General features: G+C 45.6%; 54 protein-coding genes (1 of these 54 cut by a window edge). 26 read left to right on the forward strand and 28 right to left on the reverse strand.

All coding sequences use genetic code 11. The features are described 5' to 3' along the window. The 3 genes from JHD44_RS03930 to JHD44_RS03940 all read right to left on the reverse strand — a co-directional run. Positions 1–105 carry the 5' end (the start) of a bifunctional aconitate hydratase 2/2-methylisocitrate dehydratase gene (locus JHD44_RS03930; RefSeq protein ID WP_199461295.1) on the reverse strand. 2,694 nt of this gene lie to the left of the window's left edge, so the window shows 105 of its 2,799 coding nt (coding positions 1–105); the start codon lies at positions 103–105; the stop codon falls past the left edge of the window. Between the two features lie 347 nt (positions 106–452). Next, entirely contained in the window at positions 453–1,172 is a 720-nt protein-coding gene (locus tag JHD44_RS03935; RefSeq protein WP_199461296.1) for a DUF2057 domain-containing protein, read from the reverse strand. Positions 1,173–1,438: 266 nt separating this feature from the next. Next, complete coding sequence (locus JHD44_RS03940; protein WP_199461297.1) at positions 1,439–2,656, reverse strand: ribose-phosphate diphosphokinase; 1,218 nt, start codon at positions 2,654–2,656, stop codon at positions 1,439–1,441. Positions 2,657–2,854: 198 nt separating this feature from the next. Between JHD44_RS03940 and JHD44_RS03945 the strand changes: the two genes are divergently transcribed. Continuing rightward, positions 2,855–3,523: an SDR family oxidoreductase gene (locus JHD44_RS03945; protein WP_199461298.1), complete on the forward strand. Its 669-nt coding sequence runs from the start codon at positions 2,855–2,857 to the stop codon at positions 3,521–3,523. Positions 3,524–3,602: 79 nt separating this feature from the next. Here the strand turns inward: JHD44_RS03945 and JHD44_RS03950 are convergent, their stop codons facing one another. Continuing rightward, complete coding sequence (locus JHD44_RS03950) at positions 3,603–5,069, reverse strand: DASS family sodium-coupled anion symporter (protein ID WP_199461300.1); 1,467 nt, start codon at positions 5,067–5,069, stop codon at positions 3,603–3,605. A gap of 295 nt (positions 5,070–5,364) precedes the next feature. Between JHD44_RS03950 and JHD44_RS03955 the strand changes: the two genes are divergently transcribed. Next, the gene (locus JHD44_RS03955) at positions 5,365–6,807 is read left to right on the forward strand and encodes an FAD-dependent oxidoreductase (protein ID WP_233401714.1); all 1,443 of its coding nucleotides are present in this window, start codon (positions 5,365–5,367) and stop codon (positions 6,805–6,807) included. Between the two features lie 50 nt (positions 6,808–6,857). Here JHD44_RS03955 and JHD44_RS03960 read toward each other — a convergent pair whose 3' ends face one another. Continuing rightward, positions 6,858–7,265, reverse strand: a complete 408-nt coding sequence (locus tag JHD44_RS03960) for an acyl-CoA thioesterase (RefSeq protein WP_233401716.1) — start codon at positions 7,263–7,265, stop codon at positions 6,858–6,860. On the opposite strand from JHD44_RS03960, the gene JHD44_RS03965 reads away from it, so the two are divergent. Beyond that, the gene (locus tag JHD44_RS03965; protein WP_199461301.1) at positions 7,264–8,289 is read left to right on the forward strand and encodes a DUF3080 family protein; all 1,026 of its coding nucleotides are present in this window, start codon (positions 7,264–7,266) and stop codon (positions 8,287–8,289) included. The genes JHD44_RS03960 and JHD44_RS03965 overlap by 2 nt on opposite strands. On the opposite strand, the gene JHD44_RS03970 is transcribed toward JHD44_RS03965, so the two are convergent. Beyond that, on the reverse strand, positions 8,286–8,612 hold the full coding sequence (locus tag JHD44_RS03970; RefSeq protein ID WP_233401718.1) for a hypothetical protein: 327 nt from the start codon (positions 8,610–8,612) through the stop codon (positions 8,286–8,288). The two genes, JHD44_RS03965 and JHD44_RS03970, sit on opposite strands and share 4 nt — an antisense overlap. Before the next feature lie 198 nt (positions 8,613–8,810). Here JHD44_RS03970 and JHD44_RS03975 point away from each other — a divergent pair, with 198 nt between their 5' ends. The 5 genes from JHD44_RS03975 (at position 8,811) to JHD44_RS03995 (ending at position 13,720) form a co-directional block, all read left to right on the forward strand. Continuing rightward, positions 8,811–9,875 (forward strand): diguanylate cyclase, encoded by a 1,065-nt coding sequence (locus tag JHD44_RS03975; protein ID WP_199461302.1) that lies wholly within the window; start codon positions 8,811–8,813, stop codon positions 9,873–9,875. A gap of 108 nt (positions 9,876–9,983) precedes the next feature. Next, on the forward strand, positions 9,984–10,958 hold the full coding sequence (gene glk / locus JHD44_RS03980; protein WP_199461303.1) for a glucokinase: 975 nt from the start codon (positions 9,984–9,986) through the stop codon (positions 10,956–10,958). Positions 10,959–10,974: 16 nt separating this feature from the next. Beyond that, the gene (gene zwf / locus JHD44_RS03985; protein ID WP_211342196.1) at positions 10,975–12,453 is read left to right on the forward strand and encodes a glucose-6-phosphate dehydrogenase; all 1,479 of its coding nucleotides are present in this window, start codon (positions 10,975–10,977) and stop codon (positions 12,451–12,453) included. Positions 12,454–12,471: 18 nt separating this feature from the next. Further along, the gene (locus JHD44_RS03990; protein ID WP_133563418.1) at positions 12,472–13,095 is read left to right on the forward strand and encodes a bifunctional 4-hydroxy-2-oxoglutarate aldolase/2-dehydro-3-deoxy-phosphogluconate aldolase; all 624 of its coding nucleotides are present in this window, start codon (positions 12,472–12,474) and stop codon (positions 13,093–13,095) included. Positions 13,096–13,219: 124 nt separating this feature from the next. After that, on the forward strand, positions 13,220–13,720 hold the full coding sequence (locus JHD44_RS03995) for a hypothetical protein (protein ID WP_199461304.1): 501 nt from the start codon (positions 13,220–13,222) through the stop codon (positions 13,718–13,720). A 62-nt stretch (positions 13,721–13,782) separates the two neighbouring features. On the opposite strand, the gene JHD44_RS04000 is transcribed toward JHD44_RS03995, so the two are convergent. The 4 genes from JHD44_RS04000 to JHD44_RS04015 all read right to left on the reverse strand — a co-directional run bounded on the left by JHD44_RS04000 (position 13,783) and on the right by JHD44_RS04015 (position 16,923). Continuing rightward, positions 13,783–14,154, reverse strand: a complete 372-nt coding sequence (locus JHD44_RS04000; RefSeq protein ID WP_199461305.1) for a glutathione S-transferase N-terminal domain-containing protein — start codon at positions 14,152–14,154, stop codon at positions 13,783–13,785. Positions 14,155–14,231: 77 nt separating this feature from the next. Beyond that, positions 14,232–14,669 carry a pseudoazurin gene (locus JHD44_RS04005; RefSeq protein WP_199461306.1) on the reverse strand — a complete coding sequence of 146 codons (438 nt, stop codon included), beginning with the start codon at positions 14,667–14,669 and terminating at the stop codon, positions 14,232–14,234. Positions 14,670–14,759: 90 nt separating this feature from the next. After that, positions 14,760–15,854, reverse strand: a complete 1,095-nt coding sequence (locus JHD44_RS04010) for an ABC transporter substrate-binding protein (RefSeq protein WP_199461307.1) — start codon at positions 15,852–15,854, stop codon at positions 14,760–14,762. 154 nt (positions 15,855–16,008) lie between these two features. Beyond that, entirely contained in the window at positions 16,009–16,923 is a 915-nt protein-coding gene (locus JHD44_RS04015; RefSeq protein ID WP_199461308.1) for a LysR family transcriptional regulator, read from the reverse strand. An 89-nt stretch (positions 16,924–17,012) separates the two neighbouring features. On the opposite strand from JHD44_RS04015, the gene JHD44_RS04020 reads away from it, so the two are divergent. The 4 genes from JHD44_RS04020 to JHD44_RS04035 all read left to right on the forward strand — a co-directional run bounded on the left by JHD44_RS04020 (position 17,013) and on the right by JHD44_RS04035 (position 24,443). Beyond that, a complete protein-coding gene (locus JHD44_RS04020; protein ID WP_199461310.1) occupies positions 17,013–18,350 on the forward strand; it encodes an aspartate aminotransferase family protein in 1,338 nt (445 codons plus the stop codon). A 46-nt stretch (positions 18,351–18,396) separates the two neighbouring features. Then, positions 18,397–19,893 (forward strand): CoA-acylating methylmalonate-semialdehyde dehydrogenase, encoded by a 1,497-nt coding sequence (locus tag JHD44_RS04025; RefSeq protein WP_199461312.1) that lies wholly within the window; start codon positions 18,397–18,399, stop codon positions 19,891–19,893. A gap of 250 nt (positions 19,894–20,143) precedes the next feature. After that, on the forward strand, positions 20,144–21,289 hold the full coding sequence (locus JHD44_RS04030; protein ID WP_199461314.1) for an efflux RND transporter periplasmic adaptor subunit: 1,146 nt from the start codon (positions 20,144–20,146) through the stop codon (positions 21,287–21,289). A gap of 16 nt (positions 21,290–21,305) precedes the next feature. Beyond that, on the forward strand, positions 21,306–24,443 hold the full coding sequence (locus tag JHD44_RS04035) for an efflux RND transporter permease subunit (protein ID WP_199461316.1): 3,138 nt from the start codon (positions 21,306–21,308) through the stop codon (positions 24,441–24,443). A gap of 62 nt (positions 24,444–24,505) precedes the next feature. Here JHD44_RS04035 and JHD44_RS04040 read toward each other — a convergent pair whose 3' ends face one another. Then, positions 24,506–25,432, reverse strand: coding sequence for a LysR family transcriptional regulator (locus JHD44_RS04040; RefSeq protein ID WP_199461318.1), 927 nt, complete (start codon positions 25,430–25,432; stop codon positions 24,506–24,508). Between the two features lie 231 nt (positions 25,433–25,663). Between JHD44_RS04040 and JHD44_RS04045 the strand changes: the two genes are divergently transcribed. The 5 genes from JHD44_RS04045 (at position 25,664) to JHD44_RS19045 (ending at position 29,768) form a co-directional block, all read left to right on the forward strand. Continuing rightward, complete coding sequence (locus JHD44_RS04045; protein ID WP_199461320.1) at positions 25,664–26,107, forward strand: YkvA family protein; 444 nt, start codon at positions 25,664–25,666, stop codon at positions 26,105–26,107. Beyond that, positions 26,104–26,796, forward strand: a complete 693-nt coding sequence (locus JHD44_RS04050) for an aspartate/glutamate racemase family protein (RefSeq protein WP_199461322.1) — start codon at positions 26,104–26,106, stop codon at positions 26,794–26,796. The genes JHD44_RS04045 and JHD44_RS04050 overlap by 4 nt, the downstream gene beginning before the upstream one ends. Positions 26,797–26,907: 111 nt before the next feature. Continuing rightward, positions 26,908–27,441, forward strand: coding sequence for an NADPH-dependent FMN reductase (locus JHD44_RS04055; protein ID WP_199461324.1), 534 nt, complete (start codon positions 26,908–26,910; stop codon positions 27,439–27,441). Positions 27,442–27,716: 275 nt separating this feature from the next. Further along, entirely contained in the window at positions 27,717–28,742 is a 1,026-nt protein-coding gene (locus JHD44_RS04060) for a YjgN family protein (protein WP_199461326.1), read from the forward strand. A gap of 9 nt (positions 28,743–28,751) precedes the next feature. Continuing rightward, positions 28,752–29,768, forward strand: coding sequence for a M48 family metallopeptidase (locus tag JHD44_RS19045; protein WP_199461328.1), 1,017 nt, complete (start codon positions 28,752–28,754; stop codon positions 29,766–29,768). Between the two features lie 15 nt (positions 29,769–29,783). On the opposite strand, the gene JHD44_RS04070 is transcribed toward JHD44_RS19045, so the two are convergent. From JHD44_RS04070 to rpsU, 5 genes are all read right to left on the reverse strand, one after another. Then, positions 29,784–31,181 (reverse strand): PhoH family protein, encoded by a 1,398-nt coding sequence (locus JHD44_RS04070; RefSeq protein ID WP_199461330.1) that lies wholly within the window; start codon positions 31,179–31,181, stop codon positions 29,784–29,786. Between the two features lie 220 nt (positions 31,182–31,401). Further along, positions 31,402–33,243, reverse strand: coding sequence for an RNA polymerase sigma factor RpoD (gene rpoD, locus JHD44_RS04075; RefSeq protein WP_199461332.1), 1,842 nt, complete (start codon positions 33,241–33,243; stop codon positions 31,402–31,404). A gap of 113 nt (positions 33,244–33,356) precedes the next feature. Then, on the reverse strand, positions 33,357–35,384 hold the full coding sequence (dnaG, locus tag JHD44_RS04080; RefSeq protein ID WP_199461334.1) for a DNA primase: 2,028 nt from the start codon (positions 35,382–35,384) through the stop codon (positions 33,357–33,359). Between the two features lie 10 nt (positions 35,385–35,394). Continuing rightward, the gene (locus JHD44_RS04085; protein ID WP_133563386.1) at positions 35,395–35,841 is read right to left on the reverse strand and encodes a GatB/YqeY domain-containing protein; all 447 of its coding nucleotides are present in this window, start codon (positions 35,839–35,841) and stop codon (positions 35,395–35,397) included. A 141-nt stretch (positions 35,842–35,982) separates the two neighbouring features. Then, a complete protein-coding gene (gene rpsU, locus JHD44_RS04090; protein WP_055463821.1) occupies positions 35,983–36,198 on the reverse strand; it encodes a 30S ribosomal protein S21 in 216 nt (71 codons plus the stop codon). 384 nt (positions 36,199–36,582) lie between these two features. On the opposite strand from rpsU, the gene tsaD reads away from it, so the two are divergent. Both tsaD and folB read left to right on the forward strand, forming a co-directional pair. Further along, complete coding sequence (tsaD, locus tag JHD44_RS04095; RefSeq protein WP_199461336.1) at positions 36,583–37,623, forward strand: tRNA (adenosine(37)-N6)-threonylcarbamoyltransferase complex transferase subunit TsaD; 1,041 nt, start codon at positions 36,583–36,585, stop codon at positions 37,621–37,623. A 2-nt stretch (positions 37,624–37,625) separates the two neighbouring features. Then, entirely contained in the window at positions 37,626–37,979 is a 354-nt protein-coding gene (gene folB, locus JHD44_RS04100; RefSeq protein WP_199461338.1) for a dihydroneopterin aldolase, read from the forward strand. On the opposite strand, the gene JHD44_RS04105 is transcribed toward folB, so the two are convergent. From JHD44_RS04105 to JHD44_RS04140, 8 genes are read right to left on the reverse strand one after another with little or no spacing between them, the layout of a single operon-like run. Then, positions 37,980–39,065 carry a tRNA nucleotidyltransferase gene (locus JHD44_RS04105; protein WP_199461340.1) on the reverse strand — a complete coding sequence of 362 codons (1,086 nt, stop codon included), beginning with the start codon at positions 39,063–39,065 and terminating at the stop codon, positions 37,980–37,982. Continuing rightward, the gene (glpE, locus tag JHD44_RS04110; protein WP_199461342.1) at positions 39,065–39,385 is read right to left on the reverse strand and encodes a thiosulfate sulfurtransferase GlpE; all 321 of its coding nucleotides are present in this window, start codon (positions 39,383–39,385) and stop codon (positions 39,065–39,067) included. Before glpE ends, JHD44_RS04105 begins: the two co-directional genes overlap by 1 nt. A gap of 7 nt (positions 39,386–39,392) precedes the next feature. Next, positions 39,393–40,208 (reverse strand): symmetrical bis(5'-nucleosyl)-tetraphosphatase, encoded by an 816-nt coding sequence (locus JHD44_RS04115; RefSeq protein ID WP_199461344.1) that lies wholly within the window; start codon positions 40,206–40,208, stop codon positions 39,393–39,395. Between the two features lie 8 nt (positions 40,209–40,216). After that, positions 40,217–40,594: a Co2+/Mg2+ efflux protein ApaG gene (gene apaG / locus JHD44_RS04120; RefSeq protein WP_199461346.1), complete on the reverse strand. Its 378-nt coding sequence runs from the start codon at positions 40,592–40,594 to the stop codon at positions 40,217–40,219. Between the two features lie 2 nt (positions 40,595–40,596). Beyond that, positions 40,597–41,391 (reverse strand): 16S rRNA (adenine(1518)-N(6)/adenine(1519)-N(6))-dimethyltransferase RsmA, encoded by a 795-nt coding sequence (gene rsmA / locus JHD44_RS04125; protein ID WP_199461349.1) that lies wholly within the window; start codon positions 41,389–41,391, stop codon positions 40,597–40,599. Beyond that, positions 41,388–42,383: a 4-hydroxythreonine-4-phosphate dehydrogenase PdxA gene (pdxA, locus tag JHD44_RS04130; protein ID WP_199461351.1), complete on the reverse strand. Its 996-nt coding sequence runs from the start codon at positions 42,381–42,383 to the stop codon at positions 41,388–41,390. Before pdxA ends, rsmA begins: the two co-directional genes overlap by 4 nt. Positions 42,384–42,398: 15 nt before the next feature. After that, positions 42,399–43,658 carry a peptidylprolyl isomerase gene (locus JHD44_RS04135; protein WP_233401721.1) on the reverse strand — a complete coding sequence of 420 codons (1,260 nt, stop codon included), beginning with the start codon at positions 43,656–43,658 and terminating at the stop codon, positions 42,399–42,401. Further along, entirely contained in the window at positions 43,658–45,922 is a 2,265-nt protein-coding gene (locus JHD44_RS04140) for an LPS-assembly protein LptD (protein WP_199461353.1), read from the reverse strand. The genes JHD44_RS04135 and JHD44_RS04140 overlap by 1 nt, the downstream gene beginning before the upstream one ends. A gap of 127 nt (positions 45,923–46,049) precedes the next feature. On the opposite strand from JHD44_RS04140, the gene djlA reads away from it, so the two are divergent. Beyond that, a complete protein-coding gene (gene djlA / locus JHD44_RS04145) occupies positions 46,050–46,838 on the forward strand; it encodes a co-chaperone DjlA (protein ID WP_199461355.1) in 789 nt (262 codons plus the stop codon). A gap of 63 nt (positions 46,839–46,901) precedes the next feature. Here djlA and JHD44_RS04150 read toward each other — a convergent pair whose 3' ends face one another. After that, the gene (locus JHD44_RS04150; protein WP_199461357.1) at positions 46,902–47,888 is read right to left on the reverse strand and encodes a DUF3530 family protein; all 987 of its coding nucleotides are present in this window, start codon (positions 47,886–47,888) and stop codon (positions 46,902–46,904) included. A gap of 74 nt (positions 47,889–47,962) precedes the next feature. On the opposite strand from JHD44_RS04150, the gene rpe reads away from it, so the two are divergent. The 4 genes from rpe (at position 47,963) to JHD44_RS04170 (ending at position 51,886) form a co-directional block, all read left to right on the forward strand. Then, complete coding sequence (gene rpe, locus JHD44_RS04155) at positions 47,963–48,637, forward strand: ribulose-phosphate 3-epimerase (protein ID WP_133563362.1); 675 nt, start codon at positions 47,963–47,965, stop codon at positions 48,635–48,637. Continuing rightward, the gene (locus JHD44_RS04160; RefSeq protein ID WP_199461359.1) at positions 48,634–49,314 is read left to right on the forward strand and encodes a phosphoglycolate phosphatase; all 681 of its coding nucleotides are present in this window, start codon (positions 48,634–48,636) and stop codon (positions 49,312–49,314) included. Before rpe ends, JHD44_RS04160 begins: the two co-directional genes overlap by 4 nt. Before the next feature lie 123 nt (positions 49,315–49,437). Beyond that, a complete protein-coding gene (locus tag JHD44_RS04165; protein WP_199461361.1) occupies positions 49,438–49,824 on the forward strand; it encodes a DUF2946 domain-containing protein in 387 nt (128 codons plus the stop codon). A 40-nt stretch (positions 49,825–49,864) separates the two neighbouring features. Continuing rightward, positions 49,865–51,886 carry a TonB-dependent copper receptor gene (locus tag JHD44_RS04170; RefSeq protein WP_199461363.1) on the forward strand — a complete coding sequence of 674 codons (2,022 nt, stop codon included), beginning with the start codon at positions 49,865–49,867 and terminating at the stop codon, positions 51,884–51,886. 79 nt (positions 51,887–51,965) lie between these two features. Here the strand turns inward: JHD44_RS04170 and JHD44_RS04175 are convergent, their stop codons facing one another. The 3 genes from JHD44_RS04175 to JHD44_RS04185 form a co-directional block, all read right to left on the reverse strand. Then, complete coding sequence (locus JHD44_RS04175) at positions 51,966–53,180, reverse strand: mechanosensitive ion channel family protein (protein WP_199461365.1); 1,215 nt, start codon at positions 53,178–53,180, stop codon at positions 51,966–51,968. 15 nt (positions 53,181–53,195) lie between these two features. Continuing rightward, a complete protein-coding gene (locus JHD44_RS04180; RefSeq protein ID WP_199461367.1) occupies positions 53,196–54,527 on the reverse strand; it encodes a magnesium transporter in 1,332 nt (443 codons plus the stop codon). Between the two features lie 102 nt (positions 54,528–54,629). Further along, positions 54,630–55,349, reverse strand: coding sequence for a GntR family transcriptional regulator (locus JHD44_RS04185; RefSeq protein WP_199461369.1), 720 nt, complete (start codon positions 55,347–55,349; stop codon positions 54,630–54,632). Between the two features lie 177 nt (positions 55,350–55,526). Here JHD44_RS04185 and JHD44_RS04190 point away from each other — a divergent pair, with 177 nt between their 5' ends. Together JHD44_RS04190 and JHD44_RS04195 are read left to right on the forward strand one after the other, a co-directional pair. Further along, on the forward strand, positions 55,527–56,615 hold the full coding sequence (locus JHD44_RS04190) for an aromatic ring-hydroxylating oxygenase subunit alpha (protein ID WP_199461371.1): 1,089 nt from the start codon (positions 55,527–55,529) through the stop codon (positions 56,613–56,615). 9 nt (positions 56,616–56,624) lie between these two features. Beyond that, positions 56,625–57,590 carry a PDR/VanB family oxidoreductase gene (locus JHD44_RS04195; RefSeq protein WP_199461373.1) on the forward strand — a complete coding sequence of 322 codons (966 nt, stop codon included), beginning with the start codon at positions 56,625–56,627 and terminating at the stop codon, positions 57,588–57,590. The last annotated feature ends 81 nt before the right edge of the window (positions 57,591–57,671 follow it).

Genomic DNA, 57,671 nt, shown 5'->3' on the forward strand with positions numbered 1-57,671 from the left:
AATGATTTCAGATACCAATTCAGCACCGTCGATTGGTTTTGGTGCAAGACCTAGTTCGTTCTTGCGAACCTCAATTTCTTTTAAATAGTCAGTATAGTAACTCATAGCGCCAATTTCTCATTCCGATCCGGTTATGGTTGATTAACAAGATATTAAAAAGCGGCAAATAGCTCAATGGAAACTAATGACACAAAGTTAATACCCACCATCATTAAAAAAAATAAACCCGTAATTATAGTAGGCGAATCGAAATATTATGCACGTTTAGAGGGTAGGTTATTATAAGTATCTGATTTGAAAATAATTCTCAATAATATTTGAGAATCGTTTTTGAGTTTTGTTTTTGAAAGGTTTTGCTTCCAAGACCAATATATAGAAGTCTGAAAACAGAAGCTCTGGGAGAAGCCATGTGGGCTGATTTTATTCATCCCTCATGGCTTTAAAGGAGACGATTATTCGTTTAGGAGCCAAATTTGGAAAGCTTTTTGGTCACTCTTTGATGCTTTTTCAAACCAGAATCCGAGCATATCAAAAGCCGTGCTCTCAGTTTTTGCCTGATGCGAGTGATCGACCATCCAGATGCGCATGTCTTTGCGTGTGCTGGCATCAGCTTTGTTATACCAGAACTTCAACATTTCCAGTTCTTCTGTTGCCACAACGGTTTCACTCGCAGGGGCAGGTCCATCTGACTTCGTGGTTTTATAAGTAGAGGTAAAGTGCCTAACTTCACTCTCAATATCACGAGACTGTTGCAAGCCCGATTTTTTAGGCAACATACGTATTTCGTAGTCTAGTTTATTGCTCTGATCTTTTTCAATTAATGAAAACTCTGGGGCTTTGGCGTATTTTGTAGCGTTGCTTTTTTGAAAGAAGTAGGGCGCTTTTAACGTAATGTACGAATCTTTTGGAACATTAATGTCAATAATATAAGGTTCGGACTGAAAGTGTTCTCCATTACTTCCGCCACCAACCCGTTGGTTAAATCGAACGACAAATTGGTGTATGCCAGGGGCCACTTCAGTTTTAAAATCTCCGCCGAAACTGCCAGGACTTTGCAAATCTACATACATGATCTCAAAGTTGCGTGGCACTTCAAAAGTTGCTGCGTATGAAGGCACACTGCTAGCTCCTAATAGCATGCCTACCACCATGACTCCTGAGCGTAATCCCATTTTAGAAACTCCTTATTTGTAAAGCGGACCAATGTCTTTAAAAGTGAGTAACCTACCACAAAGCTTTTTGACTTTAACTTGTAAACGTTTTCGGGGAATAGATATGCATGTTTTTACCTTGATATAGATAAAAACTGATCAAAAGAGGATGGTTTGTAGTGGCACTTATATCTTCCATAGATGTACTGGGAGCATTGGCGCGTAGCCAGTAAAAGAGAACTCTATTTGCAACTAAGCCCGTCTCTGACGGGCTTAGTTGCATTTATCTAGCCTTTTTTATTCAGTTCGTGTAGTTCATCGCTATACCAGATCTTGCGTTTAAAACGAGGGTTTTTAGACGACATATCGATCTTGTAAGGGTTCTGTTCTTCACTTTGTGGTAAGCCTAGGATCTTACACAGCTCTTGTGCCAGCCACTTTTCAACTTTAAGCACGACCATCTTCTTGCGCAGACGACCTTGCTCGTCGCGATTGAGGATCGTCGGTAGGGTGTTTAGCGTTAGAATTTCGCCCAGTGCTGGGTGCGCCATGCGCTCGCGACCTTCGTTACTTGCGTAGAAGTGAGACACGGCAAAGACCATACGCTCTGGATTAATTTGCTTTAGGAACTGACAAGATTTGATGATGGTTGAACCAGTACGAACCATATCATCAAACAAAACGATGCTCGCGCCATCTAAACCTTCAAAAGTGTGCTCGCTTTCTTTGTGTAGCGTAATCTCAACTTTACGTTCAGCAGTACGCTCTTTGTCTAGCATAATGAACTTGGCTTTTGTTAGCCCAAGTGTGTTGTACATTTGTTTAACGAAGTCACGGGCACCTTTGTCGGGAGCACACAGAACTAAGCCTTCGCCTTCATCACCGTAATTAAGAATGTTTGAATTAAGTAAGTAGTGAGCGTAAATACCGTAAGGGATCAAGTTGTGGAAATTACCTTCAAACACTTCACTAAACATTTTCTGTACGGAGTCAGAATGGTTATGAATCGTCATGACGGTGTCCACGCCAGACAGTTTTAACATCTGGGCATACAGTTTTGCAGTGAATGGCTGACCGTCAAATTTTTTGATGTCTTTAATATCGCGCTCAAAGCTTGTTTCACCCAGGTCTTTGTGCGGACCTCGGTCTTGAGCACTGTAGAACAAATCTGGCTCAACCAGTATGACTCTCTCTGCACCATTTTCCTTTGCTGCACGTGCAATAATGAAGTTCGCCATGGCCAACTCTTGGCGGCTTTGTACGTGACTGGTTGTGCTGACAATGATAACGGACTTGCCTTTAAGCTTTTGTCCAATGTTATCGAAATCTGTTTCATCAGAAATGAAGCGAGGGCAAAACTCGGAGTTCATGAACTGCTTCATACTGATGATGTCAGCAATGTCTTCATGCTGGCCCATAGCGTAAGCTACATCAATGGCAAAAGGGTTATCAGATGAGTTACTAACAACGACGACGTTAGTTGACTGGCTGGTCGACAAAGTCATGGAAGATCCTTTACGAGGGAAAGTGAGGTTTGGCGTATTTTAGCACGGCTCGGTTCATAAAATCCTCATCAGAATGCTATCGACTTTAGTTCTAGGCCGTTTTTTTCGTCACTTTTCTTTTGCAAGCAAGCATAGCGCTTGATCTAAGAAGCTTAGCCCCCAGTAACATGAAGATATTCATGAATTATGAGCGTTTTTATGTCTTCAAAAACAGTGGTTATTACCGGGGCTAGCCGTGGTATCGGATTATCATTTGCCAAGCTTTATCAAGCAAAAGGTTATTACGTTTATGCGGTTTGTCGTTCTGCTAGCACAGAGTTAGCCACACTTGGTGTGAATGTAATTGAACAGGTTGATGTCACGAAAGACGAAGACATTAGTAAGTTAGCGAGTGCTTTAGAAAAGGTGTCCATTGATTTGCTCATCAATAATGCAGGCATCTTAAGTGATGAACAGTTAGGCTCGATTGATAAAGACTCGATCCGCCGACAGTTTGAAACCAACGCATTGGCACCTCTTGCTGTCACGGAAGCCTTAATGAATAACTTTAGCGAAAACGCCAAGCTTGCTCTAATTACCAGTCGTATGGGATCGGTCGAAGATAACACCAGTGGTGGCCGTTATGGTTATCGCATGTCGAAAGCGGCTCTTAATATTGCCGGGATGTCATTATCTCACGACTTAAAACCACGCGGTGTGGCGGTGGCTATTTTACATCCAGGGCTTGTCGGTACTGAAATGATCGGTGGTTATGGTGACATCACCCCTGAGCAAGCGGCAGAGCGTTTAGCCCAACGAATTGAAGATCTTAACCTAGAAAACTCTGGTACATTTTGGCATTCCAATGGCCAAGTACTGCCTTGGTAGCGTTTTAAAATCAGGCTGCTCTTGCAGTTTGAGCGGCCTGATTTAAATACAGTGTTTATATGAGAAAACAGAATTACTTTTACCAAAAGCCAAGTACTTTCCACCATAAACCGCCAACCATTCCCCAAACAGTCAAATTCACGATGCTCATAATACCCCCCATAGTCCACCAGTTCTCCATGGAAACATAGCCAGAACCAAAGATAATGGGGGAAGTACCAGTGGCGTAATGTGTTAAAGACATCATTAGTGAGGAGGCGCCTGCCAAGAATAGGCCTAGATACAAAGGTGGTGCACCTAATGCTAATCCTGCAGCATAAAAAGCGGCAAACATCGCGGTGATATGCGCGGTAGTGCTGGCAAAAAAGTAGTGGGCGTAGAAGTAGATGACGACGAGTATTAACACTGAAAGTGGCCAATCAAAGCCTAACTGAGCAATATTACTTTCCATCAAAGAGGAGAACCAGCTTACTAAACCTAGCTTGTTCAAGAAGGTTGCCATCATTACAAGAGCCGAGAACCAAATTACGGTATCCCAGGCACTTTTTTCCTTTAAAACGTCATCCCAGCTTAATACCCCAGTTATCAATAAAATCGATAGACCTAAAAAAGCAACGGCTGTGGTATTCATAGCGAAACCGGTTCCAAACAACATAGCTGGAATACCGGCCCAAAGTACCAGTAGCAGAGCAAAGACAAATACCATGATTTTTTCGTCAAATGTCATTGGGCCCATTTCATGTAGCTTGGATTTAGCAAAGGTCCTAGCATCGGGGGTATTCTTTATTTCCGGTGGGTATACGAGATAAACCAAAAGTGGGACGAAAGCAATGCAGACCAGCCCTGGTAGCAGAGCAGCCAATGCCCACATCCCCCAAGTTATGCTGATAGCAGCTCCAGTTGCATCAGCAATAAACTGGACAACTAATGGGTTGGGGGCAGTCGCAGTGATGAACATGGCGGAAGTGATAGGATTGATCTGGTAGTTTACCAGTGCAAGATAATGACCGATTTTACGCGCAGTTCCATCTTCAGGCTGGGAGCCAAAGCTGCTAGCGATAGATTTCATGATGGGGTGAATGATGCCGCCTCCACGCGCTGTATTGCTGGGCGTCACTGGAGCAATCACCAACTCAGAAAGTGCCAACGCATAACCGATCCCAACAGTTTTTCTACCAAACAGTGAGATGAAGTAATACCCGACACGGTTCCCTAGGCCGCTTTTCGACAAACCACGAGAAATAATGATGGCAATCCCAATCAGCCAGATTAATGAGTTTGAAAAGCCACTTAAGGCATCTTTCATCGCTCCTGAGGGAGAGTTATTTGTGACGCCTGTTAGTGCTACCAACGCAATGGCCAAAATGGCGATGGCTCCAATAGGCATCGCTTTACCGATAATTGCAGAAATGGTACCAACGAAAAGTGCTAATAATTGCCAAGCATTCACTGACACACCATCAGGTACTGGGATCACAAACCAAATCAATAACGTTAATACGGCTGATGTTGTACAGGGAATTAACTTCACTCCACCTGCTTTCATGCTTGCTCCTTGGAAAAATCCACGCAAATTAGATAAGAACTTGTAGTAGGATAGCGAGCTATCAAGTCAGAACAGGTGACATTTGTCAGTTGGGGGTGCTTATGCTCAAGAGCGAAGCATAGTGAGTGGCAGTTTTGATAATTCTTACTTAATTTGTCTGCGATAAAAAGTTAGGTAAGTACAGGTTGTCTTATGTCTAAACTTGTGTGGTTCATATATCAAACGCTTTCCCTAAAAATGCTGAGATCCGTTATCATGCGGGTTATCTAAAAGATATGGCTATCGGACGATTGAATTGAGTAACTTAGACAAGCAAAGTAAATATTGGAGAATGTGTCCTGAGTGCCAAGGTCGCGGTAAACGCAGTCGTCGTTTGCGTAAAAAGGTTCGCTTAGAATATCAAAAAGCCGTTGAAGCCTTTGATAAAGGTTTGCGCAATGAGCCTCCCGTTCGCCCCAAAGGTCATTTAGAAATCTGCGCCAGTTGTTCTGGCTTAGGGGTGGTGTTGTCCAATGAGGTGCTACCAATTAATGAAAGTCTCCCCAAAGTAGCCATCATTGGAGCAGGCATTGGCGGTATGGCGCTAGCGGTTGCCTGTAAGCATCGTGGCATTCCCTTTACTCTTTATGAACGTGACGCCAGTTTTGATGCTCGATCACAAGGGTATGGCTTAACCTTACAACAAGCCAGTCGTGCTATTTCTGGGTTAGGTATTACCGATCTAGAGGACGGTGTGGTCTCAACAAGACACATGGTGCACAACACTGAAGGTGAAGTCGTTGCTGAATGGGGAATGCGTCGCTGGCTTGAAGGGCAACCGAGTGCGATCCCGAAGCGTTCCAATATTCATATCGCTCGCCAGTCTTTGCGATTTCAGATGATGGAACAGTTAGGCGGTGCTGAAGAGGTACATTGGGACCACCAGTTGGTCTCGTTTGATCAAACTTCATCGGATAAGGTGCAGCTGACTTTTTTGGTAAACGGTGAACAAAAATACGCTGAGGCGGACTTAGTCGTTGGCGCAGATGGCATACGCAGTGTGGTGCGCCAGACCATCATAGGTGATGAAACGACACCATTACGCTCATTGAATTGTATGGTGGTCTTGGGGATTTGCCCGCTATCCTTGTTGGGAGATTTAAAGTCGGAACTGTTGGACGGTGCTACCGTGTTCCAGACAGCCAATGGCAATGACCGGATCTACATGATGCCATTTAATACAGAGTCCGTTATGTGGCAGCTCAGTTTCCGTATGAACGATGATGAGGCCAAAGCGCTTAGTGAACAGGGTTCTGATGCCCTCAAAGCGGAGGCGATTCGACGCTTACCTTGGCATTCTCCAATCCCTGAAATATTAGCCGCTACACCAGCTGAGTTGGTATCTGGTTACCCCGTTTATGATCGTCAGTTGTTAACGCCTGAGCACTTTGCTAACAGCCCCAAGGCAACGTTAATTGGCGATGGCGCTCACCCGATGACACCGTTTAAGGGGCAAGGTGCTAACCAAGCGATTTTAGATGCTTTATCTTTAGCGCGAGAAATTACCAATGGCTGCTGGTCTGAAGACGTTTGGCGCAACAAAGGGCTTCGAGAAGCAGTACTCAATACTTACGAAGCAGAAATGCTTGAGCGCAGTGCTGTTAAGGTAGAAGGTTCTGCCGCCGCAGCTGAATTCCTGCACTCTGATTTTGTCTTAGAGCCGGTTGATCAGCCGCGCCGCATGTCGCCGAAAGATTAACGATGTGAATCGAGTGTCTTCCGAGTTGAGCAAGAGTGCTGAAAAACGAACTAATCGTTTCCGTCAAAAATAGGCGTTGGACGTTTGTTTTCATCAATGGCTACAAAGTTGAAAACGCCTGTAATGGCTTTCTCGCGCTTATCACTGTACAGCTCTTCCAGAAAAATGTTCACTTCTACTTTCAATGAAGTGCGGCCAACGTGAATTACACGTGCAACAAGTTCGACTAAAATGCCTGAAGGAATTGGGCGTTTGAAATCCACTTGCTCCGTTGAGATCGTAACGACTTGTTTGCGGGCGAAACGGGTCGCGGCAATGTAAGCAACTTCGTCCATCCATTTTAGTGCTTCACCGCCAAACAAAGTGTCGTAGTGGTTGGTTGTGCTCGGAAACACCATTTTGGCTACGCGTGTTTCTGAAATGTCTTCGCGCTTTTGAATTAGAAGAGTGTTCATCATGAGGTTACTGCTCTCTCGAAAATCGATTGTATGTCTGCTATTGGGTGTCTTTCTCGTTGGCTGCGATCACCGCTTCGCTCCAGAAGCTTTGTTCGAATCCTACATTAGTGATTTAAACAGGTCAGACTTTATCCAAATTGAGATGAACAAGGATGTGTCGATGAGGCCTCTGCCTGCGTTGCGTACGCGACAGCTGGAGCTTAGTCAGTTCGATGTGGGCTTATTAGAGTTTTTATCACTACAACGATGTGATGTTGGCGCGGTGGCCGGACGACGCAATAGTATACTGGGTCGAGTCATGGCGACAAGTCAGCGTTTTATCTATGAATTGGAAATCATTCGAGCGATTCGTTCATGCGAAATCAAAGACCATGAGTTACGTACGAAACTTTTGAACATAGCTCAAGTAAAGGAGGAAGAGCTATCGTTGGCGTTTTCAAATGTTCTTTGGGCGGGGGAGGAGACTCAAACTTTTTTCAGCTTAGCAAATGGTTTTTTACCTATTTCACCGCAATCCTCACAATATCAAGATCTGATCATCGCTCTACAACACTTAGATAGGATTCAACAACATTTGAAAGAACTGCCTAAAGTTCGAAGTGCGGAGATTGAAGCAGACATGAAATCGATCTACGAAAGTGAGTATCTAGGAAAGCTGTTATTCAGTATCACGCATCTGAATCAATATTTGAATAACGTGACGCAGGCGCTAGAGACTTTACAAAACAATCCTGCAGTATGTGGACCGCCAATGGCATTTTTAACACAGCAGTTTGAGGCGCACTATATAAAAGTTTTACAACCTTATATGGCACGAATTAATAAGGTGGCTTACCAAGTATTGCCCTTGGTTCATTCACTTGGAGTGAAAAGTACGATTGTTAGCCCTGAATGGCGAGAGTTTATCCAGCAATTCGATTACAAAAGTGAAAAAAGTGCCTGGCAGTCTTACCTTCAAGCATCAAGAGCCCATGGGAGAGCGTGGAGTCAGTTATTCTCGATGTGTGGTCAGGCGGTTTCTTAAGCTTGGGTAGAAATCAAGTTATCGACCGCAGCTACTGCATCGTAAGCGGCCAAGTTTCCTTGGGCGAGCGGTTCATGACTTAGTGCTTTAAGTAACGCTAAGTTCGCTGTCGGGTTGGCTTCTATACCGCCAGAAAATTGTATCGGACGTGTCACAGCGTGAGGTTCGTGTCGGCTTAATGTGTCTTCTTGATTTTGAATACTAGGACCAGGTTGCGTAAAGAGACTCATGAAAAGCGCAAAGTTAGCATTACCCGATACCGGGCTGCCCGCTTTCACCTCATGGGTTAATTGTGTCTCTATAACGTTTCTAATATTCATCATAATCACTTCTTCTTGATGAATAATTTATCGGCTTGCAGAAAGAAACTTTAATAAAGTCAGCAAATTAAGCTAAAGTTTTTCATAGACAGAACGTTTATAAGAGTATTGAATAAATAAAATACACTGCACAGAAAATAGACATATGTAAAAGGTTAGTGTTAGCTGACAACATGCAACATCATTGAGTAGGTTGGTTGAATGCATAATATTGATGAGCTGATCGAGAACGTAAGGCAAAACGAGCAGATTGCGATGAAGTTTTTTGACATCGAGCGCTGTATTTTGTCTATTGGTCGTTGTGATCAGTTTGTCTCAACGCTAACTAAAGAAGTTCAAAAGCAATTTAATGTCCCTTTCGTTTGGGTCAACCTTATCAACGAAGCACCTCTTTCTCATCTTGTCGAAACGCTAGAGAAAACAGTTGGTCTAAAAGATCGTGTTCTTTTTACTCGCCGTAGTGCCATGATAGACGCTATTGGGGTAGGGAATAAAACAGTGCTAGTTAATCAAGATATCGGCCGTTATTGGGAAGTCATTCCTCAAGCATATCGCGCCATCATAGGTTCGGTTGCTATTTCACCTTTAACCATTGATGGTGAATTAGTGGGGCTTTTTTGTCAGGCGGATCAAGATGTCAGTCGTTATGACCCTGAAACGAAGGACACCTTTTTGTTAGATCAGTTGTCGATCAAAATTTCTATATGCTTAAGTAACGTGACTGCTCGTGAAAAGCTAGAGTACTTGGCGACGAGAGACCCATTGACTGGGCTGTTAAATAGACGTCAATTAGAGTTGATGTTGGAGCGAGAATTTAGCAGGTGTAAGTCTCATAACCGAGATTTAACTGCGGTTTTCATCGACTGCGATGCTTTTAAGTCGATCAACGACACTTTAGGACACAATTGTGGCGATGAAGTGCTAGAATACATAGCGAAACGTCTTTTAAAGCATGTGTATAAGCAAGGGTTAGCGTTCCGTTTTGCTGGAGATGAATTTGTTTTTGTAATGCCAGGTAAAAGTTATGACCAAGCAATGAGTATTGCCGAGTCAATACATGACTACTTACAGTCGAATCCATTACGTTACAAAAATAATCTAGTTCCGATAACCGTGAGCTATGGTGGAGCAAGTCTCTTGTCTGACACACCTTCTAGCTATAAGCACTTGCTTAAATTAGCGGACGAGCGCCTCTACAACTACAAAAACAATCGTAAGCGATCTGTTCCTACGAAAGTCTTCAAATTTTTAAACAAAATCCGCTAGATGTAATTTTATTACAAATAAAAGCAGGAATATTTTTGTTTTCTAGTGTTTTTACACGCTTTTTCGTTGTAAAATTTCAAAAAAATTAAAATCCAAACGAGGTTATCTATGTCTCACGCTTTGATCGCGGATTTGGGCGGGACGAATGCACGTTTTGCTTTGGTTCCAATTAACCAATACCTGCCACAAGAAGTAAGTGTCTACTCATGCAAAGAGTATCAGTCTTTTTTTGATGCTGTGAACGCTTATGTTGATCATTGTAGTGTGAACTTCGACTCTATTGATGCGATTGTGCTGGCGATAGCAGGCCCTGTTAACCAAGAAGTTATTCGCTTTTCTAATAATCCATGGCACTTTACTCGTAAGCAAATTCAAGACCATTTTGGACATGACAAAAAAATTGCTCTACTTAACGATTTTGACGCCATTGGTCACAGTCTAGAAGTCATTCCTAAGGATGAGCTGATTCAAATCGGTGAGCCTTCTGAGATTGACCCGAAAGCCGCTTCATGGGTGCTGGGTGCTGGAACAGGATTAGGTGTAGCGTGTGTCGTACCACAAGAAAATGGCGCTAATATTGTCTTACCTGGAGAAGGTGGCCATGTTGATCTCGCCACTTGCAATGATCAAGAAGATTATATTTTACGCTTTTTACGAGAGCGCCATAATCGTGTTTCTGCCGAACGTGTGCTGTCAGGCATGGGACTGGAAAATATTTATGAAGCCTTGGCTCATCGCCAAGGCATTGAAAAACGTCTAAGCGCACCTGAAATTGGCGCAGCGATTGAGGCAGGTAATGATCCACTGGCTGACGCCACCTTAGATCAGTTTTTTACCTTCCTTGGGCGTGTAACAGGGGATCTTGTTCTATCTGTTGAAACACGTGGCGGTGTTTACATCGCCGGCGGCATTGTGCCTCGTTATCTTGAACAAATTAAAGGCAGCGCGTTCCGTGACGCGATGCAAGACAAAGGTCGTATGAAAGCGTTTGTATCACCTATTCCTACCTTTGTTGTAATGTCTGAATACCCTGGGCTGATGGGATGTGCTAACTACGCATCGTATCTTGTCAATCAAGCCTAACTGAACCGGAGAGAAAATGATGAAGGCAAGTTTAAAAGCCTGTGATGTGGTGATTTTTGGTGGCGGTGGCGACTTGGCCATGCGCAAGCTTCTTCCAGCTCTCTATCATTTAGACCAAGACGGTCTGCTGGCAAAAAATACTCGCATTATTGGCGCATCACGTCGTGATATGAGTGCTGAAGATTACCAAGCAAAGGTTCGTGAAGCGCTGGACGAATTCGTACCGAAAAGTATTGGCGACGAGAAAACTTGGCCACGTTTCAAAGAGCGCTTGAGCTATGTTTCCGTAGACGCGCAACAAGAGTCAGACTTCGCTCGTTTCAACGATCACGGTGTGGGCTCTGACGACAAAGATGTGGTGTTCTACCTAGCGACTTCACCAGACTTGTTCGGTTCTATCTGTTCTTCCTTAGCCAACCATGGCCTAAATGAAGAGCGTATGCGTGTGGTACTTGAGAAGCCTCTAGGTCGTGATTTGACGTCTTCTCGTGCGATCAACGATGAAGTGACGCAGAACTTCGGCGAGAAACAAATTTTCCGTATCGACCATTACCTTGGCAAAGAAACAGTACAAAACCTATTGGCGATCCGCTTCGGTAACACGCTGTTTGAACCGCTTTGGTCAAGTGCGCACATCGATAACGTACAGATCACAGTGTCTGAAACCGTTGGCGTAGAGGGCCGTTGGGGCTACTACGACAAAGCCGGTGCGCTACGTGACATGGTTCAGAACCACCTTGTGCAATTGCTATGTTTGGTGGCGATGGAGCCTCCAGGGCGTAATGATGCTGACTCAGTACGTGATGAAAAAATCAAAGTATTGAAAGCACTGCGTCCGATCGAAGGTGCCAACGCTTACACGAAAACCGTACGCGGTCAGTATGCGAAAGGCATGATTAACGGCAAAGAAGTAAAAGGCTACTTTGACGAAGAAGGCTCAAACCCTGAGTCTCGTACAGAGACATTCGTGGCGCTTCGAGCTGATATTGATAACTGGCGTTGGGCCGGTGTTCCGTTCTACCTTCGTACCGGTAAGCGTCTCGGCCAGCGTTACTCTGAAATCGTGATCCAATACAAAGCGATTCCACACAGCATCTTTAATGATGAAAGTAACCGCCAGCTACAGCGTAACCAATTGATCATTCGTCTTCAGCCAGAAGAGAAAATCTCGCTAACGGTTATGAATAAAGTACCGGGTGCAGGTGAAGGTATGAACCTTCAGCCAGTGGACTTGAACCTAAGTTTGAGTGAAGCCTTCCAAAACAAACGTAGCCCAGAAGCATACGAGCGTCTGTTGCTTGATGTAATGCGCGATGATGCAACTTTGTTCATGCGCTACGACGAAGTAGAAGCGGCTTGGAAATGGGTAGATGGCATCATGGCCGCTTGGAATCAAACCAGTGAGCGTCCAAAAGAGTACGCATCAGGCTCTTGGGGGCCGGCTGCGTCCATGGCATTACCAATTAAAGATGGCCGTAACTGGCACGACTATTAAGCAAAAGGGGATTTACCTATGACGACTTACACTGCAGCTCAAGTTATGACTGCCACACCAGTTGTTCCAGTGATTGTTGTAGACGATGTAGAACAAGCGGTAAACCTAGGTAAAGCGTTGGTTGCTGGTGGCGTTCCAGTTCTTGAGGTAACACTTCGTACTGAAGCAGCGCTTGAAGCGATTACAGCTCTGCGTAAGGAAGTACCAGAAGCGATTGTTGGTGCGGGTACAGTTTGTTCACGTGAGCAATACATTCAAGCCGTTGAAGCGGGTTCACAGTTCATTATCAGCCCAGGATTAACGCCTGATCTGTTAAAAGTAGGCAAAGAATACGATATTCCTTATCTACCTGCTGTGGCGACGATTTCCGATATTTTGCTAGGTCTTGAATACGGTTACGACCATTTCAAATTCTTCCCAGCTGAAGTGAATGGTGGTGTGAAAGCCCTTAAAGCGTTCTCAGGTCCGCTGCCGCAAATCCGTTTTTGCCCAACAGGTGGCATTAATGAGAAAAACTTTAAAGACTATCTAGCCCTAGACAGCGTGCTGTGTGTGGGTGGTTCTTGGATCGTGCCGACTGATCTTGTTAAAGCAGGCAAATGGGACGAGATTACTGAGCTAGCGAAGTCTGTACAACAGTAATCGGTAGTTCAACCTTACCGTTCCAAAATGCCCCACTTTGAGTGGGGCATTTTTGTTTCTAGCGTTCAGTTTAAGGCAACTTTACAGTATGCTGTCGATGTTAATAGATAAACGGAGTCTGCTCATGAAGCGAGCAATTACAGTATTAGCACTTGCTGCTTGTCTCCCTCTAGTGGGGTGCGCATCTAAGACAATAACAGAACCTTTAGTGGTAGGTGACCGAATCGCTCTTGAGGGGCTTAGCAACCAATACGGCGAGACCTTTGATTCAGGGAGTGAACTTAAGAACCTATTATTTGTTACTGGGATGGGGGCTAAGGATTTAGCACAGACAAGCCTCAAAAGCATCGATAAAAACTGTATGGAACAGGGCGAATTGGTTTATCTAGCTGACATCAGTGGTATGCCAAGCTTGATCAGCAAAATGGTCGCGATTCCCAAAATGAAGAATTACGATTACCCGATTTTATTAGACAAAGAGGGTAGTATCTCCGCTAAGCTTCCAGCGAAAGAAGATCAAGTGACGCTCGTTAAACTGGATCAAAATATGATTCATTCCACTCAATTTTTTGCTGACTCAATAACACTGACACAAGCATTAATCAGTGTCTGTGGCCAAAAATAGACATCAATAGTCCCATAATGAAGTGATTCAGTTTGGGACTTTTTCGATAGACTTAAGATGCATTATGCGAATCGGTTTTCTAGATAGCGAATGATTTCTTTAGAATCGTACATCCACTGGACGTTGCCGTTTTCTGAAATACGTAAGCAAGGGACTTTTACTTGCCCGCCGCCAGCTTGCAATTCTTCACGGTAAGGAGAGCCTTCCGAAGCACTGCGCTTCTCAATAGGAAGGTTGAGCTTGTACATAGCGCGTCGAGTTTTAGTGCAAAACGGGCAAGCTGTGAATTGGTATAAAGTTAGGTCTTTAGTCGCTTCGTTGACAGCTAATTGTTCTGCCTCAGGACGTTTCTTTTTGCTCCCACGCGTGACCACATCGACCAACACAATAAGACCGCCTAAAAGGTTGCGAATCAACTTTACCAAGTATTTCATCTCTTACTCTCTATTCATTGGAATGTTCGGGGGCTCATTCTAACGATAAAGTCGATGTGGTTTAAGTAGTGAAACGCTTAATTTTTAATCTGTGCAACGATGGCATCAGCACGCTCTGGTGATAGTGCAATTTTAGAGCGTAAGCGTGGGTACTTTTGTTCAATGACGTCGATATTACTCGCATTTCCGACTTGAATAACCCCAATCATGCCCATCATCAAATGTGGCGGGCAGTAATACAGGTGAATCCCTTCTTGCGAAAGGGTTAACGTGTAGATCTCATTGAGCGGGCTAGTCCACTGTTTGGCTTGCTCAGGAACCACGTAGGATTTGGCATTATGGCCCGATTGGGTTGGCACAAAGGTGACGGTATCACCGACTTGAGCATGGACGTAGCTGGGTTCAAATACCATGGAACCGGCGTCACCATAGTTTAACATTTGGATTTGCCAATCTTTGGCAGAGGCGAAAGAAGAGAGCAGCGCCAGACTCAACAGAGAAAGTATTTTGGACATTCTTAACCTCATCAGAAATTTTTGATGGAACACTCGATAGCGTCAAAGACTAGACGCTATCGAGTGTTAGGAAAATGCTGTGAACAGGGCTTATTTCGTCAGGCTGACAGCAAATGTTCCTGAAGGCGTTACAGGTAGGTAACGCTGGTAGAAATCTAGGTAGTTTTGTTCAGGCGTTAGGTCAGCAAACAGCTCTGGGTATTGAGCTTTGGCGATAAATTGCAGCATGCTACCGTCCAGAATAGTACGCGAAGCGCCTTGATAAATACCGTATACGCGCTGAGACTTAACAGCACTTAGGTCTTCCCAACCAGGGCGTTTGGTAAAGCCTGCAAGACGCTGTTGCGCAACCTTACGATCAATGCCTTGACCCATCACCATAGCGTCTGATTTTTTACCGCTTTCGGTACCTGCGATAAAGATCACTTCAGGGTTAGAGGCAATCACTTGTTCAGGGTTAATCGGTCCCCACCATTCCACAAACGGCGCAGCGATGTTATCGCCACCTGCGCTAGAGACCATGGCACCCCACATGTTTTTGCCGTAGGTAAATGAGTACTCACTTGGGCCTTGGTTACCGAACTCAATGTAAGTGCGTGGTTTCTTTAAATCCGCGTCAGCAATCTTAGCGTGAATATCCGTGACCAGAGCTTCGTATTCGTCAGCGATCTTATCTGCACGAGCTTCTTGGCCAGTTAGTTCACCGATGATGTGTGTACTTTGTAAATGGCGCTCAAGGGTTTGCGCATTGTAATCCACCACCACGATTGGAATGCCCGCATCTTCCAGTGTATCAACGTCCATACCTAGGCCTTTGTACTGCCAATCAGCTAGTAGTACGACATCTGGATTGAGGCTGAGTACTTTCTCCACAGAGAAGGTTTGTGATTCGATTTCACCCACGTCTGAGATGTCTTTTAGGGAAGGGCGGTAGTCTGTGTAAAGCTTCCAGCTCGCTGGGCGCCATGCTTCCCATGTGTCACGGGAAATACCGACTACGTTGTCATAGGCTTGCTCTGTACCGATGGCCATATAGTCCTCGGCATAAAAACCTAAGACAACTCGTTGAGCTGGGACATCAATGTCGACGGAACGGCCTAAAACATCCTTGATGGTGGTCATTTCGGCTTGTGCAGCACCGCTTATCAAGGTGGCACTTAGGGCGGCTAGAGCAAAGGTTTTCATATGATCCTAATCCTATTGGCGTGTGAAAACTAAAAAACGGCGCCATTAAACATTAGGATTGTTTTTTATGCAAATAGTTCTCGTTATCGATTTGAATCTTGCTTGCTAGCTTTGCGTTGATCAATCTTATTAGCTGGCTAGTACTGACCAGCCATTAGTCTGCACCAACACATTCTAAGAACTGATTTAATATTTGGTTAAACTGAGCGCCACGTTTTGTGGTGAGGTTAATTTCAGACTCGAAATAATACTGTTCGGGCAGTAAGGCTTTCATGCGACCTTTAGATACCCAATATTCTGCGTAGTGCTCTGGCAAAAAGCCGATGTAAGTCCCTGTGAGTATCAAGAAGGCGATACCTTCGTGATCTGATGCCGTCGCACAGCAGTTTAACTTTTGATGCATGGCGATGGCATCTGGGGTCATGCGGTGACTCGTCACCACAGTGTTGCTGTGGTTCAAAGTGGACTGGTCGGGTTGAGGTTGTATGAACAATGGGTGTTGGTCGCTACAAAACAAATAGTAACGCTCGGTGTAAAGCGGGCGATACTCAAGCCCAGATACTTTATTGGTAGAAGGCACTGCTCCTACGTGAAAGCGACCATCGATCACGCCTTTTTCAATGTCGCTTGGCGTGGACATGGTAATGTTGATGTTAATTTTATCACTCAAAGCACGCACATCCTTCAGTGCATGTGTGATACGCATTTGCGGTTGTGTGACGAGGTTATTTACCAACGCTATGTTTAAATCGCCACGTAGATCATTGTTGATCTGATTCACATCACTGCGAAATTGCTCTATCGATGCCAAGAGTACTTCCGCCAGATTGAGTACCGCCTCTCCTTCTTCAGTAAGAGTAATGCCACCTCTGCCTCGATGGCAGAGTTTCATACCTAAGCGCTTTTCTAAGTCACTCATCTGAATAGAAATGGCAGATTTGGTGATGCCTAAAATCGACTCTGCTGCGGTATAGCTACCACACTCAATCACGGTTTTAAACAAACGAATCAGCTTGATATCAAAATCGGTAATTTGATTAATGATGGCGCGCTTCTTTTTGTTTTGCATTTACTTAACCTGAGTGTAGTAAGTTTGTATTTAACTTAACCTAAATCCGTGAGAAAAAATACCCATACCAACTTACGGAGTGTTTCACAATGAGTCTGTTTCAATTTTCAAATGGCGAGTCTGTTGATCTAAGTGCGCATTGGATGCCTTTCTCGGCGAACCGTCAATTTCATCAGACGCCACGTATCATCACGCAGGCTTCAGGCTCATGGTTCAAAGATAAAGACGGCCGAGATATTTATGATTCATTGTCTGGCCTTTGGACCTGTGGTGCCGGTCACTCTCGTGCCGAAATTCAAAAAGCCGTCGCTGAGCAATTAGGCACATTGGATTACTCACCTGCGTTCCAATTCGGTCATGAGCTGTCTTTTAAATTGGCTGAGCGCATTGTTGCCAAAACCCCAGCAGGTCTTGATCACGTGATCTTCACTGGTTCCGGTTCTGAAAGTGCGGACACTTCGTTGAAGCTTGCGCGTGCATATTGGCGTGCTAAAGGTAAGCCAAGCAAAACCAAGCTGATTGGTCGTGCTCGTGGCTACCATGGGGTAAACATTGGCGGTACTAGCCTAGGTGGCATTAACGGTAACCGTAAAACATTTGGTCAGTTGTTCGATGCCGATCATATTCCCCACACACTACAGCCAGAGCTTGCTTTTACAAAAGGCATGGCGCAAACCGGTGGTGTGGCGCTAGCGAATGAGTTTCTGAAACTGATCGAATTACATGATGCATCGAACATCGCGGCCATTATCGTTGAGCCAATGTCTGGTTCGGCAGGTGTGATTGTACCGCCAGTAGGCTACTTACAGCGTCTACGTGAAATCTGTGACCAGCACGACATTCTGCTGATTTTCGATGAGGTGATCACCGCGTTTGGTCGTATGGGTAAATGGACCGGTGCAGAGTTCTTTGGTGTCACGCCAGACATTATGAACACGGCTAAGCAGATTACCAACGGCGCGATTCCAATGGGTGCTGTAATCGCTTCCAAAGAGATTTACCAAACCTTTATGGAGCAAGATCTAGCAGGACATGCCATTGAATTTGCTCATGGTTACACCTACTCAGCGCACCCGGTGGCTTGTGCTGCGGCCTTGGCTACACTGGATCTATTAGAGCGAGATCACTTTATTCAACAATCGGCAGAGCTTGCGCCCATTTTTGAAGACAAACTGCACGCACTAAAAGGCACCAAGCACATCATCGACATCCGTAACTGTGGTCTAGCGGGGGCATTGCAGATTCAACCGAAAGACGGTGATCCAACGGCACGTCCTTACCAAGCGATGTTGGCACTTTGGGACAAAGGTTTTTACGTTCGTGCTGGCGGCGATACGTTGCAGTTTGGTCCGACATTTAATGCTCAACCTGATGACTTAGAGCGCTTATTCAATGCGGTTCAAGAAACATTGCAGTCATTAGATTAAGTTTTTACTTATTAAACATACGAATTCAGAAAAGGTATCGAATATTATGCAAACCGTAACACATCTAATTGCCGGCGAAATGGTTAGCCACAGCAACGAGACAATTGAAGTATTTAACCCTGCGACGGGCAAAGTTACTTGCCTAATGGAAATGGGCAATCAAGAAACGGTGGCTCAAGCAATCAAAGCGGCTGAAGCGGCTTTGCCAGCATGGAAGCAAACGCCACCGCTAAAACGTGCTCGTGTGATGTTCCGTTTTAAAGAGCTGTTAGAAGCCAATAAAGACACCATCGCAAAATTGATCAGTGAAGAACACGGTAAAACCATTCCTGATGCGTTAGGTGAACTCCAACGTGGTATCGAAAACGTGGAGTACGCTTGTGGTGCGCCAGAGTTTTTGAAAGGTGAATACTCCAGCACAACAGGCCCAGGTATCAACGCGTGGAGCGACAGCAAGCCAGTAGGCACTGTCGCAGGTATCACGCCATTCAACTTTCCTGCGATGGTGCCACTGTGGATGTACCCGCTGGCAATCGTGTGTGGTAACTGTTTCATTCTAAAACCTTCTGAGAAGGATCCAAGCTCTACTCTCTACATTGCTAAGTTGCTTGACGAAGCAGGTTTACCAAAAGGGGTGATGAGTGTCGTCAATGGTGGCAAGGATGTGGTGGATGCGTTGATTCAAGCACCACAAGTAAAAGCGATGAGCTTCGTTGGCTCCACGCCCGTTGCGGAATACATCTACTCACAAGGCACAGCGAACGGTAAGCGTGTGCAAGCGCTAGGTGGTGCGAAAAACCACGCGATTGTGATGCCTGATGCAGAACTGGATGGTGCGGTAAGCGCCTTGATGGGCGCGGCGTTTGGCTCTTGTGGTGAGCGTTGTATGGCGATTTCTGTTGCCGTGTGTGTCGGTGATGAAACGGCGGATCGTCTAATTGCCAAACTTACACCTCAGATTAATGAACTGCGCGTGGGGGCTTACACTCAGGATGGCGTAGAAATGGGTCCACTGATTTCAAAAGAGCATTTTGAGAAAGTAACGCACTACGTCAACGAAGGCGTGGCAAGCGGCGCTGATTTGTTGGTTGATGGTCGTAACTTGAAAGTAGAAGGTCATGAAGAAGGTTACTTTATTGGCGGTTGTCTATTCGACAATGTGACCACGGACATGAGTATTTACAAAGAAGAAATCTTTGGTCCAGTGCTTTGTGTGGTGCGCGTGAACAGCCTTGAAGAAGGTATCGCTTTGATCAATGAACATGAGTACGGCAACGGTACTTGTATCTTTACTCGTGACGGTGAAGCGGCCGAATTGTTCTGCGACGAAGTGGAAGCCGGCATGGTGGGTGTTAACGTGCCACTACCAGTGCCAGTGGCATCGCACAGTTTTGGCGGCTGGAAACGTTCTTTGTTCGGTGACCTGCATGCTTACGGTCCTGATGGCGTGCGTTTCTATACTCGCAAGAAAGCAATCAGCCAACGTTGGCCGAAACGCGCTTCCCATGAAGCGGCGCAGTTTGCTTTCCCAAGTCAGCAGTAGTTGATGTACCAAACCTCCGGGGCAGGATAGTATGACTGTTATCTGCTCAACCTTGAATGGCGCTGTCTCTTAGAGATAGCGCCATTTTTTTGCTATTGGCTGACCAACTGGTCAAGCGCTTTTGGCTAACTTTCCTTTTAACTTTAGGTTTAAACCAATTCAACTTGGTGCTGGCTACAGAGTTAAAGGCCATTCGTAGATACTTGCCGACTTTCTTTTGAAGCTATCGTGACCAACGGGAGTTAGGTACATGTCTTTGCGAATATTTTCTGTCTTGTTTTTAGCAACTGTCTTGGTTGGCTGCACGGCTGAGGCGGATTCAACGGTTGCAACGCAGCCCCCAGCTCAGCCTGTTGATGTGGCAAAAGTGGTCTATGCCCAATACAGTCCTGAGTACACCTTTACCACACGTTTAGAATCGCCCCAGCAGGTGGATTTACGTCCGCGTGTGTCAGGCGTCATTGATGCGGTGTCGTTTAAAGAAGGGAGTCGCGTCAAACGTGGTGACCTATTGTTCAAAATCGATCCGCGACCCTTTTCAGCTGAAGTTGCTCGTCTGACCGCAGAGTTGAATCGCGCGCAAGCGGCTTTAAGCCAAGCGCAATCCGAAGCAGATCGCGCCAAAAGCTTACAAGGTCGTAACGCGATGTCAGCGGAGCAAGCGGAGTCGAGAGTCTCCCTTGCACAGCAGCGTCGTGCCGAGCTTGCCTCCGTCCAGGCTGCATTGGAAGCTGCTCTGTTAAACCTACAGTTTACCGAAGTACGTGCGCCGATTGATGGGCAAGTCTCAAATGCTTTCATCACAGCGGGTAACAACGTTCAAGCGGGTCAAAGTGTGCTAACGACGTTAGTCGCGACAGATTCTCTATATGCGTACTTTGATGTGGACGAGCGCACTTGGAACAGTGCTTTCTCTCAAGTCAAAGCAGATGGTCAAACCAAAGCAACGATGATGCTTTCTGGTCAAGCTCAGACGGAGTATCAGGGCTACCTAGACTTCATTGATAACCAGATCAATGTCGAGAGCGGCACACTACGTGTTCGTGCTTTGTTTAAGTCAGACAGTGAAGCACTTCGCCCTGGGGCCTTCGCACGTATCCAGCTGCAAGCAGTGGCTAGCCAGCCAACTATTTTAGTCCCAGATCGTGCCGTCGGAACCGATCTAGAGAATCGTTTTGTATTGGTTGTAAATCAAGACAATGTTTTGGAATACCGCCAAGTACAGCTAGGACGTAGAGAAGGGGATTTACGAGTGATTGAATCTGGCTTACAGCCTAATGAGCGCATCGCAGTTAACGGCCCAGCTCGCGTTGGACCAGGTATGACCATTGCTCCTAGGGATGTGTCGATTAAAACGGCTGAGTTGGCCTTAGCATCCGCTAAACCATCGGCGTAACAAGAGCTTTTCTAACATGAAATTCAGTCACTTTTTTATCAGTCGACCTATTTTTGCGGCGATGCTGTCTTTGCTGATTCTGATCGGCGGCGGCATTTCCCTATTTCAGTTGCCTGTCAGTGAATATCCAGAAGTTGTCCCACCCACTGTGGTCGTAACGGCCAACTATCCTGGTGCCAACCCTAAAGTTATCGCTGAAACCGTTGCCGCGCCTCTGGAACAAGAAATGAATGGCGTGGAAAACATGTTGTACATGTTTTCTCAAGCGACGACCGATGGACGCATGACTTTAACCCTGACGTTCGCTTTGGGAACGGACTTGGATCGTGCTCAGGTACAGGTGCAAAACCGTGTCTCCAGTGCTTTACCAAGATTGCCAGAGGAAGTGCAGCGACTTGGGGTGGTCGCTGAGAAATCGTCGCCTAACTTAACCATGGTGGTACATCTGTTCTCGCCTGAGGGTGATCGCGATATTAGCTATCTATCAAACTACGCAGATATTTATATCAAAGACGCTTTGGCGCGTTTGCCGGGCGTGGGTGATGTACAGATGTTCGGTGGTGGTAAATATTCCATGCGCTTATGGCTTGATCCTGACGCTTTAGCTTCCCGTGACTTGATTCCAAGTGATGTGGTGCAGGCCGTTAGGGAACAAAACCAGCAAGTCGCTGCGGGCAGTTTAGGTGCTCAACCCGTCGCTAACGACAGTGAATTCCAAATCTTATTGAATGTGAAAGGTCGTCTTGAAAGTATTGATGAATTTGAAAACATCATCGTTCAAGTCAATGATAATGGCGCTATCACACGTCTAAAAGATGTGGCTAGGATCGAGCTTGGACAGGATTCCTATTCTCTTCGTGCGCTACTGAACGGTCAAACTGCGGTCGCCATTCCTATTTTCCAACGACCAGGTTCGAATGCCATTGAGTTGTCGAACCAAGTTCGAGCGCAAATGGACGAGTTGTCCCAGAGTTTTCCTCAAGGGGTCGACTATGCGATTGCTTACGACCCGACAGTCTTTGTGCGTGGTTCCATTGATGCGGTGATCAATACGTTACTAGAAGCGATTGTCCTAGTCGTAATTGTGGTGATTCTATTCCTACAAACATGGCGCGCCTCGATCATTCCATTAATTGCCGTGCCCGTTTCCTTGGTCGGTACGTTTGCCGTCATGCAGTGGCTTGGGGTCTCAATCAACACCTTGTCTTTGTTTGGCTTGGTTCTAGCCATCGGTATCGTGGTGGATGATGCCATTGTCGTGGTGGAAAACGTCGAGCGTAATATCGAGAATGGTTTGTCGCCAGTGGCAGCCACTAGACAAGCCATGAGTGAGGTCACCGGACCGATCATAGCCATTGCTTTAGTGCTGTGTGCGGTGTTTATTCCAACAGCGTTTATACAGGGCTTAAGTGGCCAGTTTTACAAACAGTTCGCACTAACGATTACGATTTCGACACTGATTTCTGCGTTTAACTCACTAACCTTATCGCCTGCGTTATCCGCTATTTTGCTGCGCTCTCATGATGCCAAACCCGATGCGTTAACACGTGTTATGAACGCCATATTTGGTCGTTGGTTGTTTACACCGTTTAACCGCCTATTTGATCGTGGTGGGCGAGCATACGAGAAGGGTGTGAAAAAGCTGATTCGATTAGGTGTGGTGGTTGGCGTTGTATACGTGGGCTTGCTTGGTGGCACGTTCAAATTATTCGATGAGGTGCCAGGTGGTTTTATCCCGATTCAGGATAAGCAGTACTTGGTTGCGATTGCTCAGTTACCAGACGCGGCAAGTTTAGATCGAACAGAAGCCGTGGTACGTGAAATGGAACAAATTGCATTGGCGACACCAGGTGTTATGCAAACCGTGTCATTTCCTGGCCTTTCGGTGAATGGTTTTACCAACAGTTCAAACAGTGCCATTGTCTTTGTGACACTGGATGAGTTTGCTGAGCGTAAAGCGCCAGAATTGTCTGCTGGAGCCATTGCAGGCCAATTGAATGGTCGCTTCAGCACCATTGATGAGGCATTTGTGGCGATCTTTCCACCGCCGCCTATTTTAGGGCTTGGCTCAACTGGGGGCTTTAAACTACAGATTGAAGATCGTGCCAGCCTAGGCTTTGATGCCTTGTTTGCCAATCTGCAAAAAGTCATGAATGCGGCTTACCAAGATCCAGCCTTAACCGGCGTGTTCTCAAGTTTCCGTATTCAGGTTCCGCAAATGGACATTGAAGTGGATCGTGATCAGGCCTTGTTGCAAGGCATTCCTCTGGATCAGGTATTTGAAACGCTGCAGATCTACTTGGGTTCAGCGTACGTCAACGATTTCAATTTATTTGGCAAAACCTATCAGGTAAATGCCCAAGCTGAAGCTGAACATAGGGTGGACCCCGAGCAGATTTTGCGCTTAAAGGTCCGCAATAATGTCGGAGCGATGGTGCCGTTAGGATCTATTCTAACCGTGGAGCCAACCATTGGTCCGGATCGTGTGATGCACTATAACGGTTACCCTACCGCTGAGTTAAATGGTAACCCAGCCCCTGGGTACAGCTCGGATCAGGCACAGGCGGCCATTCAGAAAATTCTAAATGAGCAGCTTGATAAAGGCATGGCGTTTGAATGGACAGAAGTGACGTACCAACAGATATTGGCAGGTAATACCATGGTGTATATCTTCCCGTTGGTGGTACTGCTTGTGTTTATGGTGCTGGCAGCACAGTACGAGAGTCTTACGCTGCCGCTAGCGATCATTTTGATTGTACCGATGACCATTTTATCTGCTTTAGCAGGTGTATGGTTAACGTCAGGGGACAACAATATTTTCACTCGGGTAGCTTTAATCGTACTGGTTGCTTTGGCCAGTAAAAATGCCATCCTGATGGTTGAATTTGCGCGTGATAAACGTCATCAAGGTGAGTCTCGCTTAGAAGCGATACTGTCTGCCTGTCGTTTGCGTTTACGTCCGATCCTGATGACATCCATTGCCTTCACCGCAGGCGTGGTGCCATTGGTATTAGCTACCGGCGCGGGGGCAGAAATGCGTCAGGCGATGGGGGTGGCTGTATTCTCTGGCATGATTGGTGTTACGGTGTTTGGTTTATTGTTTACACCGGTTTTTTACATGGCCATGACCGCTTTGGAACGAAAGAAGTCCTAGTCAAAAGAATACTGACGACTCTGCAAAAAGGGGGCTCCAATTTTGGAGCCCCCTTTTGTTTGTTATAGATTGTGAATCATATCTTCGAGTTCATGAGGACACTGGTCTTTTACATTCGCCAGCATGTAATCAATAAACACACGGGTTTTGGCCGGTAGGTAATGTCGTGAAGAATAGTAAATCATGACGCGGATTGGATCGGCTTCGTAGTCTTTCAAAATACGACGAAAACCACCTTGTTCTAAGCATGTTTCATAATTACCGACGCCAACGGCGGCAATGCCAACCCCCATTTCCACCGCGGTCATGGCAGCTGAGAGGTTGTTGACGATCAGATTGCCTTCCGGTTCCATTTGAATTTGCTCACCGTCGATTCGAAAATTCCAGACTTTCTTTTTTCCAGTGGTGTCTGAACGGTAGGCAATGCAGTTGTGTTGTAGCAGATCTTGCGGGCAAGAAGGCTCACCATACTTACGGATGTACTCGCGGTTGGCCACCAAAACTGGCTGGAGAGAGTAGAACTCTCTAGCAATCAGTGCACTATCAACATTGCCTAGGATACCAATACCAACATCGGCTCCTTCTTTAACGAGATCTCCCATACGGTCGTCAAACTTTAAGTCCAACTCAATATCAGGATATTTCTTGAGAAAATCAGGCACTAACGGCAGTACAAACATGCGTCCAAAACTGTCCGGAAGATTCACTTTCAAACGCCCATGAGGGGCTTTTTGTTTGTCGGTACTGAGACGAATTTGATCCTCAAGTTGCTCTATCAAATGCCCGGTGCGTTTGTAGAGTTCCTGACCGTCTTCGGTCAAGGTGAGGGAGTGAGTAGAGCGATGAAACAGTCGTAATTCTAAGTTTTTCTCAAGCTGCGAAATGGATTTACTGATGGCGGCCGAAGACACGCCCAGCAATCTTGCTGCACTGGAGAAACTGCCGTTTTTCACCACCGTGTTAAAAATATTTAGCTGGTTTGGAATCATTAACGGGCCTTCCAAGAAAAAAATAAAGCCAAGCGGAAGAGGGTCCGTAGGGGCTTTTGATTGATTGAAAAGTATACCATTTTCATGCTTAGTTTGGCGGATTTAATAGACCCTAATGCCGAGTTAAATGAGGAAAAAAACGGGCTTAATTTATGAATTGATAGGCTTATCTATGGCTTTTCACAGAGAGTATGTCAGGCTGAATAAATCAACGAAAAATAGGAGGTGGCTATGCAGTTTAGTCGATTTCAATTTCGAAAGTGCGCAGAGTCTAAGGACAAGAATCGCGACTTTATCGCCGAAGAACCTATTTCCCTAGATCAAGCAGCGCAAGAGTATGCGGTAAAATATGATGAGCTCAACTTTTGGCAAAAATGTAAACGCTATGCTAATCGCATCGGGCGAGCGGGATTAGAGAAAGTATTCAGCCTCTATTACGCCACCCAACATAAGGACTGTACCTTAGCACAAAAAGCAGCAATCTATGGGGCGTTGGGGTATCTGCTCACGCCTATTGATGTAATCCCCGACTTGACGCCATTTTTCGGTTACAGTGATGGCATCAGTTTGATCAGCAGCGCCTTAATTGCCGTGGCTTCTTTAATTGATGATGGCGTCAAAGAAAAAGCTAAGGTCAAAGTGGAACAATTAATAGGGGAAACGGAGTCAGAATGAAAACAATCGGATTATTAGGTGGCATGAGCTGGGAAAGCACACAGGGATATTATCGGGCCATTAATGAGGGTGTGAAAGAAGCCCTAGGCGGTCTGCACTCTGCCAAGCTGGTACTGAATAGTGTGGATTTTGCTGAAATAGAAGCCTGCCAACAAAGCGGAGACTGGCGCAAGGCAGGAGAGATACTGGCTCAAGCTGCCCAAGGAGTCGAGGCAGCGGGAGCGGACTGTCTGCTAATTTGTACCAACACCATGCACAAAGTGGCAGAGGACATTGATGATGCGATCTCCATTCCACTTATCCATATCGCAGATGCCACCGGTGAGGCTTTAAAGCAAGCAGGCGTTAAACGAGTCGGGCTGCTGGGAACCGCATTCACTATGGAGCAAGACTTTTATAAAGGTCGCCTAAGTGAGCGTTATGATTTAGAAGTATTGGTGCCCAAAGCAGAAGATCGGGCTCTGATTCACCGAGTGATTTTCCAAGAGCTATGTGTTGGCATTACAACGAATGCCTCAAAAGCTGAATACTTACGTATTATTGAAGCGTTAAAAGAGCAGGGCGCTGAAGCGGTGATACTAGGATGCACTGAAATTGGCATGCTGGTCACCCAGGCTGATACAGATACTCCGTTGTTTGATACTACTGAGATTCATGCGGGTGCGGCGGTTACTTTTGCATTAAAGTAAATAATCCATTAACTATCTGGTTTTCTTTTGCCATATTTGATCCTTAATAGAGTGTTATGTTTAAAGCCTAATATCACTCACTATTTTTACAACACATAAGAGGGATTACCTGTGAAAGTATTAGCCTTTGCAGCAACGAACCACAAAGCATCAATCAACAAACAACTTGTGACTCATGCGGCCAACATCGTGGCGCAAAATACGGGTGCCGACGTTGAAGTGCTGGATCTAAACGATTACGAATTACCGCTCTACAGTATCGAGCGCCAGACGGAAAACGGTATGCATCCGTTGGCTCAACAGTTCTTCGATAAAGTTGGTGCAGCGGATGCGGTGCTGATTTCATTTGCTGAGCACAATGGTTCTTATGCCGCAGTGTATAAGAACTTATTTGATTGGGCGTCTCGTATCGATATGAAGGTATACCAAAACAAACCAACCGTTTTATTGGCAACATCTCCAGGACCTGGTGGTGCTGGAAACGTGTTGGCGGGGGCAGTGAACTCTGCGGGCTTTTTCGCAATGGATTTAAAAGGTAGCTTGTCAGTGCCTTCATTTAACGACAACTTCGATACGGATAAAGGTATTTTGGTCAACGAAGAGTTGTCTGCAAAACTAAAAGATATCCTAGCGGCGTTAGGTTAGCGCTTTATTCGCTGCTAGTTTTATGTTGGCGATGATTAGGTGATGAAAAAGCGGCTTTCAGCCGCTTTTTTTATTTTTCTTGATGCGAAAAACTCCTTAAGCAACTACTCATAAAGGAGTTAGAGGTAACTAAGTTTTCTGTTATGTTTTTGTAAGCTTTTCGTAAGAGGGGGGCTGGGGCATCTATTTTTAATAGATGATAATTATTTACCATTGAAAATATTTTATAAATGTAGATAATTCGCGCTGGATTTATTTATAAGGATAGTAAAGTCATGGATGTATCGAATAAAAATGATGGCACATTAAAGGATATTATATTTACGGCAGGAAAGTGGCAGTACTTCAAGCTTTGGGTCGTTAATATGGTACTTAGTATACTGTCATTAGGCATATACAGCGCTTGGGCAAAAGTTAGAAATACGCAATATATTTACGGCCATACTTTAGTTGATGGTGTGAGGCTAGAGTATTTAGCGCAGCCTTTGCAAATTCTAAAAGGGCGAATTGTCGCTTTGCTCTTATTGCTTTCCTATATAGTTTGTACGATTTTCTTTCCTCTTTTCAGTGCATTGATTTCGCTGATTATCTACGCTGTATACCCTTTGTTAATGGTAAAAGCACTTCGCTTTAATTTAAGACATACTTCATACCGAAAGGTTAGATTTGGCTTTTCTGGAAGTACTAAAAGTGCTTATTTCAACTTTTTGCTACTACCTATTCTAGGCACCTTGAGCTTAGGATTGGCAATGCCATGGGTATTGTTCCGTATTAACCAGTTTATTTATGGTAACTTACTATATGGTGATAAAAAATTTGAAATCAACATCAAATGCCGAGTTTTCTATAAGGCTGTTATCATATCAATTATTTCATTCTTAGTGCCTATAGCTGTCATTGCTCCTCTGCTATGGGGGAGTTTTTCCGATAATCCAATTATTTTAATTGGATCTATTTATGCATCTTATTTTATTGCATTCCTAGCGTTTTCTGTTTATTCAGTCCTAATTCGAAACCACATCGTTAACTCTTTAGAAGTGAAAGATATTATGTCTTTCAAATCAAACCTTGGTTTTGGACGCTATTTCTGGACGGTGTTTAGCAATTTGATAATGATTATTTTTAGTGTTGGTTTACTATTTCCAGTGGCTAGAGTTCGAATGCTTAGTGTTCTCTACTCAGCAACACAAGTTGTATTGTATCCGGGAATAGAGGAACTCTCATCCTCTTCGAATGAGCTTGATTCTGCATTAGGAGAAGAAGTATCAAGCTTCTTTGATGCTGGCTTATCACTCTCTTAGGTAAGATACGTGATTCAAATATCAGGTTTGTATCAAAGTGCCACTTCATCTCGTGTAGATGAAGTGGTTTTGTCTTTAAAAGAGGGTGTTATCTTAATAAGAAGTGGTGATGCCATTTCAGAACAATTTAATTATTCCTCTTGTAAAATTAATTCAACTCTCCCTGGGGTTCCGACGAGTATTACTCTTCCAAATGGTGCGGTGTTTACTCCTCATACGACAGGATTCAAGTGGCCAGCTAAAAAGCAAAGATGGTCTGAACTGCTTAATCAATTAGAGAGTAAATGGCATCTAGTGTTAGCCTCAGTTGCCGCTCTAATATTATGTGTATTTCTTTTTATCCAAAGTGGTGTACCACTTTTGTCAAAATATATTGCGTTATGGCTACCCAGTTCTGTCTCTGAAGTAATGGGGAAGCAAACATTACTTGCATTGGATAAGCTTCATGTATTTGAAGTAAGTTCTCTTGAGCAGCGTAAACAAGAAGAAGTTCGTGCTCGCTGGGATCGTTTGTTGGCACAATCAGACCTTTCTATCACTGGTTATTCGCTGAGATTTCGTAGTTGGAGTAATGGTCCAAATGCATTGGCATTAGCGGATGGTACGGTGATTGTCACGGACAGTCTTGTTAAGTTGATGGCAGAAGATCTACGGCAGCTTGACGCTATTTTGCTTCACGAAATAGGACATATTGAGAATCGACATGTTTTGCAAGCTGCAATAAGGTCAACAATCATAACAACACTCTATACCCTTATTTTGGGTGACCTAGATGGGATTGCAGAATCCATTTTGGGCTCAGGGGTGAGCCTAATTGACTTAGCTTTCTCTCGTGATATGGAAAGAGAAGCTGATGAGTATGCTTATCAAAGTCTCAAAAACTTGGGCCGTCCAATGTATGACTTTTCTGATGCACTGAAGACATTAAAAGAGGTATATGAAGTCGATGGGGAGAGTGATCATTGGCAGTATTTAAGTTCTCATCCCGATATTGATCAGCGTATTCAAGCTCAATCTGAAGATTGAGCTTGAAGATAAAGCCTATAGATTTTCTTCTGCAAACTCAGCTAGACGGCTTCGTTCGATGCCATTTACATGCATGATACTGGTGTATTTAAAGGCCTTACAACGCTCAACCAAATAGGTCAAACCTGAAGTAAGGGGAGTGATGTATTTGTTGTCAATTTGAGCAAGGTTGCCTAAAACAATGATTTTCGAGTTCACTCCCACACGAGTGACGATGGATTTCAACTGAAACTGTGTTAAGCCTTGTGCCTCATCGACAATGATTAACGCGTTATTGAATGAACGGCCACGCATAAAGTTTAGAGATTTGAACTGGATATTGGCTTTTTGTTTAACGTAATCAATGCTGCTGACGGCGTGCTCATCGCTACCGTGCAGGATTTCAAGGTTATCGTCAAAAGCTGCCAGCCAGGGTGCCATTTTCTCTTCCTCGGTTCCGGGTAAGAAACCAATGTCTTCGGCTAAAGGTGGTGTAGAGCGCGCGACGATAATTTTATTAAAGCGTTTTTCTTCCATCGTCACATGAAGTCCGTAGGCAAGCGCTAATAAAGTCTTACCTGAGCCTGCAGGCCCAGTCATAATCATCATGTCACTGTTGTCGTGACGCAGAAGATAAAACGCCATGGCTTGTTCCAAGTTGCGCGGAGTGATGCCCCAGAAAGACTGGTGCATTAAGCTTGAGCGATTGATATCGAGTAAGTACACATGGTTCTCATCAATATTCACTACAAAACCACTGAACTCATCTTCGTCTATCACGAACATATTTAAATAAAGTTCTTCTGGAAGCTCTGCTTTGGAAATCTTATGGACCGTATGAACTCCGTGGGTTTCTGTAGAGACATTGGAAATATTATCCCAGAAATGTCCTTCGACACTGACGTAACCTTTGTTCAGTAGATCAACGTCGTCTAGCACTTTGTCTTTGCGGTAATCTTCAACGCGCTCTAATCCTGAGCCCTTGGCTTTGATGCGCATGTTGATGTCTTTGGTAACAAGGCAAGCACTGGCTCTAGGGTTGGTGGCTTGAAGGCTTAGTGCAACGTTAATAATACGATTGTCGTTGGCGTGATTATGATTGCCATTTAAGAAGGGGACATTGTCCAATTGCGTGATTTGTTGGTCTGGATAAATGGCCAGAGTGCCATTGCCTTTACTGATTTGTCCGCAATCTGGCGAATGTATTGGAACGCCATTTTGCAATTCTTTTGGGCTGGCATCCCCGACGATTTTATCAATGATGTTGATGGCTAGGCGTGCTTCTCGGCTGACGTCTTTATCTCTGCGATCCTTTATCTCGTCCAACTCTTCGAGCACCGTCATCGGGATGACGACTTTGTGTTCCGCAAAGGCGTAAATGGCCATTGGGTCATGAAGTAAAACGTTGGTATCTAACACATAGATCTTTTCCATAGTACTTCTCTCCTCTATATAGAGATAAAAATCCATTCACTGTGTACTTATATTCTTTTCAGGAAGTGCCTCCGTTTCAATTGAGAGTATTTTGAGTGTATGACAAAAATGCGACAAGCGCTAAGCATCATCAAAAATTTATACCAAATGATGGCCAATAAAAAAGCCCCAATCGCAATACCGATTGGGGCTTTTAATTTGCTTTTTGCGAGAGAAAAAATTACTCGTCTAGGAAGCTACGTAGATGCTCAGAGCGACTTGGGTGACGTAGCTTACGCAGAGCCTTAGCCTCGATCTGACGAATACGCTCACGAGTTACGTCGAACTGCTTACCCACTTCTTCTAGAGTGTGGTCAGTGTTCATGTCGATACCGAAACGCATGCGCAGTACTTTGGCTTCACGAGCGGTTAGACCTGCAAGAACCATAGTCGTTGATTCTTTAAGGCCTTCGATGGTTGCGGTATCGCTTGGTGATACTGCGCCATCGTCCTCGATGAAATCACCTAGGTGCGAATCTTCATCATCGCCGATTGGTGTTTCCATTGAGATCGGCTCTTTAGCGATCTTCAGTACTTTACGGATCTTGTCTTCTGGCATGTCCATACGCACAGCCAACTCTTCTGGCGTCGCTTCACGACCCATTTCCTGAAGCATTTGACGAGAGATACGGTTCAACTTGTTGATCGTCTCAATCATATGCACAGGAATACGAATGGTACGTGCTTGGTCAGCAATCGAACGCGTGATGGCCTGACGGATCCACCAAGTTGCGTATGTCGAGAACTTGTAACCACGACGGTATTCGAACTTATCTACCGCTTTCATCAGACCGATGTTACCTTCTTGGATCAAGTCCAAGAACTGTAGACCACGGTTGGTGTACTTCTTAGCGATCGAGATAACCAGACGTAAGTTTGCTTCAACCATTTCTTTCTTAGCACGACGAGCACGTGTCTCACCGATAGAAATACGACGGTTGATTTCTTTCAATTCAGCCACTGATAAGCCAGTGTCTTTTTCGATGCCGCGTAATTTACGCTGGCAACGCATAAATTCTGCTTCGTTTTCACGAAGGCCATCAGCGTATGATGCACCTGAATCAATGCACTCTTGAATCCAGTTAGGGTTCGTTTCATTGTTAGGGAAACGCTTCAAGAATTCTGTACGAGGCATCATCGCTTTGCGCACACAAAGTTGCATGATCAAACGCTCTTGCTCACGCAGTTTGTCCATGCGAGAACGGATACGATCGATTAGATCATCAAACAATTTTGGCGCTAGCTTGATCGGTGCAAACATGACGCTTAGCTCTTCTTGCTTAGCCGCCACTTCTGGCGTACCGCGCTCATGTTGCTCAAGCAGAACTAGAAGTTCTTTGTATACACGACGGATTTCACCAAAACGTAATGCAGTTTCCTCTGGATCAGGACCGCTTTCTGTTTCGCTTTCATCGTCATCGCTGTCGTCATCGTCATCAGAGTCGTCATCGCTGTCTTCTTCGACTTCTTCTTCAACGCTTTCTTCAAGCTCTTCGAAGACTGGCTCTTCGCCATCGCCATCGATAAAGCCGCTGAAGATGTCGCTCAAGCGACCTTCTTCTTCCAACGTTCTGTCGTAAGTGTCGAGTAGTAGGTCTACCGCACCAGGGAAGTACGACAATGCCGCCATCACTTCACGAGTACCTTCTTCGATACGCTTCGCGATAGCGATCTCTCCAGCACGAGTAAGCAGTTCAACGGTACCCATTTCACGCATGTACATTCGTACAGGGTCGGTGGTGCGGGTCACATCACCTTCTACTGCGGCCAGTGCCGCGGCTGCTTCTTCAGCAGCATCATCATCTGTTGAATCACCTTCTTCCATCAGAAGGCTTTCTTTATCAGGCGCGTATTCAGAAACCACGATGCCCATGTCATTAATCATGGCAATGATTTCTTCAACCTGCTCTGGGTCAGAAAGGTCATCAGGTAGGTGGTCATTAACTTCAGCGAAAGTTAAATAACCTTGTTCTTTACCTTTGGCGATCAGCTCTTTAAGACGTGACTGTTGAGTGTCTGGCATTCGACAACCTATCGTTTAGAAATTCGTTTGGGAGTTTAGCAAGCCGCGTATTATAACAAAAAACTTCGTTTTTATCCAGATATTCTGTTGGCTATTGGGCAATAATTAGTCAATTATTTTGACTTCTTCTTGCGCAACTGATCCATTAGAGCGCGGAGTTCTTGCTGTGTTTCAGGATTCTTTATGGCGTCATTACCACGGCTTTTCAACCGTTGGATGCTAGAATTTAATCCTAAGGCCTCAGATTGAAGTGTAATCCAATCCTCAACCTCTTGTTTGGCGTTGGTGATTTTTTGCTTCGTCGTGGCATCAGGGTGATTCAATAGAGCATAGACAGTTTCAAGTAAAGCCTGATTTTTCTCTTGAACAAGGAAGTGTCCAGTATTGTGGCTAGGGTGTTTAGAGAAATAACGCCAAACACGACTAAAGGCTTGACGATCCGGCGTGTCACCTGACAACAGTGGATCAGGAACATCCACTTCTTGAGCAATGGCTGGATGCATCAGTATACATAACGTGGCATGAGCAATCCGTTCTAATTTAGGTTGCATAGAGAGGGGGGCGAAGGTCTCTTGGTCTTGCCACTTACCCTTTCCTTTCCATTGGCCTTGCCCCTTCTTGCCCTTAAAGCCTTTATTGTTAAAGCCTGGCTTTTTTGACTGCGTTGTTTGAGCAGGTACCATTTGGCCATCATCAGGGTAAGGTTGGTAGCCTGCATCATCGTAGCCTTGCGGTGCATAGCCATCGTCCATTTGATTATAGCCATAATCATCGTAATGATTGTTGTCAGGCGTTTGCGGCGCGTATTGATTCGACTGTGAATGGTCGTATTGCTTTGGAACAGGGGCTGCTGCAGCTAATGTATCTGAGCTTAGACCAGACTGCTCTGATAACTGCTTTATTAGTAATGAACGTAAGGTTGCTTCCGCTGGAATGCTTTGAATAAGTGACATTGCATTCTGGGTAAACTGTGCTTCGCCTTCTTCATCGGCCAAGGTCACTAAAGAACGTGCATGTTCAAATAACACGTGCGCTAGGGAAGAGGAATCTTCTAATAGATTCTGGAAGCCTTCGGCGCCTTCTTTACGAACCAGTGAGTCGGGATCCTCTCCTTCTGGTAAAAATAAGAAACGCACCTGTTTGCCATTCTGGATAACTGGAAGAGTCGCTTCTAATCCGCGAATGGCGGCCGCGCGACCGGCTTTGTCCCCATCAAAGCAGAGTGTGACTTTATCTACCAGTTTGAACAGCTTTTTGAAGTGTTGGCTGTTCACCGAAGTGCCAAGAGTCGCCACCGCATTGGTGATACCGTACTGTGCCAGTACGATAACATCCATGTAGCCTTCGACAACGATGATATGGTCTAGCGTTGTGGTATTTTGCTTGGCTTCATAAAGACCATAGAGCTCAAGGTTTTTATGGAAAACAGGGGTTTCTGGAGAGTTTAAGTACTTCGGCTTTTCATCGCCAAAAGCACGCCCACCAAAGGCGATGACGCGACCGCGAGTGTCGCGAATAGGGAACATAATACGATCACGAAAACGATCGTAGTAATGTCCTGCCTGCTCTTTCTTTTCGATCAGCATACCGCCTTGTAGTAGCTGCTCTTGTTGCTCGGCACGTGTGCCCAGCTTTTTCAATAAATTGTCCCAGCCAGGTGGTGCAAAACCAAGGCCGTAAACTTTGGCAATTTGTCCGGTTAAGCCACGATCATTGGCTAAGTAGTGGCGTGCTTTGTCCTTGTGAGGGCTTTGGGTGAGTTGCTCTTGGAAGTAAGTTGCGCACTCACTTAAACGCTTGAGTAATTCACTGTTTTGCTCATAACGGTCTGGAACGCCTTGTTCACGTGGTACTTCCATACCTGCGTCTTTGGCCAGTACTTCAATCGCTTCAACGAAGTCTAGGTGGTCATGTTCCATGACAAAGGAGATGGCATTGCCGCCCGCACCACAACCAAAGCAATAGTAAAACTGCTTATTAGGATTAAGACTAAAAGAAGGAGATTTTTCGTTATGAAACGGACAAAGAGCAGAGTAGTTTTGGCCGGTCTTTTTTAAGGTGATGCGAGACGCAACCACATCAGTGATATCGGTACGAGCCAGTAGCTCATCAATAAATTGATCTGGAATACGTCCCGCCATAGTCTTGCTATTAGCCTAGTAATGCTTTTACTTGTTTGCTAACAACCGACATATCGCCACGGCCTTGAACTTGTGGTTTAACAATGGCCATCACTGCACCCATTTGTTGCATGCTGGTTGCACCTGTTTCAGCAATGGCTGCTTTGACGATATCAGTCACTTCTTCCTCGGTAAGTTGCTGCGGTAAGAATTCTGCAATAACGTCCATCTCTTTCTTTTCGATTTCCGCTAGGTCTTCACGACCACCGTCAGTGAACTGTTGGAAAGAGTCTTTACGCTGTTTCACCATCTTATCCAGAATTGCCAATACGCGATCATCTTCCACTTCGATACGTTCATCAACTTCTACACGTTTGATTTCAGCTTGGATAGAACGAATGATGGTAACGCGCTCTTTTTCTTTAGCACGCATTGATGTTTTAAGAGTATCGGAGATCAATTTTTTCAATTCTGACATGGTTGTCTTCCTCAGGAATGGGCAATCGTGTTATTGAAACAAAAAAAATCGGCTAGTTATAGAACTAGCCGATTTCTTATCGTAAAGCTTTTCAACTCTACTGCAATCGGTATTGCTTAAAATTAAGCAATGAGTAATTGCTTAGTATAGGCGTTGGAATTTCTTCTGTTCGCGAGATACTTTCTTAGCGTGACGCTTAACAGCTGCAGCTGCTGCACGCTTACGTAGAGTAGTTGGTTTTTCGTAGCACTCACGGCGACGAACTTCAGCTAGGATACCTGCTTTTTCGCAAGAACGCTTGAAGCGACGTAGTGCAATGTCAAATGGTTCGTTATCTTTAACTTTAACTGCTGGCATATCTATTTACCTATAAAAAATTTAGTCGTTTGTATACACAAAACGGCGCGAATCATACCGATTTTTCAACATAAAATAAAATGGTACGAGCCGTAATGTGCGGCTTTCACAGTGTGTGTACCCAAATGTTGTACAAAAATTCTCTTTGGGTGCCCCTAAACTTAGTGATCCCTAGCTCTAATTATAGAGTCTTAGTAGGGAGAGGGACGGGAAAAAATCACCTGCCTTTTAATTAAACGATCAAATCGGGGCGTATTGTACAGGAATCATCCTGTCTTTGTCTAATGCTTTCCTTACTTGCTCAGTTATCTGCATCAATACTCTCTACGTTGTCTAAGCAGTTTGGGTTACAATGACGCCATTAGCGAACAGCGTAGGAATACCATGAAAGTTTTAGGCTTAGAGACTTCTTGTGATGAGACTGGTATCGCCATTTACGATACCGAAAAAGGTCTATTGACACATAAGATCTACACTCAAATTGCACAACATGCAGAATATGGCGGTGTGGTGCCGGAATTGGCATCGCGTGACCACGTGCGTAAAACCTTACCTTTAATCGACGAAGTGTTGGCGGATGCTAACCTGAAAAAGTCGGATCTGGATGCAGTGGCTTATACCTCAGGCCCAGGCCTGGTTGGAGCATTGATGGCGGGGGCGACCATCGGCCGTTCTATGGCGTATTCCTTAGGCATTCCTGCTTTAGGTGTTCACCATATGGAAGGTCACTTGTTGGCGCCGATGTTGGAAGAAAAACAGCCAAAAATGCCGTTTATTGCTTTGTTGGTGTCAGGTGGTCATACACAACTAGTGCGTGTTGATTCGATTGGCCAATACAAGCTTTTGGGACAGTCTCTAGACGATGCAGCTGGTGAAGCGTTCGATAAAGCCGCGAAGATGATTGGTTTGCCGTATCCTGGAGGCCCTTACATTGCGAAGCTGGCTCAGACTGGCAACCCTGATGCGGGGATTAAGTTTCCACGTCCGATGACAGACCGTCCGGGGTTAGATTTTAGCTTTAGTGGCTTGAAAACAGCGTTTCTAACGGCTGTGCACGATGCGTTGGATCGTGATGGTTTCAATGATCAATTCCAAGCGGATATTGCTTTGGCATTTGAGCAAGCCATCGTTGATACTTTAGTGATCAAATGTCGTCGAGCGCTTGAACAAGAAGGCCTGACGCAACTCATTATTGCTGGTGGTGTAAGCGCGAATAAGCGATTGCAAAGTCAGTTGGAAACTCAATTGTCGAAAATTAACTCAAGTGTTTTTTATGCTCGTCCTGAATTTTGTACCGATAACGGTGCCATGATTGCTTATGCCGGAGCTCAGCGATTGTTGGCAGGGCAGAGCTCCCCATTGAATTTATCGATTCGCGCTCGCTGGCCATTGTCAGATTTGCCGGATATTAGTGAGGAGGTCTAATCATGCAAGACATCGTGTTTATTGAAGGCCTGCATACCAAGGCGGTCATCGGTGTGTACGATTGGGAAAAAGTGATCTGGCAAGATTTAGTATTTGATGTGGAGATGGAGCATGACAATCGTGTGCCCGCAGCCAATGACGATATTAATAAAACATTGGATTATGAAGCGATTTCAAATGCCATCACTGGCTTTTGTAAAGAGCACCAATTTGAGTTGATTGAAACGTTAGCTGAACGCTTGTGTGCGGTTCTGATTGATCGCTTTGGTCTTACCTCAATCACTATGACATTGCGCAAACCTGGCGCAGTGCCTGCTGCCCGCGCCGTTGGTGTGAAGATTCGCCGTAGCGCCTAGCTAGACTTTTAACAGGAGCGGATTGTTAAGCTTTTCAAGGGCTTCAATCCGTGCTTGTTTTAACGCTTGTCCCAATTCTGCCCCAGAAAATCCCTGCTTAATTAAAGTTTGAGCATTCACCTTCGCAATGCTGGCGCGAAGGGCTAGCCAATGTTTTGCTTCCGTTCCGGTCAAATGGGACAAAATGCTGATCAGCTTCTCAAATGGCTGCGGTTTCTTGATCGCAGCAATACTGCTTAACCAAGCTTCCCAAGTCATGCCATCCAATGGCAATGTATAGGTTTCAATAAACAACCGGATTTGTTCGCTGAACCAGCAGAATTGATTGGGAGCACGTAAATAGGCATTAAGCTCGGTCAGCGCCGCGACAGGTGTCTCTGCGGTGATTAAGCTCCAGCGAGCATGCTTGTCCCATTCCTTTGCCAGTTGCTGCGTATGGTATGCCAGTTTCGGGAAGAGGTGTTCCAAGGCACCCACTTCTTGCAAAACGTCAAAGTATACATGGGCATAGTCACTTTGCAGGGCATTTTCGGTTTCACGCCAAACACGCTCTGGCGTCAAACTGTTCAACTCACCTGACTTTGCGATGGCAGCCATCAGAGCCTTGGTTTCTGGCGCAATGTGAAAGCCAAAACTCGCGAAGCGCGCCATAAATCGTGCCACGCGCAGCACTCGAAGTGGGTCTTCAATGAAGGCATCCGATACATGACGTAGCACCCGTTTTTCGAGGTCTTGTTGACCATGAAAAGGGTCAATTAAGACACCATCATCTGCTTTGGCAATGGCGTTGATGGTTAGATCTCGGCGCTCGAGGTCTTCTTCCAAGCGAATGTCGGGGGCAAAGTCGCAAACAAAACCTGTGTAGCCAATGCCTTGTTTACGTTCTTTACGAGCTAGTGCGTATTCTTCTTTGGTTTTAGGATGTAGAAAAACTGGAAACTGCTTACCAACTTGTTGGAAGCCTTGCTGCAACATATGGTCTGGGGTAGTGCCCGTCACGACCCAGTCCTTGTCTTTTACTGGCAAGCCAAGTAACTCGTCTCGAACTGCGCCACCAACGAGGTAGACCGTTGCTTCTGACAGCATTAACCTTGCTCGCACTGCTCAGGGAACATGGCGCTCCATTGGCTAAAGCCGCCATTTAATGAGTAGACTTCTTCGAAGCCTTGGCTGGCTAAAAATTCTGCAGCACCTTTGCTGCTGTTGCCGTGGTAGCAGCAGACAATCACAGCTTGGCTTTTATTGCTTTCCTCAATAAATGCCTGAACGTTATCGTTGTTCAGGTTGATGGCAGCGTTCATATGGCTGGTTTGAAAACTCACCGCATCGCGGATGTCGACGACGATGGCATTGTTTTCAAGTAGGGGAAGGGCATCATTGATATCGATACAAGAATAGGTGCTCATGGTTCTCTCAATTCATGTTACAAGGAGTGCTGAAACGCTGGTTATCATCCAGTCGTAAAGCTGTCAGGGCTCCACCCCAAACGCAGCCTGTATCCAATGCATGGATGTTCGGCGTTTGAGTTATGCCTTCTAATGCTGCCCAGTGACCGAAGACGACACGTGTGTCTTGTGGTAGTCGGTTAGGGAAGGTGAACCAGGGCTGGTACCCTTGACGGGCGCTCTCCGGCCCTTCTTTGGATTTTAGATCTAGCTTGCTGTCAGCACGACAAAAACGCATACGGGTCAGATAGTTGGTGATGGCTCTTAAGCGATCCATACCATTAAGTGACTCTGACCATGTGTCCGGTTTATTACCATACATGACCTGAAGAAATTCCTCCAGTTGCTCTGAGCGCAACACGGACTCAACCTCGTGACTGTAGCGAAGGACATCTTCTATGTTCCAACATGGCGGAACCCCTGCATGGGTCATCAGCACATTAAAATCGGGGTCATAGTGAGCCAGAGGTTGCTGTCTTAGCCACGTCATCAGTTCGTCACGATCGCTGGCTTGCAGGATGTTCATTAAGGTGTCGCCACGTTTCAACGTAGCAAAACCATGGGCAACAGCTAACAAATGTAAATCGTGGTTACCCAGCACAACCTTGCTTTTCTCTCCTAGAGAGCTAACAAAGCGTAACGTTTGCAGACACTCTTTGCCGCGGTTTATTAAGTCCCCTGCAAACCAAAGTGTATCGTTTTGATCGTCATACTGGATTTGTTCAAGGAGCTTCAGGAGGGGGGTAAAACAGCCCTGCAGGTCTCCGATGACGTAAGTTGCCATATTTCGCCTTAGTGAACTTTATTAGGTACCGCTAACGTGAACGGTGGGATTGGTGCATCAAATTCGCTGCCATCCTCACTTTGAAAACGGTAGCTGCCATGCATCACACCTACTACCGTATCAATAACTGTGCCACTTGTGTAATCGTAGGACTCGCCAGGTGCTAACAGAGGGTATTCACCGATGACGCCAGCACCTTTTACCTCTTGAACCTTCTCATTACCATTGGTGATGATCCAATGGCGTGATAGCAGTTTAGCGCTCTCAGTACCGCAGTTGGTCATGGTAATGTGATAGGCAAATACATAGCGCTCATCTTCCGGTACGGATTGCTCGGATAAGTATTCCGTACGAACTGTGACGATAATGTCTTGCTCTGGCAGCATGATTAACCTCTTTTGCTCACAAGGTTGGCAATACGGACGAAGTCGTCTACATCCAAACGTTCAGGGCGTAAGCTTGGATCAATCTCTAAGGCTGCAAATTCCTCGTCGTTGAGGACTCCTTTGTAGTTGTTGCGAAGCGTTTTACGACGTTGTTGGAAACCAATGCGTACCATGTCTTCAAGCATCTTTAGGTCTTCAGCGACACAAGGTAATGTTTTATGTGGCACCATACGAACGATCGCCGAATCTACTTTTGGTGGTGGGTCAAAAGACTCTGGTCCCACGATAAACAGAGACTCTACGCGACAGTAGTACTGCGCCATCACACTTAAACGACCGTACAGGTTGTCACCTGGGCGTGCCGCAAGGCGGTCGACCACTTCTTTCTGCAACATAAAATGCATGTCATCGATTTGCTCGGCAAAACTGAGCAAATGGAAGATCAGCGGAGTTGAAATGTTGTAAGGCAGGTTACCCACCACGCGAATGTTGCCATCCTGCGCCAGACTGGAAAAGTCGAATTTCATGGCATCGGCTTCATGAACGTTTAAATCTGGGTAACGGAATAAATTGACGCGCAAAATAGGAATCAAATCGCGGTCTAGTTCCACCACATCCATGCGTTTCGTAGCACTGATGATACCTTCCGTCAGGGCGCCTTTACCGGGGCCGATTTCAACAACACGCTGGCCCTCTTTGGGCGCAATGCAAGCGACGATACGGCGGATAATGCCGACATCATGAAGGAAGTTTTGGCCAAAGCGCTTACGGGCTTTATGGGGATGTGATTTACTCATTTAATGTCTTTTTTTGCGTTGGTTGCCATGGTAATGGCGTTTTCAATGGCAACTTTTAAGCTACCATCACTTGCTTGTCCGGTTCCCGCAAGATCGAGAGCCGTTCCGTGATCAACGGAGGTTCGGATAATCGGTAGGCCAAGGGTTATGTTCACCGCATTGCCAAATCCTGAGTACTTTAACACAGGTAAGCCTTGATCGTGATACATGGCCAGCACACAGTCTGCTTGTTCAAGGTATTTGTTCTGGAACAAAGTGTCAGCAGGAAGTGGACCAATCAAGTTTATTCCCTCTTTGCGCAGTTCGTTGAGTGTTGGAATGATGGTCTCTATTTCTTCACGGCCAAGGTGACCGTCTTCACCAGCATGAGGGTTTAAACCACATACCAAGATACGTGGCTGGTCACAGCCGAAACGCGTTTTTAAATCCCGATGCAAAGCACGTGTAACGGTTCTAATAGTATCAGGTGTGATAGCTGCTGGAATGTCTTTAAGGGGCAGGTGAGTGGTCACTAATGCAACGCGCATGGCTTGACTGGCAAGCATCATAACAACTTGTGGACTGTTACAAAGGTCTTGGAAAAACTCGGTGTGCCCCGAGAAATGTACTCCAGTTTCGCACAATACACCTTTATGTACAGGCGGCGTTACCACTGCATCAAAGTCGCCATCTAGGCAACCTTGACCAGTGATTCGTAACGTCTCTAATACATAAGGTGCATTTGCTACATCGAGTTTGCCGCATTCCACGTTTGAACCTAGCAAGGTTGGTAGAATTTGCACTTGTCCAGCTTGGTGGTCAGTGATCTGAGCGAGGTCACTGCAAACTTTAATCTCCAACTCTAAACCAAGCTGTCGTGCTCGTTGCCGAAAGAGCTCTGGATCTCCGACTACGACCAATTGCGCAGCAAAGTTGTCTTGCAGCGCACTTAGAATAATGTCTGGTCCAATACCAGCCGGTTCGCCAGATGTGATGGCAATACGTGGGTTCACCTATCTTCTCTCCTGCTAGTCGTCTTTTCGGTCAATAAAGGCATCAGCACGAAGTTCAGATAACCAGTTGTCCAACACAAAGTCTTGCTTTTGCGCCATGATTGCACGCTCAGCATTACGACGTTTTACTTTATCGCTGATGTCATTTTGACGGCGACCATCTACTTCAAGAATATGCCAGCCAAATTGCGAGCGGAAGGGGGCGCTAATATCACCAACATCAGTTTTATTCATCATGTCTTCGAATTCAGGCACCATGGTGCCGGGTGTTACCCAACCTAGATCTCCACCTTGTAGTGTGGAGCCTTGGTCTTCGCTGTACTCTTTCGCAATATCAGCAAAATCAGCACCTTGTTCTAGGCGATTATATAGCTGTTCAGTCAATGCTCGAGTTTGTTCATCGTCACGAATTTCGTTTGGACGTAATAGAAGATGGCTGACTTTTGTTTCTTGCTGGTAAGCAACGTCTTGAGAGCGCTTTTCAATGACCCACAACAGGTGGAAGCCAGCATTACTTTGAAGAGGACCGATCAATTTGCCTTGCTGCTGGCCAATAGCTTGGGTAAATAAGCGTGGAAGCTCACTGGCTTTTCGCCAGCCTAAATCCCCGCCTTGGATTGCAAATTGTCCTTCAGATTGTGCGATGGCTTGATTAATAAAGTCATTTTCAGATTGAATCTGGTCTGCGATCTCATCAATTTTAGCTCGTGCTTCGTTAATATCGCTCGCTCGAATGACGATGTGTCGCAAATGGAATTCGGCTTGGTTCTGATCACTGCTTTGTTGATTTTTGAGGAAGTCGTCTATTTCTTGCTCTGTCACAGAGATACGAGATTGTGCAACCTGTTGGCGTGCCTTGCTGATAATAAGCTCGTTCTCGATTTGTTGTCGGTAACGTTTATAGTCGACGTTTTGGTTCGCCAAGACTTGCTTTAATCCTGCGACATCAGTATTGAATTTGTTGGCAACGGATAAAATAGCCTTATCAACTTCTTGTGTGCTTGCACGGATTCCTTGCTTACGTGCGTAGTTTACCTGCAACGCTTCTTCGATAAGCTGGTTTACGATTTGTCGGTGAATACTGTCAGTTAAAACACCGCCAGGGACACGGTCTTTCACGACATTGAAACGAGCTGTTACATCACTGTCAAGAATCGGGCGAGAGTCTACTACAGCGGCTAAACCATCTATTCTGACAGGTTCAGCTGAAACAGGGGCCACAGTCCATGCTGCAGACGTTACTAACAGCGAACAAATAAGCTTTTTATACATCATTAATATCCGACTTTACCTTGGTTCCAGTAGTCATCAGCAATGGTTGTGAGGTCTGAGTTCGTTCTACCTACACCGCTAAGACTGCGTAAAATAAATTGTAAGAATATGCCTTCGTCGTACTGACCATCGTCGTCACGCCAGCGTTGATAGCTGAAGGAAGTTTTTATACAGCAATTTTCATAGCCAAACCCTTCCACTTCCGCTGTCCGTTCATGGTCAACCCAGTCGTAAGATTGCTGTTGGAAGAAATGCCAGTTGTCATTAATTGGTAAAATGGTTCCGAAACTAGCTTGTTTAGTCATATCTTCAACATTGTCATCATATAGATATGAAAAACTAAGATTCAGCACAATGCCACTGTCTGGGGTGTATTTAAGGGCTGTTTGCGCAAGATCTACACGATTTCCATCAAAATCGTAGTTAAAATGGTTAGCGAGCGTGAAACGATCACCATTATAAGTGGCTGCTGTTAGCACAGCACTGCGCGCACTATCATCCACTACACTTCCAGTATCCCCGTCTACCCCAACTTTTCTATCTGCGAGATAGAATACTTGTCCACCTTGCAGTGTCCAACGGTTATTGTTGTTTTCATCATAGAATCGACTCTCAAGTCCTAATGCGATCTGCTCTGTATCACCAATGCGGTCATTGCCGCTAAAACGTTGGTGAGAAAAAGCTTGAGCATAAGTCATATCCATCTCATTAGCATCGAAGTCCGGAATGTCAGACTGCTCCTGATAAGGGGCGTTAAGATATTGGATACGAGGCTCTAATGTTTGGCGCCATTGGTTCTCTAGGTGGCGGTCAAACACAATGCTGGTGTCTAAATAGTATGATAAGTGATTGACTTCGGCGTCGCTGTCTTGAAACGTATCGTAGTCGTGCAGCGAATAATTACGGTACTGGTGTAATATACCGGTTGTTATCCCGCTCCAAGCATTTCCGTAATAGACATTAAGGTCCTGATTTAAAACAAACCGCTGACCATCTTGTCCTGTTTGATCTGGCTCGTAAAACTCGGTGAATTCTATATCTGGACGATAACTGAAACGCGTGTCTGCATAACGATAAGACGCACTCAATCGAGGCATCCATTCCAGCGGCTGATTCTCAGTAGGGTCAGGGGTTTGGTAACGTCTTACTTGTACATTAGAACTAAAATTCCCTAAGTCATAACGTGCGTTGGCTGTGCGAACATAGTTATCTTTTTCTTGAATAGACGTGTTGTTAATTTCGGGCACCCTGTTTTCAGTAGGGTTGTCCTCAAGATTCAAACCAACTTGTAATTGTTCAGTTAGCTGCTGTTGGCTTGAAAGCTTACGTAGGGTGCCTTCTTCTCCGTATTCGTTAAAGAACGTCGACTGTTCGAATGTTGTAAGGCCATATTGACTTAAATGACGTAATTCAATGTCTAGACCTTGACCATTTTGATCTTTGTCTTCTTCGCTCGATTCACCTATCGGCAGTACTAGATTCGGAGTCAGTGTTGCATCATATTCAGGCGCCAAATTCAGATAATAAGGTGCAGAAACACTCAAGCTCTTTCCACTTAGGCCAAAGCTTGGAAATAGGAAACCAGATTGACGTCGTTGATCGAGTGGAAAACGCAGCCAAGGGAAGTAAAAAACGGGGATGTCATGAATGCGAATCTGCACATGCTTCGCAGTTCCAAAACCGCTGTCAGGGTTCAGCTCAATACTGGATCCGTACAGTGTCCAGCTGTCTTCACCGGGTTCACAAGTGGTATAAAAGCCTTCGTTAATAAATATTAGACCATCTTTGGTTCTTGCTATTTCACTTGCTTCGCCTCGGACGCGGCTTTGGTGAGCTAGGAACTCAGCATTTTCGAAGCGCGCGCTTTGGTTACCTTCTTCGGTACTAATATAAGCTTTGTCACTGCGAATGAGCTGGTTTTTCGCTCTTAAGGAAACATCGCCAGTGGCCTGATAATATTTGCTTTGCTCCCCTTCAATAAGGTCCGCATTGAGTTCTGACAATGGCTGTCTTAGGGTTGCGGAACCTTCCATATATAAGGTGCCTTGCTCATCCCGATAGATCATATCCGCTAACAGATGCGTATTGTCATCGTCGACAACCTGCCAGCTGTCAATGTACGCACCTCGGCAATATTGGTTTAACGTCGCTTGCTGTGAAACACTAAGCGATTCTTTTGGTACCCAGTCCCATTCATTTGCCTCAGCCATAGGCAAGATGAAAAGACTTTGAAATAATAGCGCGTAAGAGCGTAAATGCTTTGGCATGCGGAGTATACTAAATCTCTATTACGTGCTGGCGCGAACATTGGCGCGGCACATGTCGGTCCATATTGGCGACAAATAATAATCTATGCGCCCCCTAGGGGGCTACCGATTCTGGAGAAATATCTTTATGTGGAAATGGGTTGGGGCAATCGTTGGCTTGTTGTTTGCGGGCTTTTTTGGATTAGTCGGCGGTTTTTTCGTAGGTTTGTTAATCGATCGAGCCAAGGGGAACCAAGCGGGTGGGCGTAGAACAGGTGCGTCTTTATTCGAGCAACAGCAAGTGTTTTTCCAAACACTGTTCCAACTTATGGGGCGTTTGGCAAAATCTGATGGTCAAGTATCTCAAGAAGAGATTGAGCTAGCTAAAGCTGTGATGCAACGTCTGCGTCTATCACCAGACGCTCAGCGTCAGGCTCAAGAGTTATTTAATCAAGGTAAAGCATCGAGCTTCAATGTTGACGAAGCGCTACAACGCTTTAATAGAGTAGTCGGCGCAGGCATGTTGCGCCGCTCTTTAGTTGAGGTATTACTCTTATCTGCCTACGCAGACGGTTACTTATCTCTTGAAGAAAAGTCATTGCTGGGTCAAATTTGCGCTCAACTAGGTATGTCAGAAGCAGAATACAACAGCATTCATGAGCAAATTAAGCGTCAGACGCACTTTCATCAAGGCTATCAGCAACAAGCATCCGGCAAATCTTCTCCTGACCTTTTGAAAGCCGCTTACGAAGTTCTTGAAGTTAATGAGAGTATGAGCGATGCGGAGATTAAAAAAGCGTACCGTCGCCTGATGAGCCAGAACCATCCTGATAAACTGAGCTCACAAGGTTTACCAGAAGAAATGATCGAACTTGCCAAAGAGCGTACGCAAGAAATTCAGTCCGCTTATGAAATGATTAAAAAATCGCGTAAGTAATATGTTTTGCCTAAGTAGGCATGGCTAAAAGCAAAATGGGGAGCCAATCAGCTCCCCATTTTTTTAATCCAATGGGCTTTCATAGAAAAGAGATTTTTCGAATTCGGGTAAGGTTTTGCGCTGATTTGACTGATTCGTATGCTGCTTTAGAAATCCCCACACCCGTTGCGTAAGGCGTTTGTTACCGGTCGGATCGAAGCGTGCATCAGGCAGCGCATCTATTTGTACGTAGGATGCTCTTTGGTTGCCTCGTTTATTTGCTGCTGCTTGTCGTTGTCGTGCAAAACGTGCATCGGCATTGGTTCGATCAAAATAATAGTCCAGCGTCGGAAGTCTCAAGCGCTCAATATTTTGGGCAAACTGGAAATCACTCAGCGCGGCGGTGCTTCTAGGTTCAATTAAAACAAGTGCCTGATTAGTGGTGCCTCGCTCGGCAGTATAGCGCAGCGCATAGGCGGCACCACTGCGGTAGCCTAGATAAGCTACTTGGTTGTAGCCTTTTTCTTGGGTTAATGCGATGGCGGCATCGATTCGTGCGAACACTTGTGCTTCATTCGGTAGTTCAGGTGATGTCGATGAGTCTGCATTGGCACTGTTTTCATTGGTTTCACTGGGTTCATTGTTTGTCGTTTGAACAACTTGTACGGGAGTGGCTCGGCCACCCATATCCGGTATTTCAATGGCTAACGTGCACCAACTGTGTCGTGGTAATGTTTCACGAAGGGGGGACACCACTTGTGGCCAATCAGGATGGCCATGATCCCCGTGTAATAGTATTAAGCAACCTTGAGGATCTCCCGTTTCCGCTTCGCGAAATAACCCAAAGAAAGACTCACCATCCGCTTCTAAGGTTTCTATTTCATGGGCATGGTTAGTACTTAGGCGCTCAATCAAACCAGCAATTCTCGTTTGCTGGGGGGTTGGCATTACTCGTGGTACATCGCTTTGCGTGACAGCGGGAGCGGTGCTACTGGTTTCCTCTTCACCTTCTGCCCAAACGTTCTGCAACGTCAGTATGAGCAAACAAGTGGTTAGCGTTATTTTCTTCATTGAATCCAATACTTATGCAATGGGCCTTGTTAGAATATTGCGCAAACAACATTCTGTCACTGCCGGAGACAAATATGAAAGACTTTCTTATTGCACCGTCTATTTTAGCGGCTGATTTTGCGCGCTTAGGAGAAGAAGTAGACAACGTACTGGAAGCCGGAGCGGACATCGTTCACTTTGATGTTATGGACAACCATTATGTTCCAAACCTAACCATTGGGCCGATGGTGTGTCAGGCGCTGCGTAAACATGGTGTGACAGCGGACATTGATGTTCATTTAATGGTGAAACCCGTTGATCGCTTGATTGGTGACTTCATTGAAGCAGGCGCTAGCTACATTACTTTCCACCCACAAGGTAGCGAACACATCGACCGTTCATTACAGATGATCCGTGATGGTGGCTGTAAATCTGGCCTTGTGTTTAACCCAGCGACGCCTCTGGATGATCTGAAATATGTCATGGATAAGGTCGATATGATTCTACTGATGTCTGTGAACCCAGGTTTTGGTGGCCAGAAGTTTATTCCAGGTACGCTTGATAAACTTCGCGAAGCGCGTCGCCTGATCGATGAAAGCGGTTACGATATTCGTCTGGAAGTCGATGGCGGTGTGAGCGAGAAAAATATTGCCGAGTGTGCAGCAGCCGGTGCTGATACTTTCGTTGCAGGGTCAGCGATCTTCGGTAAACCAGACTACAAAGCGGTGATAGATCAGATGCGTGCTGAGCTCGCTGGTGTGAAGCGATGAAAACGCCGAAACACTTAAAACGCTTATTCGAAGGTTGGCCTGAGTTAGTCTGCTTTGACCTAGATGGCACGTTAGTGGATAGCGTGCCTGATATCGCAGCAGCAATGGATAAAAGTCTAGTCGCTATGGGGGCTTCCCCAGCAGGTGAAGAGCGAGTCCGAGGCTGGGTAGGTTATGGTTCCGCCAAGCTTGTGCAACAAGCAATGGAGTGGGCTAACCTGCCAGTAGAGCGTATTGAAGAAGGCTATAAGTTATTTTTAAAAGAGTACTTTGACAACTTAGCTGGCAGCTCAACGCTTTATGCCAATGTGGAATCTATCCTAAAAGCGTTTAAATATCAGAAAGTCCCCGTCGCCTTGATTACCAATAAGCCGAGCTTGTTTATCAAGCCTTTGCTCGATCACTTTGGTATCTCGACCTACTTTAGTTGGATGTTGGGTGGCGACTCTCTGGAAGACAAGAAACCCTCGCCCGTGCCACTGTTGCATTGTATGGAAGATATCGAAGCCGCTCCCGAGAAATGTCTGATGATTGGCGATTCGTTGGCGGATTATCGTGCGGCCAAAGCGGCTGGCTTTAAATGTGCCTTGGTGACCTATGGCTATAATCACGGTGTCGACCTCAAAGAGCTAGAAGCCGATGTGTTGATCGATGATCTGGCTGAACTGTTAATGTGATCTAGCGCTAGCTTTATTTGATAATTCTAATAAATGGGTAGGTGATTGTCGTAATAGGCATGACCTGCCCATTTTTTTTGGATAGAATCCAGCCCGTTTAAACTTTGAACGACGATGCTGTAGATGTTGCAAACCTTTCTAACCCGAGCGAACGAGCTGGCACGCATAGGCCTTTTGGCCATGTTATTGCTAACGTTTGGCCCTTTGGTAGGACAGATTAGTGCTGCATCCCATCAAGCAGCCATGGCCGATTGGGTCTGTGGTGACGAAGTGGCGATTAGTGATATGTCTCATGAGCATCATGGGGCTGATCATCATGCTTGGTATGAGCAGTGTGAATACTGTTCTCTCGTTCAGCACTTTCCTTTCTTAAGTGTTTACACACCTGAGTTCACCGCCGCCAATGGCCTCGTGGATTCAGGTCCCGTTGTAGCGGTACGCAGCGCCTTTCGTAATAAGGCTTTGTTTGCCCATGCTCCCAACCGTGCCCCGCCAGTTCTGATCAGTTAACGTTTTTTGAATTTTTATTAACTGATTTAGAGATGTCATCATGACTCAATTTTTTGATGCTGGACAATTACGTCCAGAGAATACTGCTCGCCCCCAATTTATCTCTCGTCGTCCAGTGTGGGCGATAGCGCCTCTGACCATGGCGGTGATCTTTGCGAATCAGACCATGGCTCAGGAAGAGGCATTATCGAATGCGATAGTTGTCAGCGCTCCAGAAATCGAAGCGCCAGTGGTCACTCGTGTAAATTTAGATGAAACTCCTGTGCTGCAATCGGCCACCGATGGCGCGACGGTATTGGCGCAAATTCCGGGCTTTTCTGCAATTGGCAATGGGGGGACCAATGGCGATCCTATCTTCCGTGGAATGTTTGGCTCTCGTTTGGCAATTTTGACCAGTGGCGCGCAGATGGCGGGTGCTTGTCCTAATCGCATGGACAACCCGAGTGCTTACATTAACCCATATTCTTACGATGAAGTAGAAATCGTCAAAGGCCCACAAACGGTTCTATGGGGGCCAGGCGCGTCTGCGGCAACAGTGCGTTTTGAGCGAGCTAAGGAGGACTTCTCTGAAAAGAATTATCGCTTGGATGCCAGTGCTTTGGTGGGTTCCAATGGACGTTTTGATCGTTACCTTGAAGGCGCCGTGGGGAATGAAAAGGGTTATCTGCGCTTAGAGGCAAATTCATCGCAAGCAGATGATTACGAAGATGGTAATGGTGATGTGGTGCCATCTGAGTGGGATAAATGGAATAGCTCCGCAGCGATTGGCTGGACGCCAGATGAAGACACACTTTTGGAATTGGAAGTTGCTCGTGGAGATGGTGAATCGAAATACGCGGGGCGTTCTATGGACGGTACTAAGTTCCTACGTGAAACTGCAGCATTGCGTTTTGAAAAACAAAATCTCGGTGAAAACTGGCGCAAGCTGGAAGCACAATTTAACTACGGCTACGCCGACCATGTGATGGATAACTTTACCCTACGTGAATCATCAATGATGCCTATGGCAATGGAATTAGACCGTCGTACTCGCAGTGGTCGAGTGGCCTCTACTTGGGATTGGAGTGACTACTCAATAATCCTAGGGGTGGATGCTAAAGAAGAAGAGCACCGTCGTGGCTTAAATACGGCGAGCGTGATGACGGACTATAGCAGTGAGCAAGCGGGAGTGTTCTCTGAACTGACTTGGTTTATGAATGATACGCAGCAAGTGGTTTCAGGGCTGCGTTTTGATCGTGTCAGTGCCACCGATGAATTGACGACGACGGCGACGGCAGGGCAAGAACGTTCTGATAATCTGGTGAGTGGTTTTGTTCGATTGGAAAGCGACCTGAGTAGCATGCCTGCGACTACCTATATTGGCTTAGGGTATGTTGAACGTTTTCCTGATTACTGGGAAATCAAACCCGGTAACGCAAGTTTATCGGGGGATGTGAATGCCTTTGCCGGAGTTCAACCTGAGAAAACGACGCAGATTGATTTAGGGATTAATTACCAAAAAGATGATCTAAGCTGGTGGCTGTCAGGCTATGCTGGAATGGTCAACGATTACATCTTGTTTGATTACTCAAATGATACACAGGTGGGCAATGTCGATGCACTTATTGCAGGGGCGGAAGCAGGGTCTCGTTATCAATTATCCGACAATTGGAGTACAAATGGCTCGATCGCTTACGCGTGGGGTGAAAACCGTGATTCCAATACAGCGTTGCCACAAATTGCACCTTTGGAAGCGAAGCTGGGGTTAACTTATGAACAACAGGCTTGGACACTGAACTCAGTGCTGCGTATGGTTGCGAAACAAGACCGTGTGGCGCTTGATCAGGGTAACGTTGTAGGCTATGACTTCGCGGAGTCGTCAAGCTTTGCCACCTTTGATATCAATGGTGAATACCGTTTGAGTCAGGTGGTGACATTGCGTGCAGGGATCGACAATCTATTCGATCGTACCTATAGCGAGCACTTGAATAAAGCGGGTAGCTCAGTGTTTGGTTACGCGGCTGATACCGCGTTTAATGAACCAGGACGCACTGTGTGGGCCAGTATCAATGCCTCGTTTTAAAGTATTTCATTTTGTGTTGTGAATAAAAAAACGGGGTATCGTTTGATACCCCGTTTTTCTTGATAGTGAGATGGAATCACTAGTTCGTTTCGGTGTTACCTACTTGAGATGTATCCGCTTGGTCCTCGTTGCCATTTTGGCGTGAGTGTTTCTCTGAAGTTTTGGACTTAGCCTCAGCGTCAGGTTTACTAGAGATAAACTCATCTTGCGACGCTTGTTGCTCATTAAATAAGTGCAAAGTACGAGTCGGGAAGGCGACTTCGGCTCCGTGTTGTTCAATGATTTGCATCGCTTTAAACAAGACGTCTTGTTTGACTTCATGATATTTCGCCCAGTTCGTGGTGCGGGTGTAGGCGTAGATGAAGAAGTCTAGGGAAGATGGGCCGAACTGGTTAAAGTTCACCATGTAGATCTGGTCATTATCGATTTCATCGTGATTACCAACCATTTCTTTCACATCGTTGATAATATTAGGCAGTTTACTGAAGTCGTTATAACGTACACCAACAGTTTCATTGATTCTTCGGTGTGACATGCGTGATGGGTTTTCTACTGAAATAGTTGAGAAAATAGCGTTGGGAATATAAAGCGGACGCATATCAAAGGTACGGATACGCGTTAGCCGCCAGCCGATATGTTCAACAGTCCCTTCAATTGTTTGGTCTGGTGAACGAATCCAATCACCAACTTTGAAAGGACGGTCCAAATAAACCATTAACCCGCCAAAAAAATTGGCTAATAAATCTTTCGCAGCAAAACCTACGGCAATACCACCGATACCACCAAAGGCTAGTACGCCAGAGATGCTATAGCCCATGTTTTGGAGAATAACCAACACAGAGGTGATGATGACCGCTGCGCGAAGTAATTTGCTGATCGCACTGGCCGTTGTATAGTCTACCGGTTGCTTGGTAGCACGACCGGATGTCATGGCATTTTCGACACCCTTTACACATCGTAATAGGAACCAAGCGATGATCGCGATCACACCGATTTCTCTAACTTTTAGCACAATTGCCGCGAAGTTCTCATCCAGTTGGGTGTCTGATATTTCGGCGGCAATACTCAAACCGACTAACCAAATAAACAATCGCAGTGGCGGCATGGCCGCTTCGACAATCATGTTATCCCATGGATTGCGAGTGCGTTGAAGCTTGTCATCCACACGCATCAAGATTCGGTTAACGATAAAGTTAATCACCAGAGTCGCAAACACGACGATGAAGATTTTTACGATCCAGTGCATTTGATTGTCGCCCAGACCGAGGTAAGGCTGAATGGTTTCCCAAGTCATGTATTGAATCCTTGTTTACAGTAGTAGCAGTGTGCCTAAGCCTAAGAATGCAATGTATCCGGCGATGTCTGTCACCGTAGTCAATATTACGGAACCTGACAAAGCGGGATCGATTTTAAGCTTATCTAAAACGACAGGGATTATGACGCCAGAAAGTGCAGCCATTAAGATATTAATAACGATAGCCATCGCAATTGTGAAACCGAGCATCGGACTTTGGAACCAGAACAATACCGCGGCACCGATACACAGGGACCAGACAATACCGTTTAAACCACCCACTTGAAGCTCCTTCTTTAACAGTGAGCTAAAGTTTGCTCGGGTAATCTGGCCTAGGGCCAAACCACGGACTATCAGTGTGAGAGTTTGGCTTCCGGCGATCCCTCCCATGGAAGCAACGATTGGCATTAATACCGCCAGTGCCACCACTTGTTCTAGGGTTGCTTCAAAGAGGCCAATGAATGCCGAAGCCATAAACGCTGTTAGTAGGTTAATGCCCAGCCAAAAACCACGGGATGCGGCACTGCGACGTACTGGTGAGAATAGATCCGAGTCTTCATCCAAACCGGTGTTGGACATTTGTACCGCTTCTTGTTCTAAGCGGCGCGCTTCAAGAGCGTGCCCCGCATGAAAGCGACCGACTAGCAACTGGTTGCTATCGAGTACTGGAAGTGCTGAAACTTCACTTTTTTCCAACAGGTCTGCTGCTTTGACAACGTCTGTTTGTGCGTCGATAAATGGGTATTCTTCTTCCATAAAGCCAGAAACTGGCTCATGGGGCTGAGCGTTGAGAATAGAGCGAAGATGGACGCAGCCGACCCAGCGCCCGGTTCGGTTCACCAAATAAAGAGTGTCGGAGTAGGGTGCAGAAACGCGACGGAACAAACGCATGGCTTCCGAAACGCGTATTGTTTGAGCCGCGACTATCAGCTCGTGATCAACCCAACGACCCGCTTCGTCTTCCTCGTAAGTCACGCCCTGTTGGTAGTATTCGCGCTGCTTGGCATCCATCTTCTTCAGCGCAATGTCGATCATCGGATCTGGTAGAGAGTCTGCAATCTCTAAAAGATCTTCTGCATCCACATCAGAAAATAACTCGGCAATTTCGAGGTCGTTTAGCTCTTTAAGAAGTAGCAGGCGGGATTCGCCACGCATCTCGACCAAAATATCTAGGCGGTTGGTTTGTTTGATGCTGTCCCAAACAAAGCGACGTTGAGAAACTGGAATCGATTCTAAGGCCAAGGCCACATCATCAGGGGGCATTGAACTGATGGCTTGATTGATGTCTTGGTTAGAAATGTTTTCTTGAGTTAATAACTCAATCAATTCTGCAATTGGGTTGGACACAATTGAGCCCCTTATACGTCTAAGATAGTTGCTTCAGTGTGAGTGAATTCGTCTTTATAATCAATGAACTAAGAGTGACAAACAGAGCTTAACCAGAGAAAATTATGGCTTATCATGAAGTTTACGCTCAGTGATCACAGTTAAGCTGTCAGAATCTTTCGGTTGGTGTACATAACCCAGTGTGGCATTGGCATGTTCTCTCATAATGCCTTCCGCTCGCGTTCCGAGTCCATTCACAATGGCATGGTAAACATGGTGATGCTGTTGATGTGCAAACTGGAATCGCTTAGCTTCACGCTGCATATTTTTTTTGTCAAAAGCCAGAGCGCTGGAAGACGCAAACGGTAAGTGTTCATTACGGCTCAGTGCAGCTTGGATAGCGGGATTATGAGCCGCTTCAATGACAATATCGTGAAAACGCTTGTTCATATTTTGATAATGTTCGAGGTCGGCTTCCTTTAGTGATTCGACGTTTAGAATTTGATCACCTTCTTCGAGTAACAGTGCTAACGCTTGTTGATGACTTTGGGATAGACCACGCTCAGCCGCTTGGCGTGCTGCCAGTCCCTCCAGTACACCTCGCACCTCTACTGCCCCCATTATTTCCTCAACAGAAATAGAACGTACTTCGTAACCGCGTCCAGCCAGTTTGGTCAATAGGCCTTCTTGCTCTAATGCTCGAAATGCGATGCGTACCGGAGTACGTGAAACCCCTAGCATTTCAGCTGTAGGAACTTCTGCAATACGACTCCCAGCACTTAATGCGCCGTCTAAAATCATCTGTCGCAGCTCGCTCAAGACATTGGTTTGGTTTTTCTTCATAAATGCCGACTCTGTTTATTGGATCCAATGATTGCTAAATTCTGAGTTTAATGGCCGCATTTTAGCTTAAAGTCTATTTATTGGATCCACTATGTGTTTTTTTAATGAGAAAAATGGACCTTGCTAGGCTATATTGGATCCATTAAAGAACAAAAATAACACAATTAGGAGAAATTCATGAGCCAGCAACCGTTTCCAAAGAATACTTGGTATGTGGCCGCCATGTCGGAAGAGATTGGTACCGAGAAGCCATTAGGTCGCAAGATATGCGGCGAAAGCATTGCTTTCTATCGTCCATCGGCCAATGAAATTGCCGCAGTACGGGACTTTTGTCCGCACCGTGGTGCTGCCATGTCATTAGGCTATGTAGAAGATGGCTTACTAATTTGTGGTTACCACGGTTTGAAAATGGGTGCCGATGGCAAAACCAAAGAAATGCCACTACAACGAGTGCAAGGTTTTCCATGTATGAAGTCATTCGCAGTGGAAGAACGTTATGGCTTTATCTGGGTATGGCCGGGTGACCAAGATTTAGCGGATCCAAGTTTGATCCCTGTGCAAGAGTGGGCGATCAGTGATGACTGGGCTTACGGCGGTGGTTTATACCATATCAATGCCGATTATCGTTTGATGATCGATAACCTAATGGATTTGACCCATGAAACCTATGTCCATGCGTCCAGCATCGGGCAAAAAGAAATCGATGAATCGCCAGTAGATACCAAGGTTAATGGCGATGAAGTCATCACCAGCCGAACCATGGAAAATATTACTGCACCGCCATTTTGGCAAGCGGCGTTAGAAGCTAATGGTTTACCCAAAGACGCACCAGTTGACCGCTGGCAGCGCTGCCGTTTTACACCGCCTTCTCATGTGATGATTGATGTGGGTGTCGCGCTAGAGGGTAATGGTGGCTATGACGCGCCAAAAGACAAAAAAGCCAGCAGTATCGTAGTGGACTTTATCACTCCTGAAACCGAAGACACCATGTGGTATTTCTGGGGGATGGCGCGTAACTTTAAAGCAGATGATGCGGAGTTGACCGATAAAATTCGTGAAGGTCAGGGCGGCATATTCCAAGAAGACTTGGAAGTGTTGGAGCGTCAGCAAGCTAATCTAAAAGCCTTCCCGGATTACGACTTGTTAAAACTCAATATCGACGCCGGAGGCGTGCAATCTCGTCGGGTGATTGAACGTATTATCAAGGCTGAGACTGCGGTTAAGATGGTACCCAATGACGCTCCTTTGCAAACGATCTCATTCTAAGGTGGTGTCATGATTGAAGTCGTTGTTCTAAATAAAGTCGACGAAGCCGCTGCGGTGGTGCGTCTGGTGCTAGGTAAAGCCGATGAAACAGCGCTACCGCCCTTTGAAGCGGGTGCGCACATTGATATCAAATTACCAAGTGGCTTATTACGTCAGTATTCCTTATGTCGTTTGCAGTCTGATCCTCGTTATTACGAAATTGCAGTGTTAAAGGACCCACAATCCCGTGGTGGCTCAGAAGAAGTGCATGGCTTAAACATTGGCGATGTGGTGCAGATTAGTGAACCAAAGAATCACTTTCCGCTACGCAGTAAAGAAGCCAAATCTTTGTTGATCGCCGGTGGTATAGGGGTGACGCCCTTATTGCCAATGGCGCAAACCCTGCAATGTGCGGGCACGTCATTTGAATTTTACTACTGTGGCAAATCACCGCGTACGGCTGCTTTCAGTGAAACTCTTAAGCAGGCATCGTTTGCCGATAAAATGCATTTCCATTTCAGTAGTGAACCTCAAAGCTCGGGCCGCATGGATATTAAATCGGTATTGAGTCAGCATGTGGCCGACTCGGATCTCTATGTCTGTGGTCCTGCAGAGTTTATTGCCAGTGTGCTGGAACATGCCGAAGCGTTAGGCTGGCCGGAAGAGAAAGTGCATCGCGAGTTCTTTGCAGCTCCAACTTTAGAGGCAGATTATACGGAAAATCATGCTTTCCAAATCAAAGTGGCTAGTACTGGACAAGTATTCGATGTCGCTGCCAACCAATCCATCACCGATGTACTGGACGAACAGGCTATTTTTGTACCGGTATCTTGCTGCGAAGGCGTTTGTGGCACTTGCTTAACCGATGTTATCAGTGGAGAGGTAGAGCATCGCGATATCTTTCTAAGCAAACAAGAAAAAGCTGAAGGCAAACAGATGCTGACCTGCTGCTCCCGAGCCAAAGAAGAGGGTGCTTTGATTGAATTAGATATTTAGTTATTTGTGGAGAGAAATAAAAATGCTAGGTAACTATCTAGCATTTTTTTAGATCCTGTAGTTATCTCAATATAGTTTAAC

Source organism: Marinomonas ostreistagni, from assembly GCF_016461785.1.
In the GTDB taxonomy this organism is placed as follows: domain Bacteria; phylum Pseudomonadota; class Gammaproteobacteria; order Pseudomonadales; family Marinomonadaceae; genus Marinomonas; species Marinomonas ostreistagni_A.

Coding starts and splice junctions, on each gene's coding strand:
- JHD44_RS03935 (WP_199461296.1), bottom strand. CDS start 1,172: ATGGGATTACGCTCAGGAGTCATGGTGGTAGGCATGCTATTAGGAGCT.
- JHD44_RS03940 (WP_199461297.1), bottom strand. CDS start 2,656: ATGACTTTGTCGACCAGCCAGTCAACTAACGTCGTCGTTGTTAGTAAC.
- JHD44_RS03945 (WP_199461298.1), top strand. CDS start 2,855: ATGTCTTCAAAAACAGTGGTTATTACCGGGGCTAGCCGTGGTATCGGA.
- JHD44_RS03950 (WP_199461300.1), bottom strand. CDS start 5,069: ATGAAAGCAGGTGGAGTGAAGTTAATTCCCTGTACAACATCAGCCGTA.
- JHD44_RS03965 (WP_199461301.1), top strand. CDS start 7,264: ATGAGGTTACTGCTCTCTCGAAAATCGATTGTATGTCTGCTATTGGGT.
- JHD44_RS03960 (WP_233401716.1), bottom strand. CDS start 7,265: ATGATGAACACTCTTCTAATTCAAAAGCGCGAAGACATTTCAGAAACA.
- JHD44_RS03970 (WP_233401718.1), bottom strand. CDS start 8,612: ATGATGAATATTAGAAACGTTATAGAGACACAATTAACCCATGAGGTG.
- JHD44_RS03975 (WP_199461302.1), top strand. CDS start 8,811: ATGCATAATATTGATGAGCTGATCGAGAACGTAAGGCAAAACGAGCAG.
- glk (WP_199461303.1), top strand. CDS start 9,984: ATGTCTCACGCTTTGATCGCGGATTTGGGCGGGACGAATGCACGTTTT.
- zwf (WP_211342196.1), top strand. CDS start 10,975: ATGATGAAGGCAAGTTTAAAAGCCTGTGATGTGGTGATTTTTGGTGGC.
- JHD44_RS03990 (WP_133563418.1), top strand. CDS start 12,472: ATGACGACTTACACTGCAGCTCAAGTTATGACTGCCACACCAGTTGTT.
- JHD44_RS03995 (WP_199461304.1), top strand. CDS start 13,220: ATGAAGCGAGCAATTACAGTATTAGCACTTGCTGCTTGTCTCCCTCTA.
- JHD44_RS04000 (WP_199461305.1), bottom strand. CDS start 14,154: ATGAAATACTTGGTAAAGTTGATTCGCAACCTTTTAGGCGGTCTTATT.
- JHD44_RS04005 (WP_199461306.1), bottom strand. CDS start 14,669: ATGTCCAAAATACTTTCTCTGTTGAGTCTGGCGCTGCTCTCTTCTTTC.
- JHD44_RS04010 (WP_199461307.1), bottom strand. CDS start 15,854: ATGAAAACCTTTGCTCTAGCCGCCCTAAGTGCCACCTTGATAAGCGGT.
- JHD44_RS04015 (WP_199461308.1), bottom strand. CDS start 16,923: ATGCAAAACAAAAAGAAGCGCGCCATCATTAATCAAATTACCGATTTT.
- JHD44_RS04020 (WP_199461310.1), top strand. CDS start 17,013: ATGAGTCTGTTTCAATTTTCAAATGGCGAGTCTGTTGATCTAAGTGCG.
- JHD44_RS04025 (WP_199461312.1), top strand. CDS start 18,397: ATGCAAACCGTAACACATCTAATTGCCGGCGAAATGGTTAGCCACAGC.
- JHD44_RS04030 (WP_199461314.1), top strand. CDS start 20,144: ATGTCTTTGCGAATATTTTCTGTCTTGTTTTTAGCAACTGTCTTGGTT.
- JHD44_RS04035 (WP_199461316.1), top strand. CDS start 21,306: ATGAAATTCAGTCACTTTTTTATCAGTCGACCTATTTTTGCGGCGATG.
- JHD44_RS04040 (WP_199461318.1), bottom strand. CDS start 25,432: ATGATTCCAAACCAGCTAAATATTTTTAACACGGTGGTGAAAAACGGC.
- JHD44_RS04045 (WP_199461320.1), top strand. CDS start 25,664: ATGCAGTTTAGTCGATTTCAATTTCGAAAGTGCGCAGAGTCTAAGGAC.
- JHD44_RS04050 (WP_199461322.1), top strand. CDS start 26,104: ATGAAAACAATCGGATTATTAGGTGGCATGAGCTGGGAAAGCACACAG.
- JHD44_RS04060 (WP_199461326.1), top strand. CDS start 27,717: ATGGATGTATCGAATAAAAATGATGGCACATTAAAGGATATTATATTT.
- JHD44_RS04070 (WP_199461330.1), bottom strand. CDS start 31,181: ATGGAAAAGATCTATGTGTTAGATACCAACGTTTTACTTCATGACCCA.
- rpoD (WP_199461332.1), bottom strand. CDS start 33,243: ATGCCAGACACTCAACAGTCACGTCTTAAAGAGCTGATCGCCAAAGGT.
- dnaG (WP_199461334.1), bottom strand. CDS start 35,384: ATGGCGGGACGTATTCCAGATCAATTTATTGATGAGCTACTGGCTCGT.
- JHD44_RS04085 (WP_133563386.1), bottom strand. CDS start 35,841: ATGTCAGAATTGAAAAAATTGATCTCCGATACTCTTAAAACATCAATG.
- rpsU (WP_055463821.1), bottom strand. CDS start 36,198: ATGCCAGCAGTTAAAGTTAAAGATAACGAACCATTTGACATTGCACTA.
- tsaD (WP_199461336.1), top strand. CDS start 36,583: ATGAAAGTTTTAGGCTTAGAGACTTCTTGTGATGAGACTGGTATCGCC.
- folB (WP_199461338.1), top strand. CDS start 37,626: ATGCAAGACATCGTGTTTATTGAAGGCCTGCATACCAAGGCGGTCATC.
- JHD44_RS04105 (WP_199461340.1), bottom strand. CDS start 39,065: ATGCTGTCAGAAGCAACGGTCTACCTCGTTGGTGGCGCAGTTCGAGAC.
- glpE (WP_199461342.1), bottom strand. CDS start 39,385: ATGAGCACCTATTCTTGTATCGATATCAATGATGCCCTTCCCCTACTT.
- JHD44_RS04115 (WP_199461344.1), bottom strand. CDS start 40,208: ATGGCAACTTACGTCATCGGAGACCTGCAGGGCTGTTTTACCCCCCTC.
- apaG (WP_199461346.1), bottom strand. CDS start 40,594: ATGCTGCCAGAGCAAGACATTATCGTCACAGTTCGTACGGAATACTTA.
- rsmA (WP_199461349.1), bottom strand. CDS start 41,391: ATGAGTAAATCACATCCCCATAAAGCCCGTAAGCGCTTTGGCCAAAAC.
- JHD44_RS04135 (WP_233401721.1), bottom strand. CDS start 43,658: ATGATGTATAAAAAGCTTATTTGTTCGCTGTTAGTAACGTCTGCAGCA.
- JHD44_RS04140 (WP_199461353.1), bottom strand. CDS start 45,922: ATGCCAAAGCATTTACGCTCTTACGCGCTATTATTTCAAAGTCTTTTC.
- djlA (WP_199461355.1), top strand. CDS start 46,050: ATGTGGAAATGGGTTGGGGCAATCGTTGGCTTGTTGTTTGCGGGCTTT.
- JHD44_RS04150 (WP_199461357.1), bottom strand. CDS start 47,888: ATGAAGAAAATAACGCTAACCACTTGTTTGCTCATACTGACGTTGCAG.
- rpe (WP_133563362.1), top strand. CDS start 47,963: ATGAAAGACTTTCTTATTGCACCGTCTATTTTAGCGGCTGATTTTGCG.
- JHD44_RS04160 (WP_199461359.1), top strand. CDS start 48,634: ATGAAAACGCCGAAACACTTAAAACGCTTATTCGAAGGTTGGCCTGAG.
- JHD44_RS04165 (WP_199461361.1), top strand. CDS start 49,438: ATGTTGCAAACCTTTCTAACCCGAGCGAACGAGCTGGCACGCATAGGC.
- JHD44_RS04170 (WP_199461363.1), top strand. CDS start 49,865: ATGACTCAATTTTTTGATGCTGGACAATTACGTCCAGAGAATACTGCT.
- JHD44_RS04175 (WP_199461365.1), bottom strand. CDS start 53,180: ATGACTTGGGAAACCATTCAGCCTTACCTCGGTCTGGGCGACAATCAA.
- JHD44_RS04185 (WP_199461369.1), bottom strand. CDS start 55,349: ATGAAGAAAAACCAAACCAATGTCTTGAGCGAGCTGCGACAGATGATT.
- JHD44_RS04190 (WP_199461371.1), top strand. CDS start 55,527: ATGAGCCAGCAACCGTTTCCAAAGAATACTTGGTATGTGGCCGCCATG.
- JHD44_RS04195 (WP_199461373.1), top strand. CDS start 56,625: ATGATTGAAGTCGTTGTTCTAAATAAAGTCGACGAAGCCGCTGCGGTG.